The sequence below is a fragment of the Enterococcus sp. 12F9_DIV0723 genome (genome assembly GCF_002174375.1).
GTDB lineage: Bacteria > Bacillota > Bacilli > Lactobacillales > Enterococcaceae > Enterococcus_A > Enterococcus_A gilvus.
This window is the reverse complement of the sequence record NZ_NIBK01000001.1, coordinates 526,196-583,866: the sequence shown is the minus strand read 5'-3', so window position 1 is coordinate 583,866 and position 57,671 is coordinate 526,196. Positions and strand designations below refer to the sequence as shown.

Annotated in this window: 55 protein-coding genes (2 of these 55 running past the window's edge); 10 read left to right on the top strand and 45 right to left on the bottom strand. The window is 46.2% G+C overall.

The features are described from left to right. From A5868_RS02950 to A5868_RS02930, 6 genes are all read right to left on the bottom strand, one after another. Positions 1-210: the 5' end (the start) of a DUF4352 domain-containing protein gene (locus A5868_RS02950; RefSeq protein ID WP_086306175.1), read on the bottom strand. The gene continues 885 nt to the left of window position 1, outside the view; the window shows 210 of its 1,095 coding nt (coding positions 1-210); it begins with the start codon at positions 208-210; its stop codon lies off the left edge, out of view. Positions 211-673: 463 nt separating this feature from the next. Continuing rightward, positions 674-2,506: a hypothetical protein gene (locus tag A5868_RS02945; RefSeq protein WP_086306174.1), complete on the bottom strand. Its 1,833-nt coding sequence runs from the start codon at positions 2,504-2,506 to the stop codon at positions 674-676. Between the two features lie 768 nt (positions 2,507-3,274). Further along, a complete protein-coding gene (locus tag A5868_RS02940; RefSeq protein WP_086306173.1) occupies positions 3,275-3,763 on the bottom strand; it encodes a rhodanese-like domain-containing protein in 489 nt (162 codons plus the stop codon). A 382-nt stretch (positions 3,764-4,145) separates the two neighbouring features. Continuing rightward, positions 4,146-5,072, bottom strand: coding sequence for an FAD:protein FMN transferase (locus A5868_RS02935; RefSeq protein ID WP_086306172.1), 927 nt, complete (start codon positions 5,070-5,072; stop codon positions 4,146-4,148). 55 nt (positions 5,073-5,127) lie between these two features. After that, positions 5,128-5,262: a hypothetical protein gene (locus A5868_RS19300; RefSeq protein WP_254908396.1), complete on the bottom strand. Its 135-nt coding sequence runs from the start codon at positions 5,260-5,262 to the stop codon at positions 5,128-5,130. Between the two features lies 1 nt (position 5,263). Then, a complete protein-coding gene (locus A5868_RS02930; protein WP_086306236.1) occupies positions 5,264-6,076 on the bottom strand; it encodes a prohibitin family protein in 813 nt (270 codons plus the stop codon). A gap of 356 nt (positions 6,077-6,432) precedes the next feature. Between A5868_RS02930 and A5868_RS02925 the strand changes: the two genes are divergently transcribed. Genes A5868_RS02925 through A5868_RS02915 form a run of 3 tightly spaced genes read left to right on the top strand, consistent with a single transcriptional unit; the run spans position 6,433 to position 9,261 of the window. Continuing rightward, positions 6,433-7,419 carry an ornithine cyclodeaminase family protein gene (locus tag A5868_RS02925; RefSeq protein ID WP_086306171.1) on the top strand — a complete coding sequence of 329 codons (987 nt, stop codon included), beginning with the start codon at positions 6,433-6,435 and terminating at the stop codon, positions 7,417-7,419. 48 nt (positions 7,420-7,467) lie between these two features. Beyond that, positions 7,468-7,680 carry a tautomerase family protein gene (locus A5868_RS02920; RefSeq protein ID WP_010781793.1) on the top strand — a complete coding sequence of 71 codons (213 nt, stop codon included), beginning with the start codon at positions 7,468-7,470 and terminating at the stop codon, positions 7,678-7,680. A 12-nt stretch (positions 7,681-7,692) separates the two neighbouring features. Continuing rightward, positions 7,693-9,261: an L-serine ammonia-lyase, iron-sulfur-dependent, subunit alpha gene (locus A5868_RS02915; RefSeq protein WP_086306170.1), complete on the top strand. Its 1,569-nt coding sequence runs from the start codon at positions 7,693-7,695 to the stop codon at positions 9,259-9,261. A gap of 65 nt (positions 9,262-9,326) precedes the next feature. Here A5868_RS02915 and A5868_RS02910 read toward each other — a convergent pair whose 3' ends face one another. Further along, complete coding sequence (locus A5868_RS02910; protein ID WP_086306235.1) at positions 9,327-10,694, bottom strand: DUF1958 domain-containing protein; 1,368 nt, start codon at positions 10,692-10,694, stop codon at positions 9,327-9,329. A gap of 450 nt (positions 10,695-11,144) precedes the next feature. Between A5868_RS02910 and A5868_RS02905 the strand changes: the two genes are divergently transcribed. Beyond that, on the top strand, positions 11,145-12,020 hold the full coding sequence (locus A5868_RS02905; RefSeq protein WP_010781796.1) for a sulfite exporter TauE/SafE family protein: 876 nt from the start codon (positions 11,145-11,147) through the stop codon (positions 12,018-12,020). 41 nt (positions 12,021-12,061) lie between these two features. Here A5868_RS02905 and A5868_RS02900 read toward each other — a convergent pair whose 3' ends face one another. The 6 genes from A5868_RS02900 to A5868_RS02875 form a co-directional block, all read right to left on the bottom strand. After that, positions 12,062-12,487: a phosphate-starvation-inducible PsiE family protein gene (locus A5868_RS02900; protein WP_086306169.1), complete on the bottom strand. Its 426-nt coding sequence runs from the start codon at positions 12,485-12,487 to the stop codon at positions 12,062-12,064. Positions 12,488-12,593: 106 nt separating this feature from the next. Further along, positions 12,594-13,472 (bottom strand): fructokinase ScrK, encoded by an 879-nt coding sequence (gene scrK / locus A5868_RS02895; protein WP_086306168.1) that lies wholly within the window; start codon positions 13,470-13,472, stop codon positions 12,594-12,596. A gap of 26 nt (positions 13,473-13,498) precedes the next feature. Continuing rightward, positions 13,499-16,174: a mannosylglycerate hydrolase gene (gene mngB / locus A5868_RS02890; protein WP_086306167.1), complete on the bottom strand. Its 2,676-nt coding sequence runs from the start codon at positions 16,172-16,174 to the stop codon at positions 13,499-13,501. An 85-nt stretch (positions 16,175-16,259) separates the two neighbouring features. Continuing rightward, positions 16,260-17,360: a PTS fructose transporter subunit IIC gene (locus A5868_RS02885; RefSeq protein WP_010781800.1), complete on the bottom strand. Its 1,101-nt coding sequence runs from the start codon at positions 17,358-17,360 to the stop codon at positions 16,260-16,262. Positions 17,361-17,378: 18 nt separating this feature from the next. Then, positions 17,379-17,702: a PTS fructose transporter subunit IIB gene (locus tag A5868_RS02880; RefSeq protein ID WP_010781801.1), complete on the bottom strand. Its 324-nt coding sequence runs from the start codon at positions 17,700-17,702 to the stop codon at positions 17,379-17,381. Then, entirely contained in the window at positions 17,699-18,160 is a 462-nt protein-coding gene (locus tag A5868_RS02875; RefSeq protein WP_010781802.1) for a PTS sugar transporter subunit IIA, read from the bottom strand. Before A5868_RS02875 ends, A5868_RS02880 begins: the two co-directional genes overlap by 4 nt. 256 nt (positions 18,161-18,416) lie before the next feature. Here A5868_RS02875 and A5868_RS02870 point away from each other — a divergent pair, with 256 nt between their 5' ends. Next, positions 18,417-20,351 carry a BglG family transcription antiterminator gene (locus tag A5868_RS02870; RefSeq protein ID WP_086306166.1) on the top strand — a complete coding sequence of 645 codons (1,935 nt, stop codon included), beginning with the start codon at positions 18,417-18,419 and terminating at the stop codon, positions 20,349-20,351. 29 nt (positions 20,352-20,380) lie between these two features. Here the strand turns inward: A5868_RS02870 and A5868_RS02865 are convergent, their stop codons facing one another. The 5 genes from A5868_RS02865 to A5868_RS02845 form a co-directional block, all read right to left on the bottom strand. Continuing rightward, positions 20,381-20,953 carry an isochorismatase family protein gene (locus tag A5868_RS02865; RefSeq protein WP_086306165.1) on the bottom strand — a complete coding sequence of 191 codons (573 nt, stop codon included), beginning with the start codon at positions 20,951-20,953 and terminating at the stop codon, positions 20,381-20,383. A 139-nt stretch (positions 20,954-21,092) separates the two neighbouring features. After that, a complete protein-coding gene (locus tag A5868_RS02860) occupies positions 21,093-21,428 on the bottom strand; it encodes a type II toxin-antitoxin system PemK/MazF family toxin (RefSeq protein ID WP_217867334.1) in 336 nt (111 codons plus the stop codon). Then, the gene (locus A5868_RS02855) at positions 21,421-21,708 is read right to left on the bottom strand and encodes a type II toxin-antitoxin system RelB/DinJ family antitoxin (protein WP_086306163.1); all 288 of its coding nucleotides are present in this window, start codon (positions 21,706-21,708) and stop codon (positions 21,421-21,423) included. Before A5868_RS02855 ends, A5868_RS02860 begins: the two co-directional genes overlap by 8 nt. 72 nt (positions 21,709-21,780) lie before the next feature. Next, positions 21,781-22,656, bottom strand: a complete 876-nt coding sequence (locus A5868_RS02850) for an ROK family protein (RefSeq protein WP_086306162.1) — start codon at positions 22,654-22,656, stop codon at positions 21,781-21,783. A 132-nt stretch (positions 22,657-22,788) separates the two neighbouring features. Beyond that, on the bottom strand, positions 22,789-24,207 hold the full coding sequence (locus A5868_RS02845; RefSeq protein WP_086306161.1) for a glycoside hydrolase family 1 protein: 1,419 nt from the start codon (positions 24,205-24,207) through the stop codon (positions 22,789-22,791). Positions 24,208-24,389: 182 nt separating this feature from the next. Between A5868_RS02845 and A5868_RS02840 the strand changes: the two genes are divergently transcribed. Together A5868_RS02840 and A5868_RS02835 are read left to right on the top strand one after the other, a co-directional pair. After that, the gene (locus tag A5868_RS02840) at positions 24,390-25,103 is read left to right on the top strand and encodes a GntR family transcriptional regulator (protein ID WP_086306160.1); all 714 of its coding nucleotides are present in this window, start codon (positions 24,390-24,392) and stop codon (positions 25,101-25,103) included. 191 nt (positions 25,104-25,294) lie between these two features. Beyond that, a complete protein-coding gene (locus A5868_RS02835; protein WP_086306159.1) occupies positions 25,295-26,641 on the top strand; it encodes a PTS sugar transporter subunit IIC in 1,347 nt (448 codons plus the stop codon). Positions 26,642-26,684: 43 nt separating this feature from the next. Here A5868_RS02835 and A5868_RS02830 read toward each other — a convergent pair whose 3' ends face one another. The 14 genes from A5868_RS02830 to A5868_RS02765 form a co-directional block, all read right to left on the bottom strand. Then, positions 26,685-27,845: a hypothetical protein gene (locus A5868_RS02830; protein WP_086306158.1), complete on the bottom strand. Its 1,161-nt coding sequence runs from the start codon at positions 27,843-27,845 to the stop codon at positions 26,685-26,687. Positions 27,846-28,092: 247 nt separating this feature from the next. Then, positions 28,093-29,322 carry a glycosyltransferase gene (locus tag A5868_RS02825; RefSeq protein WP_086306157.1) on the bottom strand — a complete coding sequence of 410 codons (1,230 nt, stop codon included), beginning with the start codon at positions 29,320-29,322 and terminating at the stop codon, positions 28,093-28,095. Between the two features lie 9 nt (positions 29,323-29,331). Continuing rightward, the gene (locus A5868_RS02820) at positions 29,332-30,024 is read right to left on the bottom strand and encodes an aspartate/glutamate racemase family protein (RefSeq protein ID WP_086306156.1); all 693 of its coding nucleotides are present in this window, start codon (positions 30,022-30,024) and stop codon (positions 29,332-29,334) included. A 115-nt stretch (positions 30,025-30,139) separates the two neighbouring features. Next, on the bottom strand, positions 30,140-31,252 hold the full coding sequence (locus A5868_RS02815; RefSeq protein ID WP_086306155.1) for a hypothetical protein: 1,113 nt from the start codon (positions 31,250-31,252) through the stop codon (positions 30,140-30,142). Positions 31,253-31,363: 111 nt separating this feature from the next. Continuing rightward, positions 31,364-32,014 (bottom strand): DUF998 domain-containing protein, encoded by a 651-nt coding sequence (locus tag A5868_RS02810; RefSeq protein ID WP_086306154.1) that lies wholly within the window; start codon positions 32,012-32,014, stop codon positions 31,364-31,366. 81 nt (positions 32,015-32,095) lie between these two features. After that, positions 32,096-32,818, bottom strand: coding sequence for an AAA family ATPase (locus A5868_RS02805; protein ID WP_086306153.1), 723 nt, complete (start codon positions 32,816-32,818; stop codon positions 32,096-32,098). A gap of 135 nt (positions 32,819-32,953) precedes the next feature. Further along, positions 32,954-33,139: a hypothetical protein gene (locus tag A5868_RS02800; protein WP_086306152.1), complete on the bottom strand. Its 186-nt coding sequence runs from the start codon at positions 33,137-33,139 to the stop codon at positions 32,954-32,956. An 86-nt stretch (positions 33,140-33,225) separates the two neighbouring features. Further along, positions 33,226-34,062, bottom strand: a complete 837-nt coding sequence (msrA, locus tag A5868_RS02795) for a peptide-methionine (S)-S-oxide reductase MsrA (RefSeq protein ID WP_086306151.1) — start codon at positions 34,060-34,062, stop codon at positions 33,226-33,228. A gap of 139 nt (positions 34,063-34,201) precedes the next feature. Then, a complete protein-coding gene (locus tag A5868_RS02790; protein WP_086306150.1) occupies positions 34,202-34,522 on the bottom strand; it encodes a hypothetical protein in 321 nt (106 codons plus the stop codon). A 135-nt stretch (positions 34,523-34,657) separates the two neighbouring features. Further along, a complete protein-coding gene (bglX, locus tag A5868_RS02785; protein ID WP_086306149.1) occupies positions 34,658-36,877 on the bottom strand; it encodes a beta-glucosidase BglX in 2,220 nt (739 codons plus the stop codon). Then, on the bottom strand, positions 36,877-38,154 hold the full coding sequence (locus A5868_RS02780) for a PTS sugar transporter subunit IIC (protein WP_086306148.1): 1,278 nt from the start codon (positions 38,152-38,154) through the stop codon (positions 36,877-36,879). Before A5868_RS02780 ends, bglX begins: the two co-directional genes overlap by 1 nt. 96 nt (positions 38,155-38,250) lie before the next feature. Then, a complete protein-coding gene (locus tag A5868_RS02775; protein WP_010781844.1) occupies positions 38,251-39,084 on the bottom strand; it encodes an AraC family transcriptional regulator in 834 nt (277 codons plus the stop codon). A gap of 151 nt (positions 39,085-39,235) precedes the next feature. Continuing rightward, positions 39,236-41,332, bottom strand: a complete 2,097-nt coding sequence (locus tag A5868_RS02770; protein ID WP_086306147.1) for an ABC transporter permease — start codon at positions 41,330-41,332, stop codon at positions 39,236-39,238. Then, positions 41,313-42,074 (bottom strand): ABC transporter ATP-binding protein, encoded by a 762-nt coding sequence (locus tag A5868_RS02765; protein ID WP_086306146.1) that lies wholly within the window; start codon positions 42,072-42,074, stop codon positions 41,313-41,315. The genes A5868_RS02770 and A5868_RS02765 overlap by 20 nt, the downstream gene beginning before the upstream one ends. Before the next feature lie 152 nt (positions 42,075-42,226). Between A5868_RS02765 and A5868_RS02760 the strand changes: the two genes are divergently transcribed. Together A5868_RS02760 and A5868_RS02755 are read left to right on the top strand one after the other, a co-directional pair. After that, complete coding sequence (locus A5868_RS02760; protein ID WP_086306145.1) at positions 42,227-42,922, top strand: LytR/AlgR family response regulator transcription factor; 696 nt, start codon at positions 42,227-42,229, stop codon at positions 42,920-42,922. Between the two features lie 8 nt (positions 42,923-42,930). After that, complete coding sequence (locus A5868_RS02755; protein WP_086306144.1) at positions 42,931-44,190, top strand: sensor histidine kinase; 1,260 nt, start codon at positions 42,931-42,933, stop codon at positions 44,188-44,190. A gap of 46 nt (positions 44,191-44,236) precedes the next feature. On the opposite strand, the gene A5868_RS02750 is transcribed toward A5868_RS02755, so the two are convergent. The 12 genes from A5868_RS02750 to A5868_RS02695 all read right to left on the bottom strand — a co-directional run bounded on the left by A5868_RS02750 (position 44,237) and on the right by A5868_RS02695 (position 55,984). Further along, positions 44,237-45,208, bottom strand: coding sequence for a diaminopimelate dehydrogenase (locus A5868_RS02750; protein WP_086306143.1), 972 nt, complete (start codon positions 45,206-45,208; stop codon positions 44,237-44,239). Between the two features lie 116 nt (positions 45,209-45,324). Continuing rightward, positions 45,325-47,097: an oleate hydratase gene (locus A5868_RS02745; protein WP_086306142.1), complete on the bottom strand. Its 1,773-nt coding sequence runs from the start codon at positions 47,095-47,097 to the stop codon at positions 45,325-45,327. Positions 47,098-47,261: 164 nt separating this feature from the next. Then, a complete protein-coding gene (locus A5868_RS02740; protein ID WP_086306141.1) occupies positions 47,262-48,251 on the bottom strand; it encodes a hypothetical protein in 990 nt (329 codons plus the stop codon). A 223-nt stretch (positions 48,252-48,474) separates the two neighbouring features. Then, entirely contained in the window at positions 48,475-49,227 is a 753-nt protein-coding gene (gene map, locus A5868_RS02735) for a type I methionyl aminopeptidase (protein ID WP_086306140.1), read from the bottom strand. 105 nt (positions 49,228-49,332) lie between these two features. Then, positions 49,333-49,992 (bottom strand): endonuclease III domain-containing protein, encoded by a 660-nt coding sequence (locus tag A5868_RS02730; protein WP_086306139.1) that lies wholly within the window; start codon positions 49,990-49,992, stop codon positions 49,333-49,335. Between the two features lie 287 nt (positions 49,993-50,279). Then, complete coding sequence (locus A5868_RS02725; protein ID WP_086306138.1) at positions 50,280-51,152, bottom strand: class II fructose-bisphosphate aldolase; 873 nt, start codon at positions 51,150-51,152, stop codon at positions 50,280-50,282. After that, a complete protein-coding gene (locus A5868_RS02720) occupies positions 51,146-52,204 on the bottom strand; it encodes a zinc-dependent alcohol dehydrogenase (RefSeq protein ID WP_086306137.1) in 1,059 nt (352 codons plus the stop codon). The genes A5868_RS02725 and A5868_RS02720 overlap by 7 nt, the downstream gene beginning before the upstream one ends. Positions 52,205-52,287: 83 nt before the next feature. Continuing rightward, the gene (locus A5868_RS02715) at positions 52,288-53,145 is read right to left on the bottom strand and encodes a PTS system mannose/fructose/sorbose family transporter subunit IID (protein WP_010781859.1); all 858 of its coding nucleotides are present in this window, start codon (positions 53,143-53,145) and stop codon (positions 52,288-52,290) included. Continuing rightward, positions 53,145-53,912 (bottom strand): PTS mannose/fructose/sorbose/N-acetylgalactosamine transporter subunit IIC, encoded by a 768-nt coding sequence (locus A5868_RS02710; protein ID WP_010781860.1) that lies wholly within the window; start codon positions 53,910-53,912, stop codon positions 53,145-53,147. The genes A5868_RS02715 and A5868_RS02710 overlap by 1 nt, the downstream gene beginning before the upstream one ends. A gap of 26 nt (positions 53,913-53,938) precedes the next feature. After that, entirely contained in the window at positions 53,939-54,412 is a 474-nt protein-coding gene (locus A5868_RS02705; RefSeq protein ID WP_010781861.1) for a PTS sugar transporter subunit IIB, read from the bottom strand. Positions 54,413-54,450: 38 nt separating this feature from the next. Next, positions 54,451-54,882 carry a PTS sugar transporter subunit IIA gene (locus A5868_RS02700; protein WP_010781862.1) on the bottom strand — a complete coding sequence of 144 codons (432 nt, stop codon included), beginning with the start codon at positions 54,880-54,882 and terminating at the stop codon, positions 54,451-54,453. Between the two features lie 28 nt (positions 54,883-54,910). After that, complete coding sequence (locus A5868_RS02695) at positions 54,911-55,984, bottom strand: alcohol dehydrogenase catalytic domain-containing protein (RefSeq protein WP_086306136.1); 1,074 nt, start codon at positions 55,982-55,984, stop codon at positions 54,911-54,913. Positions 55,985-56,356: 372 nt separating this feature from the next. Here A5868_RS02695 and A5868_RS02690 point away from each other — a divergent pair, with 372 nt between their 5' ends. Further along, on the top strand, positions 56,357-57,130 hold the full coding sequence (locus tag A5868_RS02690; RefSeq protein WP_010781864.1) for a DeoR/GlpR family DNA-binding transcription regulator: 774 nt from the start codon (positions 56,357-56,359) through the stop codon (positions 57,128-57,130). Between the two features lie 58 nt (positions 57,131-57,188). Here the strand turns inward: A5868_RS02690 and A5868_RS02685 are convergent, their stop codons facing one another. Then, a protein-coding gene (locus tag A5868_RS02685) for a DNA-3-methyladenine glycosylase I (protein ID WP_010781865.1) crosses the window boundary here: on the bottom strand, positions 57,189-57,671 show its 3' portion. 24 nt of this gene lie beyond the right edge of the window; only the last 483 of its 507 coding nucleotides appear in the window; its start codon lies off the right edge, out of view; the stop codon is at positions 57,189-57,191.

Here is a 57,671-nt window from a genome sequence, read left to right as displayed (position 1 = left end):
GTTTACAGTCAATGCCAAGAAACCAGTTTCTCCATCCGAGTCTTTTCCGTCAGGAATGACGTACCCTCCTTTATCAATGCTCAGTTCAACATTAGCGTTCTTTGAGGTTTCTGATTCTCTAGGTTTTGACTCACTACTTGAACAAGATGAAGCAACAAAAAGAACACTACTTAATAAAATAATGGTTGATATTACTTTGTTTTTTTTCATTTTTCTCCCCCGTTTTTATAAATACTTGTATAGCCCATAAGAAAGACGATCATCTTCAAAAAGTACTTCGCCACGTTTACATCCAACCGAAAGCGTATATTTGATGACTCCTTCCGAGGGCTTTTTAAAACAATCCGAATGTAATTAGCACCTCCTTTGTTACTATCCTTTTAACAAAAATAACATACCTCTGAATAGTTATAAACCACAATAAGTCTTATTTAAAAGTATTGTTGCAACGGAAAATGCTTCATAAATAACTAAACGATATTATGGGTTTATGATTTTTAATTAATCTTCTTTTTAAGGAACTGACAACACCCTTTCTTTCCTATTTATTTTCTTAACAGTTGGTTAATCCTTCGTTTATATAACGAAGTCAAAAAAAGGCAATATTTTTTTAGTCGAAAAAAAGCCGCCCATTTTCACAGGCGACAGTTCTCTTTTATTCTTATGTTCGTCCTCACACCAACAACCGAATCAACCGGTCTTCATTGTACTCGTTGATCAGCTCGCTGAAGTCGTGCAGCAGTTCGCTCTCGCGGATGCGTTTGCCATCGAAGGATTCTTGGTAGCGCAGGACGATGGTTTGGAGTTTCAGGAAGAGTTCAGCGAGGAAATAGCCTTCGCTGAAGGTTTGGTTTTCTTGTTCTTCCTTCAATTGTGCGACGTTATCTAAGGCCTCGCCTTTATTTTCTAGGTACCAGGCCTTGGCATTGTCCCCGCCAATGGATAATTCTGGGCGGAGGAGCGTGTCGAATTGCTCCAGCAGTTTCTCGAAGGATTTGTAATTGATCGTATAGAATTCTTTTTCGATCATGTATTCAGACAGTGCCTGGAAGGTGTCTGCTAGTTCGGCGTTGCCGTCTGGGTAATGGCTGAGTCGGTAACTGGAAAGAACGAGTTCGCGCTCGATTTCTTCTTTTGTCTGGTTTCTTTGGACTTTGACTTGTTTGGTTCGGAAGAGTCCCTTTTTCGGAACGGTCTCTTCGCTGACGAAAAAGCGCGGCAGCAGGTCATTCATGAAGAAGGAATAGGTGTCCGCGACGCTATAGGCACTGTCTAACTGCTGGTCAGCGGAGCTGTCGAGGGATTCCCAAACGACCTCCACGACCATTTTTTCTGGGTCGTTTTTGTCCTGTTTGTAATACCCGTACACATTGAAGAGCTCCAAGCCAGCTTCGTCTTCGATCCCGATCTGGTTCTTGTCTTCAAAGGGAATATACATATACCCTTCCTCGTAGCTGCCTTTTGAGGTGGGATGGTCCTTCGCGTGTGTCCGAATTTTTTCCCACAGATCAGAAGTCAGCGTCATCAGCATGAATTTCCGATGGCTGCCTTGATAAGGCTCAAAGCCAAAGGATTTCAGATCATTGAGGTAGCTGGTGATCTTCGCGACGTAGCGCTTGATGAAAAAGTCGATCACCACACTTAATTCTTCTACTTCTTCTTCGTACAGGTACGCGACGCTATTGCCAAAATCAACAAAATAGTGATCCAGCTCCTCTAAATAAAGGCGGACATACTTCCGCATGCCCAAATGCACATCGGTCCCTTTGCCAAAATAGAAGAGGTCCAATAACTCGCGATGCCCCAAGGTGATATCCGCTTCGCCTTTTTTCTTGAGGCGTGTCAGTTGGATCGTACAACTTCCCTGGAAAAAGGCATCTTGAGGATCAGGATAGATGGCCGTAAGAGAGATATTCTTGTATTTGATGCTCATTGTTTGATCGGTTTCTTCCACAAGCGGTTTTTCAGAAAAAGACGTCAGCTCGGAAAAAGTCTCGATGTCTTCAGAGATTCGCTTCAGCGTCCCATTGAAGAGATGCCCGTCAAAGGTGTCGATGCTTTCTAAAAAAGCATCCGGCAGCTTTTCCTCTTCTTTTGAGAATACATTGCTTTTAGGAACCTTGAGAACGACTGTTTCCTGCGCGCTAGATAATTCTCTGACTTTTTCAAAAATTTGCGGAAAGGGATCGACCCAATAGAGTTCTTGCTTTTCCACATCGGCGTGTATAAAATACGTCAGCCTTCTTTTTTGCAGCCAATGCCGTACCGCAGCGGTCGTCAATTGGAAAGACAAGGCGTCTTCCTCTTCTTCCAAATTCTCTCCTTCACTGAAATGAAGGTAAAAGCCATTGCCCGCCCTCGTCTCATTCGCTGGCAAGACACAGAAAAAATCACTTCCCGTTTCTTCATTCATTTTGTTCACTACACAGTATTCTGAAAAATAAGAACTTGCCAACGACTGTGCGGTGCACTTACTTCTCTGAGGTACTTCCATTTTTACTAACACAAACTTCCCACCTTTTCTCCAACATTCAAAAAGCCCGGTACGACCCTTCACGTTATTACTCGCTACCAACAAAAAATAATAACGTGTAACCCAAAATAAACCCTGTCACACGAAAAACCGTGTAGGAATTTACAGGGCTCGTTTAATAACATACAATTAGGTCTTTTTTCGCCATCGGGGAACACTTTTTTCGTGTTTTATTTTTCTATTTAACTAATTTTCAGGATCAAAATTTATCATTTAATAATCAATACAATGTTTTAATATCTAATCGTAATTTTATAATTTATATAGTTCTTTGTCAACACTACATATAACTTTAATAAATAAAAAATACGTAAATCACGCGGTTTAAATTTTATTAATTATTATATTGTGATAAAATTTTACTTAACAGAGGCAAACGTTAATTATCTACTTCCACGAGCTTATATGGAAATCGCTTTTTGTGATTGGATGTTGTCTTCTTATTTACGCGTTATCATAAAATAGAAACGAGGAGTGACCAACCATGCAGCAGTTATTAACGTTATTCGATTCACTATCAAAATTGGGCATCATCATTTTTATACTCTTTAGTTTTTTGATCACACTAGGGATCGTTCTGGTGATCTTTTCCTTTTCAAAGGCTATGAAAAAAAAGTAGCTGCCGCTCACTCCCTTCACTCGCTTTAGGCGCTTGATTCCTGCCCTCACCAGCAATCGGTCGTTTCTTATACATCGAAAAAAGAACCCTCTTCACCGAGAGGGTTCTTTGATTTCTAATGGTTACTCTGTTACCCATAGTTTGCTGTCGTCTTTATAGGGCCATTTTTTGGCTCCGTTTTCTACGATGTATAAGCGGGACTCGTCGATTCCTTCATCGATCAAGAGTGAGATCGTGCGTTTGGCACCCCCGCCGCCGCCAGGGCATACGACATAGATTGGGGCGTCCCCATCTTTGAACTCGTCGGCACTATCCACGACCAATTTTTCCAGGTCTTCCGTGTCCACTGGGTAGGCTGGTACGCTGATAGAATTTGGCAAATGTCCTTTCTCATAATCTGCTTCTGGTTGGATATCGATAATTTGATAATCCGTCGCGTCATCCGTCTCAAGAACTTCCTTCATCTTTTCCGGCTTGATCATTTGCCACTCGATATCTGCTTCTGCTCGATCGGCTTTCTTTTCTTTTCCTTCGTTGGTTGAGCACCCTGTCAATACCATCGCAAACACCGCTAAAGCAATCACTACGAACCCACTTACTCGCTTTTTCATTTCTTAGATCCTTCTTTCATTTTCATTTTTTTGTTTGGTGCATTCTTGCTTCTTTCCATCAAAAAGTGAACCGTACAAAAGAACCTGTTTTACGGGTCATTAGAGAACGTCTGGTTGAGGGAAAGAATGCTTGGGAAACGCGCTTAGACACTCTAAGTAAAGCAGCGCCTCATAGTCATGATCGTTTTGGCATTTTTCCACCTCCTGCGCCACTTTGTAAGGGCTATCTTCAAACAAATTATATAGAAAGAGAATGCGCTTTTCAATAACAGATCAATAAATAGTTTTTCGATTCAAAAACTTTAATAACAACTAATGTTTTTGAATAAAATTACATTAATTATAAAAAAAGACATCTGGATTTCTCCAAATGTCTGTCTCTTTAATAGGAAATGCGCGGCTTCAATCCCTCGCTGAAGGCCATCTCCTTATTTTTCGTAATGACGATGCCTTCGATCCCTGCTGTTCGGTTTATTTCCTTCAGTGCTTCCTCTGCTGTTTTTCCAAAGAGACGCGTCGTCCAGATTTCACCATCCACGGATTTCTTAGATACGATCGTCAGACTGGCTAGGTCTGTCTGGATGGGATAGCCGGTTTGCCAGTCAAAAATATGATGATACGTTTGTCCTTCCCATTCAAAGGTTCGTTCATAAATTCCTGAAGTCACAATGGATTCGTCTCGAGACTTCACAACCAGGGCATAATTTCCTCGTTTCAGAAAGGGATTTTGGATGCCCACATGCCATGCACCTTCTGCTCGCTGAGGGGCGGGGCCAAAGGTCAAAACATTTCCGCCCAGGTCGATAAATGCGGATTCGGCACCCGCTTCTTTAAAATCGGCAATGATCTTATCGGCAAAATAGCCTTTCGCCAACGCGCCGAGATCCAATGCCATTCCTGGATGTGCCAAGTATACCGTGTGATCCGCAGCATTCAATTCGATCGCTGCTGGATCGACTAAAGGAAGTACCTCTTGGATCGTTTGGGGAGAGGGGTATCTTGCATCAGAAAAGCCAACGCGCCACGCTTGGATCAGAGGGCCGATGGCAATATTCAATGCGCTGCCGGGGATCAGGCTTTGTTCCTTTCCTATCGCGATCAACTCGAACAGGTCCTCGTCCACCTTGACCGGTGCGATGCCCGCTTGCTGGCTGATGCGTGCCAGATCTGAATCCTTTGAATTCGCGCTGAAGCGGTGTTCAAAATCACGCAAGCGCCCTTGCGCAGCGTTCAACAGCTCCTCGGCGTTCGGATGCAGGATGGAGAGAATGATCACGGTCCCCATCAAGTGTAAAACTTTCTCCTTCATCGTTGTGTTCCTTTCTATAAGTACCTTTGAAGACGCCGACAGCTCGGTGCAATGACTAAAAGCTGTCCCAGTCGTCTTCGTCCTTGGTTTCTTTTTTAGCCGTTGTTTTCGCCTTCACTACAAAAGCTAAAACACCCAGCAGTCCAATCAGCAGCAAGAGAACAAAGATTTTCCCAATAAAATAGCCCATCTTAATTTCCTTGATCGGTCACGACGGTATTGGCGCCATTGACCGTTACCCAGCCATGTTTTTCTCTTGCTTGCGCTTCGGTGTACCGAATCAATTCATCGGTCACAGAGTTGGCTACTTTTTTGTTTGCTTCTGCTTCCGCCTCTGCCGCTTTGGTTTTCTTATAGGCTTCGCTGTCTGCCTGTGTTTTAGCGGTCTCGGCATCTAATTTTGCCTTTTCATTTTCTTGCCCTGCACGTATGATGGCATCGATGGATTTCTGAGTCTCCGCGTCGACATCAGGGACTCCAAGGGTCACGTCTTCGACCAGAAAGCCTTTTTTCTCTACGGATTTCGCAAAATCGGAGAGCACTTCTGCTTCGACTTTCGACGAATCCCCTGACAATACATCCAGCAAACTAAATTTTGCGTAGACTTCTCGGGATACCTTTTGCAGCTTTGATTTTAACCAGCCTGACTCGATGTCTTCGCTGGTTATATTCCCGAATTCCTTGTACATCTTTGCGGCTTTGCTTGGATCAACTTTGTAGTCATATTTGATGCTGATGGTGGTTTTCTTCCCATCACTTGTTGAAACAGATACGTTCTTCGCCTGGATCGTTTGCAGTCGGATCGGGTATTGGATCACCTTGTCGATCCCGACAAATTTCACTCCTTGTGTCAGGGCTTCGTCCTTGATCCCGCCATTCATCGAATAGCGCACACCGACGTACCCATTGTCGATTTTTTCAAAAAACTTAAAGGCTGCGACAACACCGATAACTAGGATCAATACCACTGCCAAGATTTTTTTCACTACCTTATTTTCTTTCATGCCCTTGTGTTCTTTCATAATTTTCTCCTATATTTAACTTATTTTTTTGTTGCTGCAACGTGAATGATTTCACTTTACTGTTGTGTTTTCTCCGATATCCGAGCGAATCGCCCCTGGAAACTCAGAAGCTTTTTCAAGTGTTGATAAAAAATTCTACCACATTCTGATTGTTCTTTACATAGATTCTTTCGCAAAATCGTGGATGACGCGACCCGTTTTTCAAAACAAGTATAAGAATAAAGGGTATCCTGCTTTTTTTCTTCCATAGAACGCTAAGGAAGTCTGATTCTCCCAGTGACACCGCCAATGGAATCGCTTATACTTTTACTTGTAAGTAAAGTGAAGGAGGTTTTTTAATGTTACTTTTATCGCGTGAAAATATCAAACAAGTATTTACCATGGCGGAGGCCATCGAAGCGGACAAAACGGCCTTTCGATTATTCAGTGAAGGCAAAACAAATGTGCCGTTGCGGACCCAGATCGTTTCGGAAAAGCAAAACGGGACCTTTCTGTTTATGCCTTCTTACGCGCCGGATCTAGATGCGGCGGCGGTCAAGATCATCAACATCTTCCCTGACAATATTGAAAAAGGGCTCTCCTCTGCGCCTGCCCAAGTATTGTTAGTCGATGGAAAAACAGGCTATATCAATGCCCTGCTGGATGGGGTGACGGTCACACAGTTCCGTACAGGAGCAGCGTCTGGTGTTGCCTTTGATGTCTTAGGCAGAAAAGACGCCAAAAAAGGTGCACTGATCGGTACTGGCGGACAGGCTGAAACGCAGCTGGAGGCGATGGTTTGCGCGCGGGACTTGGACACGGTCGCTGTATTCGATCAAAATCCTGAGCGGACAAAAGCGTTCGCTGAAAAAATGAATGCCGCACTAAAACAGTATGGAGCCGAGATTCACCCGGCAGCGTCTTCGGATGACGCGATCCAGGATGCGGATTTGATCATCACGGTCACACCTGCTGCCTCTCCTGTTTTCGACGGCAGCAAAGTCAAGGCTGGAGCGACGGTCAGTTGTGTTGGTTCTTATCAGCCCCATATGCAGGAAATGGACCCGGTGATTTTGACACGGGCCAGCAAGCTTTATTTTGATTCTGAGGAAGCCGTTCTTTCTGAGGCTGGGGACATTTTGATCCCGTTGGAGGATGGGACGATCACTAAAGAGGATTTCACAGGAGACATTGGCGACGTCTTGCTTGGGAACCTCGTCGGTCGTGAAAATGACGAAGAGATCATCGTCTTCAAAACGGTCGGCATCGGGGCACAGGATCTCGTTACCGCACAAAAAATTTATGAGAAAGCGCGTGAAGCAGCTGTTGGCACCGAATGGGACTAGTCTTTTCATCTGCTTCTCGTAATAAATAGAAAATAGGAGGACTTACTTATGCCACACGTATCAGTCAAATTGTATCCAGGTCGTTCAAAAGAAGTAAAACAGGCATTCGCTGAAAAATTGCAGGACTTTGTCGTTCAAGAACTGGGCTGTGAACCCAATGTCGTCTCCGTTTCATTTAAAGAGATCGACGCTGAAAAGTGGAAAGACGTGATCGTTGACGAGATCGCTGGTGAAGAGACTTATATCGACGCAGATTTCTAAGGAGGGGCGCAGATGAAAGAACATGCAAGTATCTTTAATGATGTTTTGGGTCCTGTCATGATCGGTCCCTCCAGCTCCCACACGGCAGCTTCTGTCCGAATCGGTCGTGCGCTGCGTCAGATGGTCGCAGGAAAGATCACTTTTTTTCAAGCGGATTTTGATCCAGAAGGCTCTTTGGCAGCAAGCTACATCACGCAATGTTCTGATATTGGACTCGTCGGCGGCTTATTGGGGATGGACCCCACAGACAGCCGCTTGACGAAGGCACTTGAGATTGCCGAGAACGAAGGCATGACGGTCCGTTTCCGGGTCATTCCCTTTGAGAACACCCACCCTAACACGTATAAAATGACGATCAAAACAGACCTCGGCGAAGAACTCGATGTCGTCGCGCTTTCCGTCGGCGGCGGCATGATCGAGATCACAGAGATCAATCATTTCAACGTGGCGATCACTGGCGGTTTTTATGAGACCCTGCTTTTCGGAAAGGATCTCGCTTTACTTGAAGCCGAGCTCCCAGAAAAAATCAGTAAATTTTGCTTTGCGACGGTCTCTGAAAACGAGGGAGAAATCCTTTTGCACCTTAAAACCCAGCAGGCACTTTCTGAAAATGAAAAGGCTTGGCTGATGGAACACATGACCGTCGAACGCATGATTGCCTTCGATCCTGTGTTACCCGTTCTTTCGCAAAAGGAACCAGAGATGCTTTTTTCTACGGTCGAAGAAATGGTTGCCTTGGCAAAAAAGGAGCAGTTAGATTTAGCGGATATGGCGTTGCGTTACGAGAGCCATCGCGGCAGTATCTCCGAAGCCGAAGTCTATCAAAAAGCAGAAGATATCCTCGCCATCATGACCAACGGCATCAAAGTAGGATTGGCGGGAACGTCCTATGACGATCGGATGTTAGGGGCGCAGTCACCGAAGATTCGCGCCAATCGCGCCAAGCTGATCGGAGACGACCTTCCGGCAAAAATCCTCGAAAACATCTCTGCCCTGATGGAGGTCAAAAGCTCCATGAATGTGTTCGTGGCGGCGCCAACAGCAGGTTCCTGCGGTGCACTGCCGGGGACATTGATCGCGGTCAGCGACTACCAGAAGAAATCGAAAGATGACTTGGTTCGCGGGCTATTAGCGGCTGGGATGATCGGGGTCTTTATCGCTGAATACGCCACATTTGCGGCGGAAGTTGCCGGATGTCAGGCGGAATGCGGTTCCGGCTCTGGGATGACCGCAGGTGCTCTAGTCCAGTTAATGGGGGGAACGATCGAAGAAGCAGTGGATGCGGCGGCGATGGCCCTCAAAAATGTCTTTGGAATGACCTGTGACCCCATTGGTGTTCGAGTAGAAGTGCCTTGTCTTGGAAAAAATATGATGTGCGGAATGAACGCGCTAGGTGCGGCGAACATGGCCTTAGCAGGGTACGATGTCGTTGTTCCACTGGACGAAACGATCGAAAGCTTTAACAAAGTCGGACGTATGATCCCGCCCTCTTTACGCTGCACGGGACATGCCGGATTGGCGCAAACAAAAACGGGCCTTGAGATCGCTGAAAAACTAGGCTGTCCGCTGGATTGCTGTTAAAATCAATGAGAAAAGGGAGCGAGACGCATAAGCGTCCCACTCCCTTTATTTTTTATATCGATCCCTTATAAGAATAGCCAAACCAAAAGAACCAGTGTGCCAAGAATACATACAGCACCCGCCGCTTTGACCATTGTCCGACCTCGTTTGCGTGTGCTTCTTCTCGTTTTTCCAGTTACGTTTCGTTTCGTCGGGAAAACGAGCAGCAGCAGTCCAAGAAGGAACAACACCACTGGAGGAAGCACCTTCATCATTTTAGATAAAGGAGAAGCCGATTGCTTCGTATCAGGCAGCGATTCACTTTCCTTCTTGGGCTCTTTGTAGCTTTGAGCCAGTTTAGGCATCGTTTCCGCAGCTTGCTCCTTTTGATTCGCGACGACCACTTGCTTGTCTTGGACTGTCAATTCGGGTTTTGCGTCCTTTTTCATCACCCCATAAAAGTCTTGGTCCAATTCGATCGTTTTCCCGCCGATCTCATGACTTCCCTTCGACAGCAGCAGGCGGCGCTCATACTCATCAAAGGTCTTCTTCAACAGCGCATTGCCAAAGGGATGACGGTAATACTCTCCGTCTTGGTCTGACCAGTCACCGACGCCTAAAATTACCTCGATCACTCGTATCTCTCCGCGCTTTGCTGTCGCGATGTAATTAAAGGCACTGCTTGGCCCCGAACCTGTCTTCAACCCATCTACCCCGTCAAAGCCGTATTTTGCCCCCGGCAAGGAATAATTGTAGGTCTCGAAGGTTTCTTCGTACGGGGTGCCTGCCATGGCCGTGACCTTCGCTTGATTTGTAAATGTCAGCACGTCAGGATGGTCATTGATCAAATGAAAGACCATCGTCGCCAAGTCACGCGCCGTTGAGGTGTTGCTCCCATTTGGGTCATACCCCTTTGGTTCGTAAAGCCCTTCAAAGCTCACGGCAGAAGCGCCGCTGCAATTGTAAAAGGCGGTATTCTTCATCCCGATTTTTTGTGCTTTGTCATTCATGCGTTTGATGAATCCGCCCGCGTCATTCTCCGACACAGTATTCGCCAGCATGACCGTCGCCACATTCGATGACGGGACAATCACCATTTTCAGCAGCTCTCTCACCGGATACTCGACCCCTGCTTTGATATCATTGTTACTGATCGCATACAATTGACTGATCGCTTGATCCTTTTCCGTTGCTTTGATCGGTGTGTCTAACGTCAATTTTCCTTCTTTGATCGCATCGAAGACTAAAAAGACCGTCATCATTTTAGAGATACTCGCCGGCTCCCTCACGACCTCCGCATTTTCTTCCCATAATATTTGACCATTAACTCCGTCAATAACGATCGAAGCTTTTGGTTTGTTCACTTCTAACACATCGGTATAGCCCGCATCTCTGGTAATTTCCATGATATCCGCAGCCGCAAAAACCGATGTCTCAAAAGAAATCATCGCCATCATAAATAATAGAACCACAACTTTTTTAATTACAACTCCCCCTCATTTCATGCATCGTACTTAAAATTTTAGCATAAATAAGAAGAATATTTTAGAACTTTTTTCACATTAGCCCATTATTCTGAAAGAAAAGGGTGCGTCAGGGATTTCCTTCTTCTATCCTTTCATGATCGCCATAGGGACAAGCCTTTTTTCTTGTGTTGAAGCCTTCTTCGCTGTACCTTATCAGAGGATCGATTGCAGGCATCTCTGCGTTTTCCGGTTTGGCCTTGACTGTTAGGCTGACAGAAGTGGTTTCACTCGCGAATGTATGTACTCCTTTTGACAGCCAACTATAAAGAACTTACTTTTCCAGGCAATCGTTCAATGAATCACAAAAAAATCAAAAAATTTCGTTTTTCTATTTCGTTTATTGTTATAATTATAAGAAAACGACCCACGGGAGGACTTATGGCACAGATTATTTTTTATATTTTAATTGGTCTGATGATCTTTCAAGCAATCATGCTCATTCACGATATCATCACTCATCGCGACGATCTAGGACCAGGCAATTGGCTGATTAGCGGAATTATCGGATTCATCACAGACTTTGCGGACACGATCGGGATCGGAAGCTTCGCCATCACGACGATGCTGCTGAACGCGACCAAACAAATCGACGACGACCGCAAATTACCAGGGATCTTGAATGTTGGACACGCGATCCCCGTACTGACGGAAGCCATTATTTTTGTAACAGTGATCAAAGTCGACGCGTTGACGCTTGTATCACTGATTGTAGCGGCGATGGTCGGCTCATGGTTTGGTTCGAAATACGTGACCAAGCTCTCTGAAAAAGCGGTCCAAAAATGGATCGGCTGGGCCTTGTTGATCACAGCGATCCTGATGCTGCTGCGTCAAACCGAAGTCATCGCTTTATTAGGAAAAGGCAATACCGCGACGGCGTTGACTGGGGTAAAATTGCTGGCTGGAATCTTCGGAAACTTCTTATTCGGTGCCTTGATGACTGTCGGAGTCGGCTTGTTTGCACCTTGTATGGCGATGGTTTATATGTTGGGAATGACGCCACTGGCGGCTTTTCCGATCATGATGTGCTCTTGTGCCGGTCTGCAGCCTGTTGCGAACATCAACTTCATTCGTGAGAAAGCCTACTCTAGAAAAATCGCTTTAGCCATTACGATCGGCGGGGTTCCCGGTGTTATTATCGCTTCACAATTTTTATTAGGTTTAGATATTACGATGGTCACTTATCTAGTTATTGTCATTATTTTTTATACAGGAATTCAATACATTCTAAAATCCCGCAAAACAGCGGCAGCCTAATAAAGAAGGCACTGTACCAGAACATTGGTACAGTGCCTTCTTTATTTTTCGAGCTTGCTTTCTCCTTTGTGGAAGGCTTTGACCTTCTCCAGTAAGAAGAGAACCAGGACTAGAACTAAAATCGAGATCGAGAGAAGCAATGAATTTTCTCCATTGCCGTGCGCGAGCAGCAGCTCTCTCAAGATCGCCGTGATACTGATCAGGATCAAATAGCGCACAGGAATGTGATGCCCTTCTTTGATGTAGCGCAGCAGCATCAAGATCACCTCTAATAGAATAAAGAGTGTCGCGATCTCCTCGATCAAAAGTGTCATCTCAGAAACGTTGTTCAAGGGAATCACATGAAGAATGATATTGAAGATTTCTTCCCCCATCACGATCACTATGACAATGATCAATACTGCTAATAGAAAATCAACGATCGTACTGATCGCTTTTTCAAATTTCAGAAAGTGATTGTCTTTCATTTTTGCATTCCCCCTGCTTTGTTCTTCTAAATTATAGCAAGAGTTTTCCTAAATCAGAAAGGAAAAGTTTGAAAGAAAGCCGCCAAATTGATCGGCGGCTTTCTTTCTATGAATGCAATTTTGCTTCTCGTGCTAACGCAAGACAGCCGATCGTCCCAGCATTGTTGCCAAGCTTCGGTGTCACGATGTAGTCTTCTAAGGCAGGTGTCTTCACGTACTCGTTCACTAATTCTTTGAAACGGGCACGAACCTTTTTGACTAAGTGGTCTTGCTGCATCACGCCGCCGCCGAAGATGATGACATCTGGAGAGAACATCAACGTCGTGTTGTAGGCGCATTGTGCGATGTAGTCTGCTTCGATCTCCCAATACGGATCGTCTTCCGCCAAGTCTTGCCCTTTGCGGCCCAAGCGTTTTTCGATCGCGGGACCCGCTGCCATCCCTTCTAAGCAATGTCCGTGGAAAGGACAAACGCCTTCAAAATCATCTTTTGGATTGCGGCTGACTAACACATGCCCCATTTCTGGATGGCTGAAGCCTTCGACAAATGTCCCTTTTTGCAACGCACCGCCGCCGATCCCTGTACCGATCGTATAGTAAACGACACTGTTGACCCCATCGCCGCTTCCTTTTACATATTCGCCATAACACGCGGCGTTCACGTCTGTTGTCCAAGCGATCGGCACATCAAATTCCTTTTTCATCGTGCCGACAAAATCAAAATTCTGCCAAGCTAATTTTGGCGTTGACGTGATATAGCCATACGTCTTCGAATCACGGTGAATGTCGATCGGACCAAAGGAACCGACTCCGATACTGACTAATTGCTCTGTATAGTTTTTGAAGAAGCCGATCACTAACGCCATCGTTTCTTCAGGAGTCGTTGTCGGATAGCTGACCCGCTCAATGATCTCCAATTCTTGATTCCCAACGGCACAGACAAACTTTGTTCCGCCCGCTTCGATTCCGCCAAACAATTTTTCCACTACGCTTCACTCACAATCTGTTAGATTTATTCCACATATAAGGTCACGAATTTTGCGTGCCCAATGTTTTCAAGCTCTATTGTATCATGATTTATTGATAGCGGTTCCTTTGTTTTTTCTTTCAGATCAACTTTTTCTGCTGTCTGGATGTGGTGGTTGAAGGTGATGGTCGCATAGCCCTCGGTTTCCAACGCGCCATTATACAATCGTAGAATATAGCCTGGACGATCTTCCGCCTTTTTCAAAACACTCAGCGTCAGATTGCCTTCAATGTTCAACAGACTGAAGGTTGCCGGCAAGTGTTTTTCAACCTCTCCTAGTGTAAAGATCAGCCGTGAATTTAAAAATTCTGCGTATTGATAGACCTCGATCGGTGTTACGGCTTGTTTCGCTGCTTGCGGCACATCGGCTTCATCAAAACGTTGCGCAAAGTAAGCGACTGAGAAATCAAAGCGCATCGTTTTATGGCATTGGGCATCTGGCGTGGCGATGACAGATTCGCCGGAAGCACGGCCCGGACGATACATCAGATTTTCTTTCCCCATAAAGCCATAGGTACGGAAGATGGTCAAACGGATCGTGTCAAATTCTTCACCAATGATCTCGTATTCCCGTACTCCTTTTGGCATTACGGCAACACCGTGCGTGTCATCAAAGAGGCCAGCGAAAGACTGGCAGGTCTCAATGGCGATCGGTTGTTCGTTCCATTGTTCTTTATTCGCTTCCCAAAGTGCCATTTCTTTTTCAAAGACAACTGGACGCTGCAACGTTCCAAATTGCTGATCTGCGATCGAGAATTTCGAGGCGATCCCTGTATCGAACAGGACACAGACGCGATGACTGTCGACCTGTTGATTGTCCACGGTCAATTGGAAGTCAATGAGCGGCGATCCCTTCTTCAAGCCAACCTCCAGTGTGATCGGCAGTTGCGCAGAGACTTTTTTCTCTTCCCGCTCAGTTAAATCCTTTGGTACAGTGAATAAAAAGTCCAATTGGATCGTTTGGTAAATGGCAGATTGCTTGATCGTGATCGTTGGTTCATAGGTCTGTGAGGAGATCACTAAATCCTTCTTCGGCGGCGAATAATTGAAAGAATCGCCATCGTCCCCATTTTCTTCAATGATTCCTTGATTTTTATAGATCAGCCCATTTGCCTTATCTAAAATATCTAGGGAACCGTTTGGATTGACTGTTATCTGGTAACCGTCATTCTCGATCGTCCGATCCGTTGCCGGCTGCATTGAAGTACGGCTATTGCCTGTAAGATCGATCGTCAATTGCGTGTAGCCCATGCTTGGCACTTCCGTCGTCTCGATCATGATTTTCGCTTTGTAGACTGTTTCCGGTAGATACATTTCTTTGACAGAATTCAATACGTTCCCTTGATTCAAGACATATTCCGTTTGATCAATCAGCTCTAAAATCGTGTAAGGCAATGTATTTCCCGCCTGATCCAGAATCGCAAAATCTTTCTGAGGCAAATACACTTCTGCTTCTACCACACCCTCACGTGATGTGTCGTAGGTATTGAACAAGGTAAATGTGATTTCTTGTGCCTGAGGATTATGGATCGCTGTAGCGAGTTGGCGCAAGGTCAGCTCAACGAGATTCATCGAAATATCCCGGGCTTGTTTGTAACGCATATAGACATCTTCGTTGGTCGTATCAGAGACACATGAACCGATCGAGTCATGGGCCGCATTCTCAAACATCAGCTTCCAGATTTCTTTGACTGTCTCCACAGGATAGTCAAAGCCCAACTGCATCGCCATCGTCAATACAGGTTCCATCACATTGACTAAATAATGCTGGATCTTCGTGTTCATTGCTTTGAGATCCGGGCGTGAAGAAAAGATCGTCTTGTGGATACGCATCAGTTTTCCGTTGATCAACTCTCCCGCAATTTCTTCTAATTCTGGCTGACGCTCTTTGACTGCGGCAATGTATTTTTCGATCGTTGAGAATTGCAGCTCGTACTCTTCTTGATAAAGAGCGTTCATTTGGTCCACCAGCTCAGGTAAATTCTCTCTCACTGGTGCTTGGTCAAACCCATTCGGGAAATAGACTTGATCGGTGGCGCTGCGGCCCCAAGTCGTTTTAAACGGTTCTTCATGCAGGAATTTTGCCAGGTCTGCTTCTCGTTCAGGGATCGCACCGCCAATGTAATAGCCACTAGGGATTTGATACACATTGACGACTGACCCGTCTTCTCCGCGCCACGTATATTCTGTGTGCGCGACATCGTCATCACTCACGCCGCGCCAAAACATCGTATCGCTGATGCCAAACTCGCGATAAATCTGCGGCATGCTGGCTGCTTGCCCGAAGGAATCCGGTACATAGCCGACATTCATGTAATCGCCAAAGGCTTCGCAGATCTTCATGCCGTACAGCATGTTGCGGACGATACTTTCTCCAGAAATGACTAATTGATCTGTTTGTGTGTACCAAGGCCCGATGATCAGCTTGCCTTGCTTCACTAAGGTTTCGATTCTGCCTTTGTCTTGCGGACGCCATTTTAAGTAGTCGTCCAACAATGACGCTTGCCCGTCTAAAATGAAACTGTTGTAGGGCGTGTCTTTTTCTAATTGCTCCAACACTTTTTTCAGATCGTGCATCAAATAAATTTTTGAGCGACTGGTGGTAAAATACCATTCGCGATCCCAATGACTGTGTGGTACGACGTGTACTGTTTTTTTCATGCAAAAATTCCTCTCGTTTGATTAAAATAGGCACTCAACGATTTTCACCGCCAGCGCCTATTAATTTTTTTATTTCTTGTTTCGATTAGTTTTCGAAGCTGACATCGATATCGTCTAATTCAATCTCTTCTGTATCCGTTTCTTGTTTGTTGAAGTTAACGAATAGCGGTGCGACAAAACCGATAAAGGCTGCTCCGATGAATAGGCCTAATAAATATGCCCAGCCGTTGCCGACTGTAAAGAAGCCGTAGATTCCTCCAACTGGCGGCATTTTTGCGTACATGCCGAAAGTAATCCCCAAACCAGAAGCGATCGCGCCTCCGATCATGTTGATAGGAACGAGCTTCAACGGGTTCACGAGTGTGAAAGGAATGGCTCCTTCTGTAATTCCGATGAATCCCATGATAAAGTTGTTCCGACCTGCATCCAATAATTCTTGGTTGAACCGTTTTTTATGGAACAATGTCGCCAACGCGTAACCGAAAGGCACTGCACAGATAGCGACGTTTACAATGATCGCTGGCAAATACACACCTTCAGCCAATAAGACATTTCCAGCCATCCAAGCGGCTTTGTTCACTGGTCCGCCTAAGTCGGAACCAATCATCGCCCCCATGATCATCGCCAACAAGATCTTGTTGACATCATTTTCAATCATGGTACGAATCCAGTCGACTAGGCTCGTGTTGATCCATGCCAGCGGCTCAGACAGGAGTGCCCCCATCACGATCGCGACAGACAAGGTGGCGATCAACGGTAAAATCACTAATGGCATCACGCCAGAGAAAGATTCTGGCAAGTTGATTTTTTCTTTTGACCATTTCACTAAATATCCAGCTAAGAAACCGGCGATCACAGCACCTAAGAAGCCGGCGTTCGTACTAGTTGCCACTGCTCCGCCAATAAATCCGGCACCTAATGCTGCTTTGTCTCCAATCGAATACGCAATAAATCCTGCTAATACTGTGTTGATCAACCCAATACCGGTCCAACCAACCTGTTCAATCATATAAAGTGCGTGTTTCAATCCTTCTGTTTTTGCATATGGGTCTAAACTTGTGATCCCCATCCCCAGCGCGATCATTTTTGGAATCGCGACAACTAGGGAGGCACCAATAATCAACGGCAGTACAAAACTGATCCCACTCATCAAGTGGCCCTTTACCTCTGCTAAAACTTTCTTCATCATGCTTGCCCCTTTTCTTTAATTTGCCTGTCTTTGCTCAACAGCAGCGATACATTTTTTCAACACAGCTTCTGGCGCTTTGATACAGGTATTGATATTTACCCGAAGCTGAGGTTTCCCTTCAAACCGTTCCAGCCCAACGACTTTTTGATCCGTCGCCAGTAATAAAAAATCGGCCTCTTGTGCTTCGGCTGCGGTGATTTTGTTGACCTGCCCTAATGACCCTTGCTGCTCGATCTTCACGTCATAGCCCAATTTTGCTCCGGCCTTCTCTAACGCTTTAGCGGCCATAGGTGTGTGTGCCAATCCTGCTGGACAGGCGGAAATTCCTACGATTTTCATATGATCCTCTCTCCAATCATTTCTTTTTTGATCGTTTCTACTAATTTTGTTTTATCCTCTGATTGCTGAACCTGCTGAATGAAGTCTTCCTCCAATAAAGCCGTCGCCAATCGACTCAGCATTTCCAAATGGACAGTTCCTTCGTCTTTTTTAGGGACCATCAAAGCAAACACATTTTTCACTGCGGAATCATCGAAGGTCTCCCATTCGATTGCCTTCGTTAAACGAATGAACAAAACCGTCGGCGCTAACACCGTCTCTGCTTTTGCATGGGGGATGGCAAACCCTTCCTGCAATCCCGTCGAATATTCTGCCTCTCGTTCATTGAAGGCAGCGCTCGTATCCGCCGCATTCGCGACATACCCTGAGTCATACGCGTAATTTGCGATGACATCAAAGAGTTCTTCTTTTGAAGCGACCGCCACATCTAATAGAATATTTTCTTCTTTAAAATCCATATAGGAAGCCCCTTTCTCGTCGTTTGGGAAATTATTTTTCAAGATCACGAATGGTGGTTCGTTTTTCTTTACACGTTTAATTTACGAGTTTTGCGTACCGATGTAAACACTTCCATTTTCCAACTCATTTGGCAATCACTAGTAAAGCGTTTTCCTAATGAACTGCCAAATTAGTTGGAAAACGGCTGGACGGCAGAACGATTTCAATCTTTTCTTCTATATTGTATGATTGGGTTAAGTACCGGAGGTGAACCAAGTGTCAAAGCTTGCTTATCAACGATTAGATGACCTATTAGAATTATTAGCCAAACAAACGACCCCGCTGCCGATGAAAGAGTTAGCCAAAAGCTTCTCTATCTCTGAGCGAACGGTGCGAACAGATATTGCCAATCTGAACGATCTCTTGCGCAATGTCGGCGCTGCCGTGACATTGGTTCGGGGACAAGGGTATTTGCTGACCGTTCTTTCCAAAGAACAGTTCACCGCATGGTGGCAGGAAAGCATGACCTCCGCCGATTCGTTCCTCACGACTAGCGAAGAACGGCAGGCGTATTTACTTTTCCTTCTATTTAAGAATGAAAACCCTTTATCATTGGATGACTTTCTAGATCAGCTATTTATTAGTAAAAATACATTTTATTCCTATTTGAAAACTGCACGAGACAATTTGATGACGTATCAGCTAAAAGTCATCAATCGCCCAAATATCGGTTTTGAAGTGTTAGGAAACGAATTCGCGAAGCGGCAAGCCATCAGTGACCTGTTGATCGAAAAGGACCTGCAGGAATATTTAATTGGCTTCACGGAGATGGAATTGGCGTTATTTGACACGATTGATCTCGACTTGTTGCAGACGCTAGAGCTCAACGATCTCGCACCGCTAGAGCTGTTGGATTCGGATTATTACCATAAAAATATTCTTTCTCATTTTGCCTTAGCACTCAGCCGCTTTTTATCTGGACATCCCATCACGGAGTTTCCTTTACGTGTGCCGACCCTTAAACGACATGCCAAAGAGGCGCTTTGTCATTTCTTGAACGAGATCGACCGCGCCTACGATGTCCAGCTGACGGAAGGAGAAAAAGATTACTTCACCTATTATTTAGCATTGAATGCGCCTCGTCTGGTCGAAACAGAATCCACAAGCAAGTCTTCCACTGAAACGGCCCAGGCCATCGTAAGTGAACTGCTTCATGCCATCAAACGAACCTCTAATTTTGATTGGCTCGAAGACAAAATGCTGGTGGAAGATCTGACTTCCCACATTGAAGGCTTTATCAATATGAACCTGATGGAGGCGCGACGCAGCAATCCGTTGCTGGAAACGATCAAAAAATCGTTCCCGCAAGCCTACGATCTTTGTTTGACACATCTGGAAACCCTTGGCAAAAAGCATGGGCTGTATTTTTCACAAGATGAGGTCGGCTATATCGCCCTGCACATTGCCGGCGCAATGGAGAGAAATTCTATTAGTCATCATCGAAAATACCGTGTGATCCTCGTCTGCGGAACAGGTCGTGCGATGAGTCGAATCATCGAAGCAAAGATCAAGAAGCACTATCAGGAGACCATCGAGGTCGTGGATCGCGTCTCCTATGTCGAGCTCCAACAATGCGACCTGACAACGGTGGACTTTGTCATTACGACAGTGCCGTTGGAGCAATTGAGTGTGCCCCACATCTACATCAATATGGCGACCTTAGATAAGGAGATCGGCAAGATCGAACCCTTCATCCAACGCTTTGATGAAGCAAACGGCGAGATTTTTTCCTTGTTTCAAGAGGCCTTCTATTTCCACGGAGATGTCGAAAACAAAGAACGATTGCTGAAAAAAATGACCCAACAGCTCGTGGATAAAGGCTACGTGCCTGCTTCCTTCCACGGCAGCATCATGAAGCGTGAGGCAATCAACCAAACCAATATCAACGAATGGTTGGCGATCCCTCACCCGATGTCGCTCCTAGCCAAACAATCCGCCGTTGCCGTCGCAGTCATTCCAAACGGGGTTGATTGGGGAAACGGAGATCTGGTAAAATTCGTCTTCCTTTTTGCCATAAGCAAAGAAGATTACGAAGATACCGAAGAAATCTATAGCCTGATACTAGAGTTTATGGAACGAGAAGAGATCCAACAAGCCCTCTTGCAGCAAAGCGATTATCCCCATTTTTTAACACAAATCAAGACATTATAAAAGGAGCGGGGAAAATTCCCCGCTCCTTTTTAGTTCAATGCCTTCAGCACATCTGCTGTCGAAGCGACTTGTCCTAGCTTCACAAATAATTTATCAAAAAAGATGCGATGCAGCTCCGCGTCGCGATCGGCGCAGGCATCTTCTATGATGATGACTTTGTAACCGTGTTGGTAGGCATCCAAAGCTGTCGCATACACGCCATTCGTCGTGGCTACGCCAGTCAGCAGGATCGTATCCACCTTTCGCCGCCGCAGTTGCACATCCAAATCGGTCCCAAAGAAGGCGCCTGGATTATGCTTCATGATCTTAAGAACATTTTTCGCATCCGCATCCTGCGCGATCGGCATTACAGACTCTGTAAATACAGACGGAATATCCGCGTAGGTCTTCCCGCCACCTTCAGGGTTCAATAGCTGCATCGTGGTGGGATCGACAGTCACGAGGGTCACCCAGCCTGCCGTATTTTTCATCGCTGCGGCTAATTGATTGTTTTTTTCTACTACCTCTGACGCAGAATACGGCTGCAGCTCACCAGTCCCCATAATGCCTTTTTGCAGATCGATCACAACTAACGCCGTTTTTGCTAACTCTAATTCCTTCATCAAACAAACACTCGCTTTCTAAAGCTGACATACTTTTGCCATTATCTCTTTTTCTGCCAAATTTTTCAAAACATAAACAAAAAAGGAGTCACACAAAACAATAAACAAGCGCCCAGAAAAATTTTCCGCGCACTTGTTTTCAATCTGTATACTTTTCGATAAATTCTGCCAACGAGTTTATATCCTTTGTGGATAATGTCCCGATTTTCTTTGGGCTAAAATTTTCCAGATCAAAACTTGCTGACTCGCCAATATCTATCCACGACGGCTTGTTTAGCCCCGCTTCTTTCCAGTCTTTGATCTTGTAATATCGTTTCTGAATTTTAGCTGATTTCGTCGCGTATTTCGAAGTGATCCGAAATACTTTCACTCCTGAGTGCGTCCGTTGCACAAAGAGTGCGGGACGCATCTTCCCTCTTCCAGCAGCATCGTTAAAGGGTATGTAGAGGATGAGTACATCATTTTGTCTAATCATCATCGTCCAACCAATTGGCTATTTCGTCCATACTACGAAACTGTTTTGTCGGCACTTTGTCTACAGCCTTGGCTAGTCGGTTTTTGGCTTTTTCCCGTTCAGTCAATGCAAGTGAAAAGGGCACTTCGCCTTGTGCAGCGACTCTTTTGTATAATGCTGTGATCAGTACTGTTGGATTCATTCCTAAATCCTCTAAAACAATTTCTACTTCTTGTGCTAGTTCTTTATCAATATTGACCTGCACTTTCTTCTTTTCATTATGTTTATTTTTCACTTCCATTATGAATCACCTCACACTCCCATTATACTACCAGTAGTATAATTTTTGAATACTTTAAGAAAAAAAGCGAATTCACTCTCGCTCAGTCAAGAACTGATAGATCGCCCCAATCAAATTGGCTTGATCCAAAAACCTACAGGGCATAATGTCGGCTGATAACTCCTTCGCGCCATTTTTTGTCAATAAGTGCTGTACGCGTACTTCGAGGTTCGGCAATAAATCGTCCCGTGTCGAAATGCCGCCGCCGATCAGCACACGGTCAGGGTCTAACGAAATCAACACATTATAGATGCCCATGCTTATCGCCTGATAAAAGCGCTCGATTTGTTCTTGTGCCAACGCTTCTCCCGCTGCTGCGAACTCAAAAACATCTTTGCTGGTATATTTTTTGCCGTCTGCTTTGATTTTCGAGTAACGTTTCGCCATCATCACAGGGCTCCCTAACTCGCTCAAGGTCTCCAACGTATCGTAGTTCAATATCTGATAGCCAAATTCGCAGCCAAACAAATGCGCGCCTGTTCGCAGCTTTCCATTCAATGCGATACCGCCGCCGATCCCCGTGCCGATGATCATCAATGCGACCGATTCCAGCCCTTTCCCATTGCCTTGCCAGATTTCAGCTAATGCGGCACAATTGGCATCGTTTTGAAAGGAGACAGGCATTCCTAAAAAGGCTGCCAATTCTTTTTTTATCGGAAAGCGATGGAGATACGCCACCGCACTCACCCCATAGATGACACCCTCGTCTGCATCCACTGCTCCTGGGGCACTGATCGCGACACCCTCGGTGATCTCATAGTCTTCCACCAACGATTTTAAATACGCTTTCATTTCTTCCCATATTTTCGGGGTAGCAAAGCTGGGCAGCTCCGTCAATTGTTCCTGTTCCCATATTCCAGCTTTCACGGACGAGCCGCCGATATCGATGGCTAATAGTTTTTGGGTCATTGGTTTACGCCTCCTGTATCTTTCTAGCTCAAATTTTATCGGAGTCTTACCCTCAGAGCAATCTTTTCCATCTGCGAAAAAACAAATTCCAACAAAAAAACCAATCGCTGCCGATTGGTTTTGTTTGTCAATTTATACTAAGCGATCCACATCATAGGAAAAGCCGTTTTCGTCGCTGAGTTTTTTATAAAACTCGCCGCTTTTCTTGATGGTGCGTTTTTGTGTTTTCAGATCAAGCGACACTAGGCCATAGCGATTCTTATAGGCGTTGATCCATGACCAGCAGTCAATGAAGGTCCACAAATGGTAGCCTTTGATGTTGCAGCCGTCTTCGATTGCTTTCCATAGATAGGCTAAGTGGTCTTGAATGTATTCGATCCGATAGTCATCGATGACTTGCCCTTGCTCATCCATGAAGCGTTCTTCGTTGGCAACGCCCATGCCGTTCTCAGAAATGAAGGCCTCGATATTGCCGTAATTGTCTTTGATATCCATACAGAGATCATGGATGCCTTTTTCATAGATTTCCCAACCGCGGTATTCATTCATGCGACGGCCCGGCATCACATGGTTTTCGAAGAACCAGTCTGGTAAAAACGGGCCTTCTGTGTTGATCGCGGTCAAGCGTGCCTTCACGCGTTTTGGCTCATAGTAATTCAAGCCTAAGATTTGAGCCGTATTTTCTTTGATGCAGTCTAGATCTTCTTCTGTATAATCCGCAGGCAACTGGTCGTATTCCCGTAGAAGAGCGATCAGTTTTTCTGGGTAGATTCCTTTGACCATTGGATCTAAAAAGCTGCGTACATGGAACAGATCGGCAATCTCTGCGGCCTTCACGTCTGCTGGGTTTTGACTCCGAGGAAACGTAGGGCTTAAGTTCAAGATGACCCCGATCTTGCTGTCTAGTTGATGCTTTTTATGAGCGGCGATCGCTTTGGCATGGGCTAAGATGGTGAAATGTGCAGCCTGCGCCCCGCGCTTGAAATCGATGATATTCGGATAATGAAAGTCTTCTAAATACGAACCCAAAATGGGGCCCAACGGTTCGTTAAAGGTGAACCAATGATAGACCAGATCCCCGAACTCTTTAAAGCACGTGTCCGCAAAATGCACATAGGCGTCCACGACTTCTCGTGATTCCCAGCCACCCTTATCCTGCAGCGCTGCCGGCATATCAAAATGATACAAGTTCGCAAAAACCTTGATGCCGTTTGTCGTCATCTCTGTGAATAGATCGCGGTAAAAGGCGATCGCTTTGGGATTGACTTCCCCAACGCCATCCGCTGGAAACATGCGCGCCCATGAGATCGATACACGGAAGGAATTATGCCCAGTCTGTTTCATTAGCTGGACGTCTTCCTTGTATCGATGGATATGATCCGTCGTCGTTTCTGAACTGATTCTTTGATAAAAGCGGTAAGGCTGCTCTTTGTACCAGCGCTCCCACACGGTTTCTGCTTTTCCTGTTTCTCCACGACCTTCTGATTGTTCAGCCGACCAAGCGGAGCCCCACCAAAAATCCTTTGGAAATGTTAAGTGTTGTGTCTTCATAATATCCTCCTCTTGTTGAATGCCATTTCATCATAACATCGCTTACAATAAAATGAAATAGATTTTTTATTAAAAATATATACTTTTATACAAAATGGATTCTTTTCACCGTAAAAGCATTGCTTAAACCCGATAAAAGTATATAATTATTTATATCTTTTACTGGGAACAAGGAGGTTGAAATGAAAAAGAACGCAAAATATATGGAAATCTACTTAGATGTAAAACGCAAGGTCGAGGACGGGACTTATGCGATCGGAGAAAAATTGCCTTCTGGTGCGGAGTTGGCTGAACACTACGACACCAGCAAGCTGACGGTTAAAAAGGGCCTGGATATGCTCGTCTCTGAAGGCGTCCTCCATAGTCGCAGCGGATTTGGCACCGAAGTACTCCGCAAACCGATCGACAATTCAAAGGTCTTTGGCCCTAGTGAAGGTCTGATGAGCGTCGTAGGAGAAGAACATGTTGATTCAGAGATCCATACCTTTTCTATCGAGCTGCCTTCTAAAAAAGTCGCGGAAAGCTTGCAGTTGAGCGAAAAGGATTATGTCTACAACATCGTCCGCAGTCGTTTTGTGGATCAGAAGCCGTATTCCTTGGAGCAAACCTTCATGCCCCTCTCAATCATTCCAGGACTGGAACCGAAGCATCTCAAAAAATCGGTCTATTCCTATATCCGAGACGAGCTCCATCTAGAGATCAATGCTTCTCATGTATGGATGAAGGGGGTTTTGGCAAACGCCTTCGATGCGAAAATCTTAGGGATCAATGCTGGGGACTTCATGATCGAGATTGAAAAAAGTGTTTCTTTAGCCAATGGCACTCCTTTTGAATATTCAATCACTCGCCATTTGTATCAAGACTTTATTTTTGAAGCCGTATTTATGGAAAACTAATCGGAAGAGCTGAGTCTTTCAGCTCTTTTTTTCTGTCTACTTCGATAAAAGTATATATTTTTAAAAAAAGTTGTTTACTTTTACGTGAATCCGTTTTATTATTTAATCAAGGTAAGTGCTTACACTAATTTTTCTAAGGGTACTGGGTCAGAACTGCTCTAGTATTGAAAACACAAAAAGGAGAATCTATCGTGGAGAACAAAAACAAAAAGGAACAAATTTTTGAACGCTTTGGCATCATCGCGACAAAATTGGGCAATCAGATCCACATGCGGACATTACGTGACGCTTTTGCGACATTTATGCCGTTCATGATGCTCGCCGGCTTCGTGACGTTGATCAACTACGTCATTTTAGAGCCGACAGGATTTATGGGGAAAATCGTCAACCCCGCTACCCTGACGAAAGTTCAGGAAATCGGTATATCTATCGCCAACGGGACATTGAGTATCACAACGATATTGGTCGTCGCTGCAGTTTCTTATCATATGTGTGTCAGCAGAAATTATACCAATCATATTGCAGCCGTCTTAGTATCCATCTCAACATTTATGGTGTTGACACCGATGAAAATGATGTTCACGCCTGAAAACGCGACAAAAGCAATCGAAGTGACCGGGGTGATCCCGGGTTCATACACCGGAGCATCTGGAATGTTCGTAGGGATCTTTGTTGGGTTATTGGCAACAGAACTCTTTATTAAATTGTCCACCAATGAAAAATTGCAGATCAAATTGTCTGGAAATATTCCACCAGCCGTCTTGAAGTCCTTCAACGTACTGATCCCGATCATGATCACGGTCACAGGCTTTGCGATTTTGTCTTTTGCAGTCAATCAATTGTTCAACATGGACGTAAACGGTCTGATCACCAAAGCGATCACAGGGCCATTGAGTCATGTAACGACTGGTTTGCCGGGATTCGTCTTGATTACGTCGATCGCGAATCTGTTCTTCGGCTTCGGAATCCACCAAGCCGTGATCTCAGGTTCATTGCTTGACCCGTTCTTGCTGCAAAACATGCAGGAAAATATGGCGGCTTACGCAAACAAAGAGGAGATTCCTCACATCATCAACATGGCCTTTAAAGATACTTTTGCTGTAATGGGCGGTTCTGGAAATACGATCGCTTTATTGATCGCGATCTTTATTTTCAGTCGCCGGAAGGATTACAAAGACTTTGCGAAGCTGTCTGTGACGCCAGCTATTTTCAATATCAGCGAGCCGATCATCTTCGGATTGCCGATCGTCTTTAATCTAAGTCTGATCATTCCATTTGTCCTAGCACCGATCTTCTCATTGGTCACTGCTTATTTTGCGACTGCCGCTGGGTTGATCAATCATGTCGTCGTTCAGATCCCTTGGACGACCCCGCCGATCATCTCTGGTTTCTTAGCAACTGGCGGCGATTGGCGTGCCTCTGTCCTGCAAGTACTGATCATCGCCGTCAGCGTCTTCATCTACTTGCCCTTCTTACGCATTGATGAACACGTCACCGCGAAAATGGCACAGACAGAAGCAGAAACAGCTAAACAATAAACAAAAAAAGCGATCCCCTTTTGTTGGGGATCGTCTTTTTTGTTTAATAAGCGCCAGATATCGAGCCGTTTGAGAAGTCAAAGGACGTGCCTTTGAAGGATGGGAAGCCTTTGTTGGTTACATCGGCCCCATTTCTCAAGACCTTCAAATTGCGAATCTTGACTGGCGTATTCGTCGTATCATGCAAAATGTACGCGCCGCCGCCAGGGCTCAAGGTGGTTTTATATTGACCGACCAGCTTGTTGTTCACAAATGTCTGCATATAGCCAGAAGCAAAATATTTCACGCGTAAATGGACCGATTGCCCATTGTTGATCCGCGGTGCGTTCGTATTGACTGAGTAATACTGTTGACCCGTCACGCCTGAATTTGCTGGGAAATTGATATTGGTCGTATTGATCCGGCCTTGGGCAAAGTTCGCATCCGAGCCTGCTTGATAATGAAGGCTGATCCCGATCTGACCGCAAGCTTTTCCATTTCCGGCGATCACGAATTGTGTTTCATAGTCGCTCTTGTTCCCTGTCATCGCCACATCTGCTGAAAAGTCCACTGTCGCATTGCCGCCTAGATTGGCTTGATCGAAGGGCTTGTTAGAATACAAATAGCGATACGATCCTGGCTGTCCTTGTTCAACGCCGCCGACACCCGTGATGTTCACATCGACTTTTCTAGGAGGAACGCCTTGGTTCGAGTTGCCGCCGCCGGGATTTCCAGTAGACGCCTTTGTCGAATAGAAGCCGACGCCTTCATACCGCCAGCCCACCTTTACCAGATGGTCTTTTTCATACGCATGCAGCGTGTAATGGTGTGTACCGGTCTTCGCATTCGGATTGTAGAGTCGGTACACAGGAATGTTCCCGCCAGACTGCCACGAGATTCCTTCGTAGCGCCAGCCGACTTTGACTAAGTGATTTTTCTCGTTTGCGTTCACCGTGTAATGGTGATCACCGCCGTTGTTCGGGTTGTACAGCCGATAAACAGCCGCCCCTTTTGCCGGTGTCTCCCACGCAGTGCCTTCATTGCGCCAACCCACTTTGACTAAATGATTCCGCTCGTTCGTATTTTCTGTGTAATGATGTTCCCCTGAATTCGGGTTATAGACCCTTAACAAGGTTCCTGCCTCTGCATTTTCAGCATGGACGAGCATCGAACCGCCAATCAAGACTGCTGATGCGACAAAAAATTTCGCTACCCATTTCTTCATGATCCTTTTCTCCTTCACGTTTGATTTTTCATTTGGTCCTACCAATCAACTCACGAAACAATAAACACCTGCTTCCCATTTTTATTATGAAGAAAAACGTTCTCTGCTGCTTATATCCCCTTGTGCATACGATTATTCTGTTTAAATAATAATATTTTTCATTATTATTGATTATACGCTTTCTCAGCCAAGGATGCCATATAAAAGATATTTCGTTATTTATATAAAAAATAAAAAATTTGCTGTCTTATAAATAGGTCTGTTTGATTTCCTCTGCGGCGTTCTGGGCTCCTTTTGCGTGCGTCATCAACTGCTGCATCTCTCGTGCTTTTTCTTGCACCTCACAGGTACTCAAACGACGGATGCAGTGATCCAATGTTTGAGGGGTCAAGCGATTAGGCGGAAGCGCGATGGCGTTGCCAAAGGCTTCACAGTAGGCGACATTGACTTCTTGTTCATACTGCAAGCCGATGCCGACAAAGGGTTTTCCAGAAGCGCAGGCGGTCTGCACGGTTCCCTCTCCGCCGTGGATCACCGAAAAATCAACGTGCTTCGATAATTCAAACGCCGGCAGCCAATCAAACACATGGATGTTGCGGGCGGTAGGCGTGTCTTCAAGATAGCTTTTGATCGGCGCGATCACTTCAAATTCAGTCGTTTCAAAGTAGCGCAGCATCTTTTCAATCAGCGAACGCTCGCCCGAACTGCCCATCGCAAAATACACTACTTGCTTCTTCTTTCTACGGGCTGTCTCGATCACTTGAAGGGCGCGCTCGGGGATTTCATAAGGCAAATGGGCGTATATCGGACCGACAGAACGATAATTAGCGGGAAAACCCAGCTCTGCCGTGAAGGCGGGCAGGGTCGTGATCAAATTCAGGTCGCCATCCAGCATCTCCAATGTATATTTAGGCAATTTTAGGTCGTAGTGTTGAGCCACTTTTTTGAAGGCTCTAGGTTTCCACGTCAGCCGCTGCGACACTTCAAGAAAGCCATGCCAAAGAAGCTTCCCTGGAAGGTACGTCTTCTTCAGTTGGCTGGGGATCACACAAGCCGGCCTATGATTCATATGCGGACGGGACAGCGCCACGGGTTTTACATAAACGAGAGGAATCTCCTTGATCCGAGCCGACAAGAAGATGGTGACATTGCTGCCGGTCACAATGACCGAAGGCGCCGTCTGCTGGATCAGCCTCCCTTCACTTGCCACACGTTCAGCGACGATCGTTTCTGTGAAAGGATTTTTCAAGCTCTTTCCCTGATCGAAGGCCATGATCGCTGCTTCTTGCTGAGTCGTCCATTTAGGGCTCAGCAAAGAACACTCAAAGCCGACCTCTTGGATCAGCGGTGAATACCTTTCGGAAAACCCGCAAAATATACAGTTATATTCCTGACGCAGCACCTTCGCGATCTCGATCATGCGGGTCGTCTCTGCTAAATTGAATGTGGCTGGTGCAAAAAGAATCGTCTTTACCATCGATTTCCCTTACTCAGCCAGCGCTTGCTCGACGGCCTTTTGAGAATGGATCTCCGTCGTATCAAATACAGGGATCGCTGCATCCGCTTGCTGGATCAACAAGCCGATCTCGGTGCAGCCCAAAATCACCCCTTCTGCTCCCGCCGCGATCGCTTCCTCTATCACTGAAACGAACATGGCCTTCGATTCAGACACGATCTTTCCATGACACAGCTCCTCGAAGATAATCTGATTCATCGTGTCGATCTCCGCCTCATTCGGAATCCATACCTCCATTCCGCTATCGATAAGCCGCTTTTTGTAAAAATCCTGCGTCATTGTATATTTCGTCCCTAACAAAGCTACCTTTTTGATTCCCTTCACCTGTAATTCAGCAATCGTCGCATCTGCGATATGCAAAATTGGAATCGTTAAATAGTCGGCGATCTGCGGCGCGACTTTATGCATCGTATTGGTGCATATAACCAAAAAGTCAGCGCCTGCCTGCTCCAAACGTTGGGCCTCTTTGCCCAGGATCTCACCGCTTTTTTCCCATTCATTCGCTGCCTGACACCGTTCGATCTCTTCAAAATCCACACTTGCCAATTTGATCTTTGCTGAATGCAGTCCTCCAAGGGTTTCATTCATCAATTCGTTGATCCGCGTATAATAAGTCACCGTGCTCTCCCAGCTCATGCCACCCAGTAATCCAATCGTTTTCATCCTGCCACCTCTTCTTTTATAATTATTTCTTCATTATAGCAAGAAACAGGCCGCTGATCCTATTTTTTCAGTCGCAAAAAAAAGCCCGATCCTTCGAAGGATCGGACTTTCTGGATCAAGCAGACATCTGCATGGATTGATCCAAGGCTTCTTCTAACTGTTTGTATTGTTCTTCTGTTAAATACGGTTTGTAGGTCCGTTTGAGCTGGTCGATCTGAGTTTGTGTTAATTGTGTTTGCCCACTTCGGATGGCCTCAAGCAAATCATTGAAGTCTTCATCTGAAATGAGGGAACTCTCTTCTTTTGTCGTAGAAAAGATTTTTTCCACTTCTTCGGTCGAGACCGTGTCGGCTTTTTTCGGAAGTGTAACGCTCTTGTCCGAATTTTTCGCTTGATTCTCGATCTTCACATCCGCAGATACAGTGATCCCATTGTTCTTAGCTGCTAGCTTCAACGTTGTTTTTTGCGTATTTTTCTTTGTGTCGATGGTGACCGTTTGCTCGTACTTGGTTAGGTCATCAAGCTTTTTCTCCAAGTCTTTAGCCGTTTTCTTCTCATCGGCATTGCCGTTTTCTTTGGCATATTTGATGAACCCTTGGATATCCTTCTTGGTAAAGGTCCGTGTGATCGTGTCGTCCTTTTTCTCAAAAGAATCAGAGTCCAAGGTTTCCGCGTACTCTCTAAAGAGCTTCGAATTGAACCCTCCGCTGACCACATCCGTATTCGCCTTGTTGGCCCCTTTGTCCTCCAAGTCCTTCTCTTCGATATGGATATATTTCCCCTTCAGCTTCTGAAGGTCACTTTCATTGATCGGCGCCTCAGAGCCAAATTCTTTCGCGATCTGACTGATCTCAGACAACATCTCGGTACTCATATACAATGATTTTTTCTTTTGATCCATGAAGAATTTCACTGGAACCTTTTGACCCAACAGCTCAACATTCATCGACATCTCAAGCAATTCTTTCTCGTCATCCTTGAGATATTCTCCAGAGATTTTCGTTCCATTGATCATTTTAGCTGCCATCTCCATCGATGCTCGCGCAGGGGCATCTGCTTCATCGCCGCCCTTGATCTCGACATTGTCGATCACCAGAGAATAGTTGCCCGCATTCATTTTGCTTTGTTCCGCCAGTGCCTCAGAAAATTCATCCTGAGTCGGCTTTTTACACCCGGCAAAAAGGACCAAAGCGAAGGCCAATCCTATTATCACTCTAAACTTTTTCATCTTATTCTCTCCTTTACGAGGGGATATTCTTTCTCCAACAAAAAGCTTTTCTTAATCATAGTCGTCTTGCCCTTTTTATTCAAACGTTTCCAACTAAAAGTACCTATTTTTTTATTGTCTCTCCTTCGCTTCGCGGCGTCTATTCAAATTCTGCCAGCAAAACAAAACGATCGGTAAATAATTAAAGACAAAACTTAGTCGTTGCCAAAAGCCTAATTGCTGGAAGACAACGAATTGGTTGAGCTGCGGGATGCGTGCCAAGCCATAGATGGCGGCTACTAGCAGACTCAGCAGGAAAAGAAGTAAATAGCGCCGACTTGCGGAGCGATTCGCTTGCTTTCTGTAGATCAGATATAAGACGAAGGGGAAAATCAAAAAGCCCGCGTATCCGATCCCTGATCCGATATTGTGGACCCACGTGGAGAGGTTCCAATGAGCGTCTGCTGAATCAACACTGAACAAGCCTGTAAAGATACAGTCCCCGATCCCGTAAGAACCAATCGCTGCGGCGGCGAGACCGGCAAGGGTCTTGGACGTTTTTTTCAGCGTCGTGTAAATAGCTGGCAAGGACAAGGTGTACAAGCAGCCGGCCACGACGGACCAGATCAGAAAGGCTTCACGAACTGGACTGTCTACATCTCCAAAAAGACTCATGACAGCCGTCATCTGATTCAGTGACGGATAAAAAAGACCGAGTACGTACGGTGTCAAAAAATCGGCGAGGACTCCCGCCAGTAAAAAATGAAACCCGTATTTTTTCAAAAAGTGTCCTTCTTTCTATCTCTTTGCTGCCTTTAGTGTAGCATTGAATGGCTGTTGGTGGAAAAGAAAGCCTCCTGACTGTTATTGATCCAGCAGGTAGTGGAGCATCCGTTTTGGGTCGTCGTAAAAGAGCTTGGTCTCGTTAAAGGCAATGGTTTTCTCTAAAGAAACTTCCTCCAAGCCAGCGTCTGAAAATTGATAGATCACTGCGTCAGGATAAGCCATCAAGATCGGCGAATGCGTCGCGATGATCAACTGACTGCCTCCTTGAACCAGACGATCGATCTCCTGCAGCAACGTGAATTGGCGACTCGTGGCAAGACCTGCCTCAGGCTCGTCCAGCAAATAAAACCCTTCATTGCCAAAGCGATGTTGAATGATCGACAGGAGTCCTTCGCCGTGAGAGCGGGTATGAAGGGACTGTCCACCATAGGAGTTATAGCCTTCTCTGCCCAATGCCTCTATCTCTGAAGCTACATTGTAATAGGTCTCCGAACGCAAGAAATATTTTGTCTTTGGCACGTTTCCCTTTCTCACCAATCGAACATGTTCGCCTAGATCCGAATGGGTCGCCACGGTGCTGAAGTTGAAGTTTTCACTCCCGCCCTCTGGATTGATCCCGTACGCCACAGCGATCGCCTCTAAAAGAGTCGATTTTCCTGTTCCGTTGTCTCCTGATAAAAACGTGACCGGGCGCTGAAAGGACAATCCTCCCTTACGAGAAATCTCCTGAATCGCAAAAACATCGAAGGGGTAGCCTGTAGACGCCTCCCTTTCGGACAGTTTCAATTCATGTACAAACATTCGCTGCTCCTTTCTATCTGGCTGATCACTTGCTTTGCTATGAAACAGTGTATCATTAATCCAGCACAAAAAAACTGTGATCTTTCCCAATAGAAAAGATCACAGCTTTCTTCAATAGGCATACGTGCCAACTGCTTATCTGGTCAATACAGCCCCCAAAAGTACTAGAACAAGCAACAGACCGAACATCCCGCCTAAGCACGCACCTTGAAGGACCGCTAACCAGCCATACAGTCTATTCGCCTTGTTCTTTACTAGCACATTCATCCAAAACGATAGGACTAAACCTGCGGCAGATAGTACCAACAATACCATTAACATCTTACTCACCCTTTCTGGTTTTTGTTTCATATAAAAGTTACGCCAAAAAGGGTGAAACGTTTTTTATTGTAGCCGTAACTGCGCGATCATGTATCCTTGCTCCTTCGCAATCCAGTCCGAAGCGTTCCTTTTAGTTGTTGATACTTCAGGAATTGCCGCCGTTCCCGCTCGATCGCTTTGTACCGCTTTGGTTGTTTTTTGTAAAACTGCTGGTGGTAATTTTCTGCTGGCCAAAAGGTCGCCGCGTCTCGGATCTCGGTCACGATCGGTTTGCTGTATCGGTCAGAGTCTTTCACTGCCTGCTTTGTCTCTTCCGCAATTCGTCGTTGAGACGCATTCGTTACAAAAATGATCGGACGGTATTGTGCCCCTCTGTCTTGAAATTGTCCCCCATCATCTGTCGGGTCCGTGATCTGCCAATAAAGAGCGATCAGCTCCTGGTAACTGACGATCCGTGTATCAAAAATGATCTCCACCGCTTCCACGTGTCCGGTCGCGCCGCTGCTCACTTGATCATAGCTCGGATGTTCCAGCGTTCCGCCAGTATAACCAGATAAAACCGAAACGATCCCCGGGTGCGTCTCGAAGGGCTCGACCATGCACCAGAAGCAGCCGCCAGCAAAAATCGCCCGTTCCTGATTGGAGGGATCGGTCACCAGATGCGCGGCGTCCTCCGCTAGACCGCTAGCTCTTTCTTGACCTGTGATTTCTTGATAAAAGTCCGTCACATCCGGCGTCAAATTATTTCGCGTTGCCAATGGACGCAGCTCTGCTTCCAGTTTGGCTATTTGCTCTTTGAAATTCCCACTATTCTCCAACGCATCCTTTGCCTTCGTCAATAAATAGCGTTCCCATTCGCGGGTGTGGGGATTTAGAATCAAGTTATAGATTTTTCCCAATACTTCTTCCTGTGATGCCGCCATCCGCTTGTCCCCCTCGCTTATTCGTCTGCTAAAATCAACTGCAATTTACCACAATTGCGTCGAATAATCGAATCGTTTGATCGGCCTGACGTCTACAAGCTGTTTTCTTCTGGGGAGGGCTGCATTAGAACCCGCCTTTTTATGCTTCGATTATTTTTTTCTTGATTCCTTCAAGGTCGTGCGTTGCCACTTCATTTCCCGTGATCCATACTACGTTGGCGTTTTTTGCCCGTTCCGTATAGAAGTCCTTGCTGGTTCGAGGAATCACGACCACCTCGGCTTTGGGCAGCGGCTCCGAAAGATCATCACTGATAAATTCGATCGTCCATTCAGGAGCTAGCAAGTCCCTCATCTCTTTTTGAAATTTGTTCGGCCACAGCAAGGCACTCATCCCATTGGGTAAACTCACTTTTTGCTGATGATTGTTGAATGACCACACCCATACCACACGTTTACTCATAGTCTTCAGTCCTTTTTCTATGATTATCCTCGGAAACGTTGGAAGACTCAAGGAGAAAACCTGCGATTTGTATTTCCTTTCTACCTTTCGCAATCGAAAAAAGACGACCACATCTGCGTGATCGTCTTTCCACATTTAAAGCAATTCAAAGGCGGCTTGCACTGTGTCGGCAGAATTTCTACCAACGAATACGAGAAACTCTCCAGCCTCGGTGCCAAACTGCATGTCCTTCATATAGTAGTAAAGGTCGCTGCGTTGAAGTGTAAACGTGACGACTTTTTCTTCTTTTGGACGCAACGCTACTTTTTGATAATCCTTTAATTCTTTGACTGGTCGAACGACAGAGCCTGTAACGTCTTGAACATAGAGCTGCACTGTTTCCAACTGCTCATACTCGGAAGTGTTCTTCAGCTTGATAGAAACGCTCAGCTTTTCTGTCATTTGAGTGGTGCTTAAGGTTAATTCCTCATAGCTCACCGTTCCATAGCTCAACCCAAAACCAAACGGGAACAGCGGTGAGTTGGGACTGTCTAAATATTTCGTAACGAACCGCCCGCGATGGGTGCTGCTGTTTAAAGGGCGGCCTGTTTTGAATTCATTGTAATACATTGGCAATTGACCGACATTTTCTGGAAAGCCCATGCTTAATCTGCCGGAGGGATTGGCCTTTCCGAAGAGAATGTCCACTAATGCATTCCCGCCTTCTGTTCCTGGGAACCAAGCCTGAATGATCGCATCCATTTGTTCAACTTCCTTCGTGAGGGTCAATGGCCGTCCGCTGATCGCAACCAAAATATTCTTTTTGCCCAACGCTGTCATTTTTTCGATAAATTCTTTTTGGATTGCTGGTAGAGAAATGTCCGTGCGGCTCCCAGCCTCTCCGCTTTGCATCGTGTGCTCGCCCATCGCATAAATAATGATATCTGCTTGTCTGCCCGCTTCGAGTGCTTTGTTCAAAGCAGCTTCCTTCTCGCTTTCGGTCATGCCTAATGAGTGGATCTGCTCTTTCGTTGCTCCAAACTCACCTAAAAATTGGTAATCTGCTAAAAGGTCACAGCCTTTCTCGAAGGCGAATGTCTCCTGTGTAAGTTCCTTTTCCAGCGCTGCCTTGATCGACACCACGTCTGTACTTTTCCCGTGGACTGCCCACAAACCGATCAGGTCCTGCTCATCACCATAAGGACCCACTAATAAAATGGTTTCTTTATTCGGTGTCAATGGAAGCAGCTCTTCTTTGTTTTGCAATAAAACGATGGCTTCCTGCGCAACTTTCCGCGCTAATGCCCTATTTTCTTCAGTCAATAACGTGTCTTGTTCTTTCTGGACCGTACTGCCGCGGTAAGGATCTTCAAACAAGCCTAAATCATTTTTCAATTTTAGAACGCGCCACACTGCATCATTTACCAATCCAGGATCAAGAGCACCCTCTTTGACGAGAGGCGCTAACTCATTGGCGTAACAGCCCGTCTTCATGTCAATATCATTTGTAGCCTGCATCGCCAACAAGGTCGCTTCCCGTTCGTCTCTTGCCACACCGTGGGCGATCAATTCTTGAACTGCCGCGTAATCAGAGATGATCACACCGTCAAAGCCCCATTCTTCCCGCAAGAGTTCCTTCAATAAAAATTCATTTCCTGTTACAGGCACGCCATCATAGGTATTGAAAGAGGTCATGACCATTTTTGCGCCAGCATCGACGGCTGATTTGTACCCGCTCAGATACTCCTGCCGCAACCGGCGCTCACTCATATCGACCGTATTGTATTCACGACCCGCTTCAGCTGCGCCATAAGCAGCAAAATGCTTCACACATGAGGCGATCCCTTCGAAGTCTCCACCGTATTCCTGCTGCAAGCCCCGCACCATCGCTGCTGAGAAATCAGCGTTCAACTGCGGATCTTCTCCCGTAGACTCTAGGCAGCGCCCCCAGCGTGCATCGCGAACCAGGTCGACCATTGGCGCATAGGTTACGTGGGCACCTGCCGAACGGGATTCCCGTGCGATGACCCCGTACGCCTCTTCGATGAGGGCCGGATTCCACGTCGCGCCTAGCCCCAATGGAATTGGAAAAATCGTTCGATACCCGTAGATGATGTCTGCCATGAAGAGCAACGGAATCTGATGGCGGCTATTTTTTAAATACTTTTCTTGAATGTCTCGTGTTGTTTCCGCGCCTGTCACGTTCAAGACGGAACCGACAACGTCAATCGTTTCTTGCGTGATCCCCAGCTTCTTCTTCGGTCCCACAGCCAATTCCTCACTATGGAAAAAGTCCCCGGATAGCTGAACCAATTGACCAACTTTTTCAGTCCATGTCAATGAATCAAGCAACGTTTTCAATTTTGCTTCTTGCATTACTTCTTCACTCCTTCAGCCGCTTGCTCTTCTCTGTAGGTCCGCAGATCCAATCGTTTGAACCACGGATACCATAATACTGGCGACAGCACTAATTGAATAAACAGCTGCAATAAGATGATGGAGATACTTCCCTCCACCGCCGCGTGGAATCCGAGCGGCAGTCCAAAGATCGCTTGGACCCCTATGAATTTCGCCACGATCCCTAATTTGGTCAATACATAGGCGAGGATCAAGGCAATCGTATTGTTTGTTATGAAGGGAAAGGCCAGGTCAAAGTTCAAGACTAACGGTGTCCCGAAAATCACAGGCTCCGTGATTCCAAACAAGGCCGGAACGACAGAGATTTTCCCGACTTGCCGGTATTGCTTACTTTTAGCCCGCAGCATCAGCAAGACCAACCCTAATCCTAGTCCGCTCCACGTAATGATGTTGAAAAACGCAAGACCAACAATATTCGGCGGGGTCAAACCTGCCTGAACAGCGTTGAGGTTTTCCACGTCCATCGCCAGCCACAAAGGCGTCACTAACGGCATAATGACATTGGTTCCGTGGATACCGAAAAACCACAAGACTTGTTGCAAGAGACTCAATAAAATCATCGCCGCGATAGAGCCGCCGACGCCCTTCAACGGTTCTTGGATGATGCTGTAAACAAATTGATGCATACTGCCAAACGAAGTCAAACTAAAGGATAAATCAACAAGTGCAAATAATAGGCCAATCAAAATCGTCGGGATCAATGCTTCAAATGTTTTAGTCACCATTGGCGGCACCCCTGCGGGCATTTTGATCGTCCAGCCGCGATGCTTGATCGCTAAGTACAGACGGGCACTGACCAGTCCGACGATCAACGCTGAGAACACGCCCTGCGCTCCTAGCCAGTTTGTTGGAATCCCCATTGAGTCATCCGCCATTTTTCCTAAAGGAGTAATGATCAGAAAGCTCAGCAATGAGATCACAGAGGCCGAGATCGGGTCTTCGTCCTCATCCAATTTCTTCACCAAATGATAGGCGATCAGCACAGCGATATACACCGCTAATGCCCCAAGGGTCATCGTGTTTACTTTGGTAAGCAGCTCAGTCAGCTTATTCAGCTTGGCTAATGCAGGAACCATCCCCATCAAGACGACGATCAAGACCGACATCGAACCGATAAAGAGCGGACCCAAGGTGGCCATCATGGCACCCGATACAGCTTGCAGATAGGGATTCGCTCCCAACTTATCAAACCATGGATTCATTTTATTAAATAGATTGGTTATTTTTTCTTTCACAGTTGTTCCTCCTCATCAAACGTTTGTTATAACGCTTTCATTATAGAATCCTTCCGTCCGTTCAGTCGTTCCGCATTTTTACGACAAAGTGGAAATTTAATTACTTTTTTTAAGAAATTGCTTGCGAAACTTTTGCGGCGACAGCCCAAACTTATTGCGGAAAACATTGTAAAAGGTTTTGTTGGTAGCGAAGCCATTGTTCAACCCGATTTCCAGAATCGTTTTATCTGTATCACGCATTTCTTTGTATGCCGCATCTAACCGGACAGAATTGAGGTATTCGGTAAATGTGATCCCCATAAATTTTTTGTAGAAGCGCGAAAAATAGGAGGGATTGTAGTTAAAAATCGCCGCCACCTCCTCGATCATCAGATTCTGGGTATAATGCTCTTGGATATACTGATTCACCATTTTCATTTTTTCCAAATACTTAAAGGACTTGATCTCATAAATGCCCGTACTGGAAAATGTATTACTTTCGCAAAGAATCGCGAAGAGCTCGTACACCTTGGCCTTAACAGAGAGATGGGCCACCAACTCTTCAGAAGAAAAATGCTGATAAATGAACAACAGGCACGCCAATGCTTCTGAATAATGCTGATCTGGAATAGCTTTAAATAGAAACTTCTTCCAATACTGCTCCTCTGTCACTTGCTGTACGTAATCCAGTGGCAGCTGAATCACCAGACACTCGCCCAAAACAGGGCTTCTCGTCGAATGGACGTGATTGGAATTAATAATGATGAATTCCTGCGCCTTCAAGTGATAGGTCTCGCCAGCAAAAATGACCTCTAATTCACCAGAAAAACAAAAAAGCAGCTCTAAACTATCGTGCCAATGCGGCGGGATCAGGCGATCCGATGATTTTGAATGGAAGGAAAAAATTTTATAGGAATAATTATCTGTAGGAGAGATTTTTTCATACTTCATACAGGGACCCTCGCTTTCTGTATTTTCTTACTTGTAACGTACCCAATCCGCTAAAATGATGCAAAAGAAAAACTCAAGGAAGAACCGCTTGGTCTTTCCTTGAGTCTCTTATTTTAATTGAATGTAAAGGAATTTCAATCCCTTTGTCCCGTCAAATCGCAAGGATTCGTTTGATTTTTCGGAAGGAGAGGGCATACACAAGCGCTTGATAAAGAAAGACGGCGCCCATCAACAGACTGTCCAGCAGCAAAGCGTTGACTTCATTGCTGGTGAATTGACCATCGTTCGCACTGAACATCAAAAGGGTAAAGCCATAGATCAGGAGCGCTCCTAAAAGGGTCGGTAGAATAAATAATTTGTTCAACTGGCTAAGGACACATTTTCGGATATAGTCATTATTGGCGCCTAAACGTTTCAAATCTTCAAACAATTGTTGATTCGACAAGCCGATCGTCAGGCTGCGAGTGTAGGAGATCACTCCGACAGCGGCCAAGCAAATGATTGCGACAAAAATAAAGACTAAAAAGAAGACGGCGACATTTTGGAAAAAGGTATTTTTTACTAGTACCTTCATCGATGGGTAGTATTTCCAATAGTCCATCAAATCCCGATTTTCTACAGAAATAGTCATTCGCTTCCCTGCACTATACGGTTGCTTAGCTGTCTTGGCTTTTTCAGCTTGATAAGCATCGTACTCGTTTGAAAAGGCCATCTGAGGTGAGGCTCTTTCTATGAAGGTTTCGTAAAGCTCTTGAGCAAAGGGGTATGACGCCTCCAAATCTGCTACATTGAAAAGAAGCTGCTTCGTTTGATTTTTCGGAGTGAGGCTTTTCGTGAGCTGCTGGAAATCCTCATCATTCACCACGTAGCGGCGGCTGCCTTGATTGACAAGCGGCTGATAGCGAACGATTCCTTTGAATTTTAATGGACGTTCTTCTTTGGTGACTGGATGCGTCACTTGATCCATGTCGTTGTCTTTTTCAAAAAAGCCCTCTGCTTCTTCTTGTCCCTTCACACGATAATACTGTCCTCGAGGAATTTTGAGCGTGTTTTTAGTCACTTGGTTGAAGGTCGAAGCATCAATAAAATCAGCTAAACGATGGTCTTTCTTATATTCTTGGATCAGCTTTCCATCATCGGTCCAATCACGTTCCACGCCGCTGACGATCAGCTCTGAAAAGAGGAGCTCTTGATAATCTTCGATGCTCACTTGGTGTTTTTTGGCTAGTCGGTAGATGTCCTGCTGATCGACTTCGTTCGCTGAAAAGTTGTAATGCAGTTCGTAATCCACCGGACTATTGAACAGGGAGTTGGTCGCACTTGCCAGTTGAGGCGGATAAAAGCAGGCAAAGAGACTGGCTGTTAGCAGCAAGGTAAGAATACACATCGTACGAACGGTCTGCCGTCCTTGGAATTTCATCATATTCGAGCCGATCAGTTCATTGTAATATTTCTGCGGATTTCTCCCCCGTTTGCTTTTCATGATCCTGTAGGTCATGATGCGGTAGATGCCGATCAGCGAGAGCAGATAGGTCGCATTCCATACAGCAGGGAGCTGGAAGCCTTGATTAGAGACGGCCATCCGTACTACAAACCCCAGTACGATACCCAGTATGAGTAAAATGACGCCCGAGATGCCATAGCCAGTAGTGACCGCACGCAAGGGTTCCTTTTTATGCTCGTGATACAAAATCTCCATCACATCCGTTCGCTGAACGAAACGGTAAAGCTGGAACAAGACCGCTGCCATGGAGACGACTCCAAAGGCTGCTCCGATGGCAACACCTGTAAAGGATACGCCTAACGACATCTCGCCTAAATGAGCCAAAACAAGCTGGAACATCTGCCAGATCAAAAAGGCCAGTCCGATCCCAAGAAGGATGCCCGCGACGATACAGCCCAGCATCAATTGCATGAGTTCGATTGTCAGCTTTTGCGCCAAGTATTTTTTCTTCGCACCTAAGGCTAGAAACACCCCTGTCTCTCTGCTTTTATATTTTAGAAACAGGCTGGCGGCATACAAGATAAAAATAAAACATCCCGCAAGAGCGATCGCAAAGATCATCATCACTTGTTTGCGGCTGTCACCGCCGATGGGCAAGGTCTGCTGAACGATCGTGCTGTAGAGCATCACCGCGTAGGAGGTGATCAAAAGTACCGAAAATGTCATACAAAAAGTAAATTGCAGGTACTGCTGCTGGTTGTATTTCCGCAGCTTTTTTAGTAGATCAGACAGAGATAGCTTCATGGGTGCCCTCCTCCAATTCCTTCAATACGTGGAGCAGTTCGTCAAAAAATTCCTGCCGTGAGCCTTTTCTTACCAATTCAGTAAAAATGTTGCCGTCCTTCATCACCAAGACGCGGTCGCAGTAGCTGGCAGAGAAGGTGTCGTGGGTGACCATAAAGATCGTTGCACCTAACGTCCGTTTGGCTTCGATGAATGCCTCGATCACGGTGTCTCGCGATTTGCTGTCTAGATTCCCGGTAGGCTCGTCGGCTAACAGGATCAACGGGTCATTCATCAGTGCTCTTGCTACTGCCGTTCGCTGCTTTTGTCCGCCGGAGATTTCTACGGGGTATTTGTTCGCGATAGCGTCGATCCCAAACAGCTCTAACAGCTTGGCGGCTTTTTGCTCCATCGGTCGGTACGGTGCCTGCGTGATCACCTTCGGAACACAGACATTCTCAAAAATCGTCAAGCCGTCCAGCAGCATAAAATCTTGGAAGACAAACCCTAATTTCCTATTCCGAACCTCCGCCATCGCCTCCTCGTCAAGCTTCGCCAAGAGCGTATCATCTAGTCGAATCTCCCCTTTTTCGTAGGGGATGAAACAAGAGATGCAATTCAGCAGCGTCGTCTTACCGCTTCCCGACGGTCCCATCACCGCAACAAACTCACTTTTATCGACTGTAAATGAAACGTCCTTCAATACATCATACTGGACCCCGCCAGTATGAAAACTTTTATAAAGATGATCGACTGTTAACATTTTTTCTCCCCCTTGTATTTTCTCTATAGCTTTATTTTAAAAAAAATACCTTACTTTCCCTAGGGGCGATCATGTAAATTTTGACCCTTTTAGTGTCATTTTTGCCAATCTTTTAATGCTATAATGATAAAAAAACAAAGGGGGAGCATTGAATGTTAGAGGTTGTTTGCTGCGATGATGAAAAAGAGATGCGCAAAGCATTGACGAGGATCATTGCGCCTGAATTGCAGCTCCAGGGCATCGACTATCGGCTCCATGAATATTCTTCGGGGGAAGAATTTCTCAGCAGCGGAAGCATCGAAACAGTCGACCTTTTATTTTTGGATATTGAAATGAAGCGGCTGGATGGCATCGAGACAGCGAAACGGCTGCGCAAAAGCAATCCGCGGGCGGTGATCGTTTTTGTTACGGCCTTTGCGGATTTTGTCTTTGAAGGCTACGAGGTCCATGCGTTGAATTATTTGTTGAAGCCCTATGGTGAGAAAAAAATCATCGAGGTCCTCCACAAAGCGTTGGGAGAGCTGGAGGCAACCGACACTCGCTATTTTATGATCGAACATAAAGCCGACCGCTCCAAAGTCGCCTTGAAGGACATCTATTACTTCACTAGTGACAGGCGGCTGGTGACTGTTGCAACTACTAGCGGACCAAAATCTTTTTATGGCAAGCTGAGTGATCTAGCATTGCCGGATTCGTTTCTCCGAATCCACAGCCGGTACATCGTCAATTTAGCCCATGTCGATCAGGTATCGGCAACGTCTCTCACTTGTAATCAGGAGACCTTGCCCATCAGCCGCAAATACCGACAAGGGCTTCTAGTGAATTTTGCTAAAAATATGTTAGGGTAGGTGATCCGATGCAATTGCTTGAATTTCTCATCACTCAAGTCACAGGATTCGCTGGTACGTATTTTCTTTACCGATTGATCGCTGCGTTTATCCCCGTCAAGGACCATTTGTTTTTTAAGCTGCTCCTATTTTTCGTGGCCTTTGTCGCGGTCTCATTGCCTATCTATCCCAATGACCCTGTCAATATCAGTGCCATGTTCGTCTTTTTCTCCATCGCTTTATTTCTCTCCTTAAAGGGGCTGCTGCTTCACAAGATTTCTTTAGTTCTCTCCCTGTATCCCTTCATCGCAGCTCTTAATTTTTTATTGGAGGATATCGGGCTGAGACTGTGGTTCGCTGGCGGGAAGACCCTCGCGCTCGACTTTTTTTTGCATGGGACTGCCCTTTTATTGCGAGGCTTGATTTGGTATGGGATGTACCAATTTTTCCGTTATGCCACTCCTTATGCGAAAACACAGATTTCAAAAAAACTATGGCTGATCCTAGATTTGATTTGTTTGACACCGTTAGTCGCGATGATCAGCTTCATTCTCTTTACACCAGAAAATACAGTCGTATTCTACCCAGCCGCTTTTGCCTGTCTTTTGACCAGCGTCTGCAGTCTCTATATGACTGGGCATCTTGCAAAAAGCTTTCGTTATCAATTGGAAAACCAAAGCTTTCAACTGCAAAAGGACTATTATCAAGAATTGGAGAGTACTCAAAAACAGCTCCGCAAAGTCCACCATGATATGAACAATCATTTCGGTGTCATGCGAAATCTGCTGCGGGAGGAACAGGCTGAACAGGCTGAAAACTATTTAGCGACGCTCACCCAACAGCACACGCTTTCCAATCATCGTTTTTGCAAGAACAGCATCGTCAATGCCGTGCTGAACGCTAAATATCACGTGATCCAGGAAGCGGGGATCACGTGTACGATGCAGGTGGATATCGATACCTTGATCACGATCGATGACATTGACCTGTGTTCACTTTTTGGTAACACCTTAGACAATGCGATCGAAGCTGCCAAAGGCGCGCCGAAAAAAGAGCTTACTCTGAAGGCAAGGTATTACAATGGGTTTTTCAGCTACGAGATCACGAACACGATGCAGCATAAAATAAAAAAGAGCGGGACGCGCTTCTTTTCGACCAAAGCCGCCCCGCAGGAACACGGGATCGGATTGCAGTCCGTTCGCGGGATCGTTGACAGCTATGATGGAACATTGGACATCCATTATGATGAGGAACACTTCTCCTTGGTGGTCTTGATCGGAAATATTTAAAAAAAGCGAAGCAGCCTGTTTTTTGATCGGCTTGCTTCGCTTTTGATTACAGCAACTCTTTTCGCAGTGTCGCGTCCTCCACAGAAGAAAGATACTTCGGCGGGATATCAAAGACCGTGAACGCGCCAAATTGCTCTTCCTTCGCAAATCGGGCGCACGCTCTGGCGTAGGCAACGAGGACGCTGGCGGTAAATTCAGGGTTGCTTTCTAATTGCAGATTGTATTCGATCACCTGCTTGGTCTGCTCATGAGTGATGCCTGTCCGCAGCACCGTTCCGCCATGAGGCATCGCGTGATGGTCGCGGGCCAAGTCTTCTGCTGAAATAAAATGAACGATCGTGTCGTATTCATCGAAGTAATTTGGCATCGTCACGATCTCTTCTTTGATTGCCGCTTCCTCCGCACCGTCTGCTAAAACGACGAAGCACTCCCGTAAATGCTTGTCTCTTGTCGTCAGCTCCAGCGTTTCCCCCGCCTTCAAGCGTTCAATCACTTCATTTTTCGGAATGGTGTATTGAATCGCATCGGCGACACCGTTGATTCTTCTCAATGCATCCGAGTGGCCTTGGCTGACGCCCTTGCCCCAAAATGTATACGTCTCGCCTTTTGGTAAAATACTTTCAGCGTATAGTCGGTTCAAGCTGAATAAGCCGGGGTCCCAGCCGGTAGAAATGATCGAAACCGTTTGATTCTCCTTTGCCGCCTGATCGACGTTGGCAAAATGCTCTGGGATCTTAGCATGGGTATCAAAGCTGTCGATCGTATTGAAGTCTTTCGTCAACGACGGTGTTTGCACTGGCAGATCTGTCGCTGATCCTCCGCACAAGATACAGACATCGATCTTTCCCTTTTGCTGCTCCAGCTCCGCTAGGGCATAGGCAGGTGCGCCCTCTGTGTGTACGGTACTGGGGTCTCTTCTCGAATAGATCCCCACTAACTCCATGTCCGCGTTCTGCTGCAATGCCCGTTCCACGCCACGGCCTAAATTTCCATATCCGACAATCGCCACTTTGATCATTTAGATTCCTCCTATTTTCCTTTGTATGAGAATTATACTATAAAAATCGTACTTAAAATGAGATTTTTTTCATCAAAAAAACGCGCTCAGCAAGTTCGCTGAACGCGTTGTTCCTTTTACAATAAATGATTGTCCTTCAACACATCTCCGATATACGTGTTTTCGATCTTCTTGACGAAATGCCCCAATACTTTTTTCTCTACATACGGCAGGTCCATCTCAGAGAGCTTCTTGCGGTCGCTTAGGTAATAGACGGAGTTCGCCAGCGTACGAATGTCGTAAGCAGAGGCGAAGACTTCAGGCACTCCCCGTTCAATATCTAAGAAGCTGTAGACGGCTTCCATCGCTGTCCGCACAGAATATTCCGTAGTAAAGACCGTGTCCCGTTCCGTTTCGGCAAAGTTCCCGATGAAGGCCAGATTTTCTGAACCGTTCGGAATGACCAACGGACGATCCCCCGGTTCACGCAGCATGAAGTACGAGGTGATGAAGGGCATATAGACAGGAACCACCACACAGGATTTTTCAGAGAAGGCTTGGATGTCGTCTTCTGGAACGCCTAAGTGGTACATCAATTCCTGCACGATCTCTTGACCCGTACATTGTTCGATCGGCTTCTTGATGTAGTTCCCCGGTGTGTTGGACAGGAGACCGTACACCCAAGTAACTGTCTGCTGATCCGTTTGTTCTTTAAAATGCGGTTGACGATGGGTCGCGAAGCTCATCAGCCAGTTGGAGTCCTTGATGGTGATGATCCCGCCGGTCACGATGCTTCCCGTCCGTAGTTTCCGTTTCGTCAAACGAGAGATATAAGGTTCGATGTCAAAGTTTTCCCATGTCACAGTCGCAGAGACAAACCAGCTCTCATCCGGCAAGTTCTCGCAAAAGACCTCGGGGTGCCCGAATTCATCCGATTGCTTCGCTAAGTTCTTCCACAGGTTCCAACTGCCCCCCAGCTCATGGGTGATAGGTGCCGGAGTATGGTGGTCGCCTTCTGTGGAACTTTCTGTGATGGACCCGTTCGTCACAAAGACGAGGTCATTTTCTGTTAATGTGATCTCTTCTGCTTTTCCTCCCCGTGTCAGCTGGATCTTCTTCGCCACTTTTTTGTCTGGCGCAGCATCGACTTGGATGTTGGTGATCTTCGTTTCATATTGGAAGTCCACGCCATGCTCCTTCAAGAAGGACAACAACGGTTTTACTAACGATTCGTATTGGTTGTAGCGGGTAAATTTCAACGCCGTGAAATCTGGCAAGCCTTTGATATGGTGGATGAAGCGCATCACGTAGCGGCGCATCTCGATCGCAGAATGCCATTTCTCAAAGGCAAACATCGAACACCAATACAGCCAAAAGTTCGATTCAAAGAATTCCTCGCCAAAGACGTCTTCGATCTTTTTGCCGACCAATTGATCCTCAGAAGTCATGAACAAATCGACCAATTCCTTTTGCGCCTTTTTCGATAAGGTGAAGTCGCCATCATCCGCCGCACGTTCGCCGCGGTTATGGATGATCCGACAATTGGATGAATTTGGATCATCATGGTCCAACCAATAAAATTCATCTAAGACCGACGCATCTTCCACTTCCAATGATGGCACGGAACGGAACAAGTCCCATAAACATTCAAAATGATTTTCCATCTCGCGGCCGCCTCGCGTCACAAAGCCGTCGTGTGGAATGAAGGTGCCATCCAGCGAACCGCCAGATAAGGACAGTTCCTCAAAAATGTGGATACGTTCGCCCTTCATTTGACCATCTCTGATCAGAAAAACAGACGCCGCTAACCCAGCTAATCCTGCTCCGACGATATAGGCGCTCTTTTCGTCTACGCCAGCCGGTTTTCTCGGTCTTGCAAATGCTTCATAATTTCCATTCGTATATCTCATGATGATTCCTCCTTCTTATATTCTAAATTCAGAATACCAGTCGGAAAATTTTATTGAAAACAAGACGCCTTCTCGTCTTGGAAAAGTTTGACTAATCGATGAATCTGTCAAAAAACAGCTTGTTTATCACAGCTCTGCGGTCATGTTTCGGACTCTTCACGTGGTTATTTTCGTTTCCTATTCCGCTTGGTTCGGCTGTCCTTTTTCTTCCCCTGCTGCTTATCCAGTCTTCGTTTGAGGTTTTTCTGTCGGTGCTCTTCTTCTACTTGCTCGGGGGTCTTATCGAAACGCACATGAGAAGACTTCGGTTTTGGCGGCAGGTCGACGGCGTTATGGGACGGACTTTCTGTGCTCGAAGCTTCTTCTCCCGGCAGCGGATACTCCGCCTCGACGATCGCCGCAGCTTCTTCGTAAGACAGCTTATTGGCTTTTTTTGGCGATGGGGATGCGGCGGCAGCAAGGACGGGCTGTTTTTCAGTCTTCGTGTTTTTAGGCGCTTCTTCAACGACAGTATCCTCTTCTGTTTGTTTGGCTTTCCCCACTTTGTAGGAAGTCGTTTCCACGTGACCACCGCCTTTGTAGTCGACCAATGCCACGAATTTTCGGACGCCGTCTACTTCAAAGATACTTAACAAGGTCAACACTTCCAGAATTTCCGCCACCAATGTCTCCTCTTTGTTAGGATCAACGTCGCGAATCGTCAGCAGATGGCGCTTGCCCGCCGCATCTTCAAAACGGGAACGAATGTCATAAACGAGGCCTTCTCTGTAAAGGTCCAAACTGCCCTGTCTCTCAAAGGCATTTTTAAAGGAACGGATCGATTCTGTCTGGGCAAAATATTCGGAAGGGCTTCCAAAATACTGTTTGATCAAGCCTTCCCATTCTTTGGATTCAAAGTATTCCTTGAAAAGGGGCAAAAAGAGGCGCAGGGTGTCTGTCGGCTCGACTGTTAAAACGAGGTCTCGAAGCAGGTCTTTGCAGAGAAAAGAAAAGGCTCCCGTCAAATTCAGCGCATTTCTCACCATGACCGCGACCAAATACTCGATCACAGAATCCGCGTCGTCGGATTGTTCGTAGTAAGTCTCGATCTTCTTCTCCAACGATTCCCGTTTCATCAAGAATAACTGCCGCGTGCCTAATTTTTTAACATCCATGTTCCCATCCTCCATCTCTTACGTGTTCATTTAACTAATTATAGGATAAGCTTAAGATAACGCGTTTGTAAACGCTTTTTTAAATACTTTTATTTTTTAAAAAAGTGAAAAGCTTTGGGTAATTTGTTTGTAAGAAAAAAGGAGCAAAAAATAGAAAAAAGAGTCGTTTTAAAATAACAAAAAAAGGAGGAATCGGACATGCTCCGAATCCTCCTTTTATTCATTATGCGTCTTGTTCTGTCATGATCACTGGACCATCCTTTGTGATCGCGATGGAATGCTCGTATTGGGCACAAAAACTGCCGTCCAGCGTGCGGGCTGTCCAGCCATTTCCATCAATGCCAGCCTCCCATGTTCCAGTCGTGATCATTGGTTCGATCGTGATCGTCATGCCTTCTTTTAAGCGCGGGCCTTTACCGGCTGTTCCGAAATGCGGGAAGAAGGGCTCTTCGTGGATCGTTGGGCCAATGCCGTGGGCAAGAAAATCTTGCACGACGCCGTATCCTTTTCCTTCTGCATACGTTTGGATCGCATGACCGATATCGCCTACACGATTGCCGACCTGCGCTTGCGCGATACCGAGCATCAAGGCTTCTTTCGTTGCATCCATTAAAGCCTGATGTTCGGGCGTGATCTCGCCGACTGCATAGGTCCAGCAGCTATCAGAGATCGCACCGTGGTAGTCGACACAGAAATCGACCTTCAGCACATCGCCTGATTTCAAACGATAATTTGACGGAAACCCGTGACAGATCTCGTCATTCACACTTGTACACGTCGCGAATTCATAGCCTTCAAAGCCGATTTGAGCGGCCACTGCGCCTGCTTCTTCGACTTTTTTCTGGACAAATTGATCGATCTCTTTGGTTGTGATCCCTGGAACGATCATGTCCCGTAGTTGTTTATGTATACCGGCTAAAATAGCCCCTGATTCTTTCATTTGCTCGATTTCTCGTGCGGATTTTAATGTCACCATCTGTTTGCCTCTTATTCTGATTTATTTCATTGCCTTGCGCTTTCTATCATAACACTTGAAAAGTTATACCACGAATTGTTTTTGAAGAAAAGGATCGACGCTTTTTTACTTCGGATCGGCGGTTTCGCTTAACGTTAGCTTAAACTCTTTCAAAGGTCCTGCCTGCCAGCGTTCGTCAGTTTTCAAATAGGCCTGTCCATACTCGATGATCCAGCCATGGAGATTCTGTGCTTTGAGCGTGTCCATCGTGGACGGCCACAGGACCGCCCGTTTTAATTGCTTATAGCCGGAAAAAGCAACGCCAAACTTCTCAAACAATCGCTGCGCGTACTTGTCCGCGATGAACGTTGAATGATCGAAGACGTACACCAACAAGGCATCTGCCGTCTCTTCCCCGATCCCCTTGATCGCCAACAGCTCTTTGCGCAGCTCCGAAAACGTCTTCCCAGCTACCGCCTCCAAATCAAAGTGATTCTCCTTCAACCAAGTCAGTACGCCCATGATCGTCGCCGACTTGCCCTTGTAGAAGCCGCTTGGTCGGATCAGATCCTGCAGCTCATCCAGCTCCAACGCTAAAATTTTCTCTGGTAAAAATTGTGTCGCTTCCTCTAGATTGACCAAGGCGTAATCCACATTCCGCCAATTCGTATTCTGGACCAAGATCGCGCCTAGCAGGATCTCCCATTTGTTGTCCGTGTCCCACCAGCGCTTATTTTCCATGACTTGGCGAAAGGCCGCGTACAATTCCTCGATATTGGTGATCATTTTTTCCCCTCACATTCTCTTCAGATGGTGCTTCTTTCTTTATTCTTTCTATATTATAGTAACAATTTATGATGGAAAGTAGAACTATCGCAAATGACGGGGGCTATTTGCGGCGAAAGAATAACAAAAATCGCTCGTTTGAATGACAAAAAGACCCGTCATTTTCTCCTTGAAAAAATAAAAAAAGAGAGGACAGCTTTTTTACTGTCCCGCAGAATTCTTAAGAAATTCTCTCTAGCAAGCAAAAAAACTCCGACTGTCCTCTCCAACAGTCGGAGTTACATCGCTTATAAACGGTTGAATATTCGTAAGGCCTTGGCTACATTTTCTTTGATCGCGGCAGTGGCAGCCAAAGAAAATTCATCAAAAAAGAGTTCTTCTTTCGGCTGCTCCTCGATCGCCCGTTGCAGCGCTTGACCAGCAGCAAGATTCATATAGGTATAATAATTGATCTTGCGAATACCGGCAGCGATCGCCTGTTTGTAATCTTCCTCAGACACACCTGAACCGCCATGCATGACCAGAGGGCGATTCCCAGTTGTTGCACGGATCGCCGCGATGCGGTCAAAATCTAGATTCGGTTCTGCGAAATATTTTCCGTGGACGGTGCCGAAGGAGATCGCCAAGCTATCCACGCCTGTCGCTTCAACAAAGTCTTGGGCCTGCTGCGGGTTGGTGAACAGGTCTTGGTTGCCGATCGCGCCTTCTTCTGACGCGCGCCCTTCTCCGCTACCCACGGTCGAATTCGTCATCTCCCCCAGCTCTGCTTCGACAGACACATTGACGCTATGGGCGATACGGACGAGTTCAGACGATTCCTTTACATTTGTCTCGTAGTCCTTCAACGAGGCATCGTACATGATCGAGGTGAAGCCCAAACGAATCGCCTTGATGCATTCGGCAAGACTCGATCCGTGATCCAGATGTACAGCCACGGGAACTGACGCTTCTTTTGCGAAATGGACCATCACCGGGCCGATCTCTTCGATCGAAATGAGGGATTCATGCACTTCTGCATGCTGAAGGATCACCGGGACCTTCAGCATCTCCGCGGCTTGGATCACGCCCCGCACCGCTTCCAGATTGGGAACGTTGAAGGCGCCGACTGCCCGCTGCTGCTCCTCTGCTTCTGCCAACAATTCTTTGACTGTCACTAACATCCTTTGCCCTCTCTTTCTTCTTCAAAGTCGATCACGATCCGAAATGCTTCCGTATTTACCGCTTCCTCAAAAGCCGCTTCGATCGCACTCAGCGGATAGATCTTCGTAATAAAGGGCTTCACATCCACAACGCCGTGACTGATCATACGAGCGGCACGAATAAAGTCCCGCTTGTTGGAATTCGCTGTTCCTTTGATCTGCTGACCGGTTTTATGGATATGGTCGAAGGTGATCCCCACAGGCTCATCTGGATAATAGGAAGAATAGAGCATCATCGTTCCCGTGTTCGACAGACTCTCCAGCAACCCGGGGATCAAGCCTGAGATCGGCGTGGTGTTAAAAATGATCTGCGCCCCCAGATTCTCCGTATAAGCCAAGACTTTCTCCGTCAAGTTTTCTTTGATGGGATTGACCACGTGAGCAGCGCCCAAGGTTTTCGCTAATTCCAGCCGCGCCTCATTTGGATCAGATACGATCACGATCGCCCCTCTTTTTTGTGCCAATTGCAGATGGAGCATCCCCATGATCCCGGCACCAACGACAAGTACGTAATCCCCAAAATCAACCTCTGCCGTCTCGACACTGTGGAGCACACAGGACAGGGGCTCTGTTAATGACGCCTCTTCTGCCGGGACGTGCTGGTAACTGAAAATATTCGCCGGATCAACGACTAAATATTCAGACAAGCCGCCCATTCCTTTGTGAGGCAAGCCCGGCTGTTGCTTGCTGTGGTCGAAATTCAGGCAATTTTGCTCTTCTCCGACACCGCAATAGTAGCAATGACCGCACGCCAGATTTGTGCCAAAGACCACTTTGTCGCCAGCCTTCCAATCCCCCTCGACAGCTTCTCCTACTTGAAAGATCTCGCCTGCGATTTCGTGGCCGCCGATAAAAGGATAGTCCACTTTTTTGACACCCGTATAGACCCGCTGCTCCCAAGTACAGATAGCACAGGTATCGATCTTCATTAATAGTTTATCCTTTGGAAGCTCTGGTAATGGTGTGTCCTCCACCACCAATTTCTTCACATCATAAAACACTGCTGTTTTCAAAATTATTCGCCCTTTCCTTCTTCCGCCATCAGAAAAAACGACGTTAGATACCTGTGTATCATATTCCTAACGTCGTTTCCAGCTTATATTGAGTTTACGATCAAGCCGATCGCGGCTAAGATCGCGCCGCCAACGATTTGGATGACTAATACTTTGGTTGGTGTGTATTTTTTATGCTTCAATAAATAGTAGGTCAATAAGGTCACGCCCAGCGGCAAGATTCCCTTGACCAGCGCATCCAGTACATCCGTTTGGATCGAAAGGTTTTCCTTCCCACTCAAATGAATGCTTAATGGCGTCGCGATTTTTACGAAGTTCGCTGCTAACGAGCCGATCACGATCGCCCCTAAGGTTTGCGAGAAGGTCATGATGTAGGACAAGCGGCCGCCTGCCATCATCTTTTGAATCCCTTCCTTCCCTTGCTCATACCCTTGAATCCATAGGAAGTAGGCGATGACCGTCATAATGATCCAGTGAAGCGCGAAGAACATCACGGGTCCCATAAAAATGTTCCCGTCCGCGCCAAATGGCAACGTGAAGGACAGCAGGATCGGGATCAAGGTTCCTTGCCATAACGTATCGCCAATTCCGGCTAACGGTCCCATCAACCCCGTTTTCAAGCCGTTGATGGTTTGGTCATTGATGTCCGCACCAAGCGCCCGTTCTTCTTCCATCGCGATCGTCATTGCTAAGATCGGACCGCCAAAGGAAGGCTCTGTGTTGAAGAACTGCATGTGGCGTTCCAATGCAGATTTCATCTCATCTTCGTCTTTGCCGTACAATTTTTTTAAGATCGGACTGAAGGCATGGACGACACCTGTCGCTTGCAGACGCTCATAGTTATAGTTGGCGTGAGAAAAGAAGGTCCAACGCCAGAAGGCTTTCACAACGTCTTTTTTCGTTAATAGCTTTTCTTTTTTTACTTCTGCAGTCTGATCCATTACACCAGCCCTCCATTTTTATCTTTCAAATACAATTCCGTGAAGACATACCCGATGATCCCTGCGAATACAGCGATCGGCACAGATGGCAAGCCAGAGTAGATAGCCAGCATAAAGCCAAAGGTAAAGAACAACAGCGTTCCCTTGCCATTCATGGCACGTAAGTTCATCGCGATCCCTAACGCTGGCAGAATCCCGCCAATCGCTGAAAGAACATCCAACGGACGACCGCTCAACGCGTCTACGATTCCCTCTACTGCATCCGCGCCTAGATAAGCCGCCAGTGCAACCGGTACAACAGTGATCAATAGTAAAAATAATTGCGGTGGAACGATGTGAAGCCAGTTGATCCGATCGATTTTTCCTTCTTCAGCTGCTTTATCCGCCATATGGACGAACGTAATATCTACCGTCATATGCGCTACCCAGATCAGTGTCCCTAATAATCCGATCGGTACAGCCAATGTCACAGCAACAGCCGGTTCAACTTTTGCCGCCATTGCCAACGCCGTGCCCAATGTCCCTGCAAGTGCCGGGTCCATCGCTACAGTCCCGCCGGCTGAGATAAAGGCTAGATACGGCAAGTTGATCGCTGCCCCGATGATACATCCTTGAACGGGGTCACCCAAGATCAACCCTACCACCGTCCCATTGACTAATGGACGCATCCATCCATGGGTCCCCACCAATGACAGCCAGGGGGTCCCATTGATTCCAAGATAATAAACGACACCGATTAAAATTGCTTGGATAAGACTAATTTTCATTTCTCCACTTCCTTTATGAAATTATTTTATAGCAATCCTTCAATTGCTTGTGACCCTTGGTCAGGAATAACATGAATCTTCATTTTTACGCCGTGCGAGATGATTCCTCGGAAGGTTTCCTTTTCTTCTTCAGAAGCCGAGATATTTTTGTGGAACGTCTTGCGGTCTTTCCGTGCACCCATGCCGCCAATGATGATCTCATCGAAGGTCACGCCCTTTTCGATCAGCTGCAAGTACGTTTGCGGCTCTTTCGCCAAAACAATGATGCGGTGGCCGTCTGGAATCGCGGCTAATAATTCCGCGCCGTCTGCTACACCTAAAATCGACAACTTGATGCCGTTTGGTACGGCCATTGACATGATCGACTTCGTGAACTCATCCCCTGCTGTTGCGTCATCCACGATAACGATGTGGTTTCCTCCGGTAAATTGCAGCCAGGCTGTCATTACCTGCCCATGAATCAAACGATCATCGATTCTTGCTAATACGATTTCTCCCATTTCTACACATCCATTCTTCTTTTTATAGGGTCTATTTTTTATAGATTCGCTTTATTCTCCAGCTTCGCCATTTCCTCTAAAAATTCTTTGATCCCATCCTTGCCTGCGGTCATCGCTGCTTGATACATCGTGTCCAGATCCGCACCGATCATCCGCTGATTGAAGGATTCGATGATCATTGGCAGATTCACGCCAGAAATCAAACGGTAGCGGTGGTCCTTCAACTTATTGAAGCAAAGGGCCGCTTGGTTGTAAGGACTTGCTGAAAACAAATCGACCAGCACCAATACCCCGTCTCCTTTATCCAGTGCACAGATCCCTGCTTGGATCTTTTCACTGAATTCTACAATGTCATCGCCGTGCTTCAGACCCAATGTCTGGTATTGCTCCTGTTCGCCCATGATCAGGCTCAAGCTATCCATGATCCCTGTCGCCATCTCGCCATGAGTAACGATCAATATTCCTGTCATCTACGACACCTCTCTTTTCTCGTCTCTGTTACCAATTAAAGTGCATTACTGTTTTGTTCCAGCCTGGGTTCTCAACAAACTTCGCCATCATTTTTCTAAAGTCTTCGCCTGCCGAGATCTCAACGATCTGCTCAGGCAAGATTTTACTCAACGCTGCTCGGTACTCAGGTTTTTTCATGCCTTCAACGACTGCTTCAAAATCACGCGTTGAGGACCGGCTGCTTCCGTGAGCCGTGATGCCCTTTTCCAAAATATCCCGTGTGTCGATCGGAACTAATTCTTCTGTAACACCCATGAAAATGATGTCTGCTAACGAATCCGCGATCTCGATCGCCTGGTTCAATGCACTTTCGCTGAATTTTCCGCCAGTACATTCGATCAAAACATCAAATTTCTCTGTTGAATGTTCAAAATCGTAAGTCAAAACATTTTCTGTTCGCGCGAAATCAAAATTGGCGAGCTTATCATCTGCGGCACCAAAGACAACAAAGCGCTCCGCGTCTACTCCATATAAGTATTTCAGCATCACTGCCGTAAAGTAGCCGACAGGGCCATCTCCAAAAAGTGCCACTCGTGTATCGGCTTTTTTCAATTTGTCTTCAACATGACTGATCGCATGATGAGAAACAGACGAAAGTTCCGCTAACACGGCGATCTCATTAGGAATCTCCTCTGGAATCCGGACCAGACATTCTTCTGGGTGGACCAGACGACTTTGCGCCATGCCATCGTAACCGCTTCCTAAAAAGGCGTTCCCTTTTGAATAATTCACCGGCACATCCGGCTTCTGGTCGATCTCTGGATGCAGGATCTGACCAGGGATATTCGGTACAACAACGACCCGATCCCCCACGGAGAATTTTTCCGATTGGCTGTCTGTCACGACGCCGATTCCTTCGTGCAGCAGCGCCATCGGTAATTTCTTCGCTAACGCCTCTGGACGACGCAGCCCTGCGAAATATCTTAGATCTGCATGGCAGATACTTGCATATGTTGGTTCTACCGCTACCCAACCCTCTGGAAGGGCTCGCGTTTTAGTTACTTCTTTAATTACTCCTGGCTCAACCAGACTAAAAACTGTTGATTCAACCGACTGTCCCATTCATCTTCCTCCTCGTTTTCGAGCGCTCATTAAAACTCTTTATTGCTCGTAAACGAGTATATCATCGAATGTAACGTTTTGTAAACGCTTTATTTTTAAAATATCATGGCGAAAGCCTTCGATTATTTGACTCGTCAATCTTTTTCTTGATATAAAAAAACACGCTTCTGGTTGATTAGACTACTTTAACGCTTTTAGTACCCCGCTCGTCTCCTTAAATGATTATCAGAATAGAGACACTCATAAAAGCTCGTTTTTGCACGTTTAGAGGCTTTATATATTGACACTTTCCATTATTTTCCATAGACTAGGGGATGAAAACGCCTTTCTCAAGTAACAATTGTTACTGTGAAAGCGAGAGGATGAAGAAAAATGCTAACAGGAGAGCGTCGAATAAAATTACTGGAAACCATTGAGAAGAAGCAATTTATCTCTGTATCCCAATTGTCTGAACTTTTTAAAGTGCATGAGACGACGATCCGCAGAGATCTTGATGAACTTGAAGCGCAAGGCTCAGTCGTCAGGATTCACGGCGGCGTCGTTCCCGCAAGCATCAAACAGGACGAACCCGCCTTTGAAGATCGTGCCACTGAAAATATGTTGGAGAAGACCCGTATCGGAAAGTACGCCACGAATTACATCAATAGCGGGGAAGCCATCATCTTAGATTCGGGGACGACGACTCTACAGATCGCACGAACTCTAAATGAGATGCCCCAACTGCAAGACATTACGATCATCACCAACGATGTCAACATCGCCTCTGTCTTGCGCTCCAATCGAAACATCACCACCATCGTTACCGGCGGGACCCTTTTCCATGACAGCTTTATGTTGAACGGACAAATTGCCAATGACTCCCTTAAACAGCTAAGTGTCGATAAGGTCTTCATTGCCACGCCTGCCCTCAATGTCGAAAAGGGCTTGACGCATTTTAATGAGCTGCTGATCACCACGAAGAAAAACATGATCGATGCCTCCGCAAAAAAGATCGTCGTGACCGATCATACAAAGATCGGGCGCCGTGCCCTGTACACCTTCCTGCCGCTTGACCAGATCGACTTGCTGATCACCGACGATCAGACCGATAAGAAGCTGATGGATGAAATGTACAAAAATGGCATCAAACGCATCGAAAGTATTTAAAAAAAGTACCGTCTATGCTGTAGGGAGAGACTACAACATAAACGGTACTTTCTATTTTTTACGCCATGACTTGGTCTTGGATGATCCCCGCCGCTTTTAGGAACATGCAGGTGACTACGGGGCCGACGAAGGTGAAGCCTCTTTTTTTCATGTCTTTCGCGATCACTGTCGCCTCCGGCAAGGTATTCGGAACCTCATCAGACATTTCATACGTATGAAGGATGGGCACACCGCCGACAAAATCCCACAGATACGCTGCGAAGCTGTCGTAATCGTCTAAGAGCCCTACGATCGCACGTGCGTTTTGCACCACTGCCTTGATCTTTCGATGATTGCGGATCATCTCAGGGTCCTTGGCGATCTGCTCGACATCTTCTGGGAAAAAAGCCGCAACTTTGCGAAAATCCATGCCGCAAAAATTCCGTTCAAACACCGTTCGTTTGCCTGCGGCAGCTTGCCAGCTTAACCCTGCTTGAAAAACCCCCACCGTCAGCAATAAAAACAGCAAGCGATCGTCATGTGTCGGCTTTCCCCACTGATC

What these genes read in the sequence shown, in the direction of transcription:
- A5868_RS02940 (WP_086306173.1), bottom strand. Translation starts at nt 3,763, where the DNA reads ATGAAAAAGCGAGTAAGTGGGTTCGTAGTGATTGCTTTAGCGGTGTTT.
- A5868_RS02935 (WP_086306172.1), bottom strand. Translation starts at nt 5,072, where the DNA reads ATGAAGGAGAAAGTTTTACACTTGATGGGGACCGTGATCATTCTCTCC.
- A5868_RS19300 (WP_254908396.1), bottom strand. Translation starts at nt 5,262, where the DNA reads ATGGGCTATTTTATTGGGAAAATCTTTGTTCTCTTGCTGCTGATTGGA.
- A5868_RS02930 (WP_086306236.1), bottom strand. Translation starts at nt 6,076, where the DNA reads ATGAAAGAAAATAAGGTAGTGAAAAAAATCTTGGCAGTGGTATTGATC.
- A5868_RS02925 (WP_086306171.1), top strand. Translation starts at nt 6,433, where the DNA reads ATGTTACTTTTATCGCGTGAAAATATCAAACAAGTATTTACCATGGCG.
- A5868_RS02920 (WP_010781793.1), top strand. Translation starts at nt 7,468, where the DNA reads ATGCCACACGTATCAGTCAAATTGTATCCAGGTCGTTCAAAAGAAGTA.
- A5868_RS02915 (WP_086306170.1), top strand. Translation starts at nt 7,693, where the DNA reads ATGAAAGAACATGCAAGTATCTTTAATGATGTTTTGGGTCCTGTCATG.
- A5868_RS02910 (WP_086306235.1), bottom strand. Translation starts at nt 10,694, where the DNA reads ATGGCGATGATTTCTTTTGAGACATCGGTTTTTGCGGCTGCGGATATC.
- A5868_RS02905 (WP_010781796.1), top strand. Translation starts at nt 11,145, where the DNA reads ATGGCACAGATTATTTTTTATATTTTAATTGGTCTGATGATCTTTCAA.
- A5868_RS02900 (WP_086306169.1), bottom strand. Translation starts at nt 12,487, where the DNA reads ATGAAAGACAATCACTTTCTGAAATTTGAAAAAGCGATCAGTACGATC.
- mngB (WP_086306167.1), bottom strand. Translation starts at nt 16,174, where the DNA reads ATGAAAAAAACAGTACACGTCGTACCACACAGTCATTGGGATCGCGAA.
- A5868_RS02885 (WP_010781800.1), bottom strand. Translation starts at nt 17,360, where the DNA reads ATGAAGAAAGTTTTAGCAGAGGTAAAGGGCCACTTGATGAGTGGGATC.
- A5868_RS02880 (WP_010781801.1), bottom strand. Translation starts at nt 17,702, where the DNA reads ATGAAAATCGTAGGAATTTCCGCCTGTCCAGCAGGATTGGCACACACA.
- A5868_RS02875 (WP_010781802.1), bottom strand. Translation starts at nt 18,160, where the DNA reads ATGGATTTTAAAGAAGAAAATATTCTATTAGATGTGGCGGTCGCTTCA.
- A5868_RS02865 (WP_086306165.1), bottom strand. Translation starts at nt 20,953, where the DNA reads ATGAAGGAATTAGAGTTAGCAAAAACGGCGTTAGTTGTGATCGATCTG.
- A5868_RS02860 (WP_217867334.1), bottom strand. Translation starts at nt 21,428, where the DNA reads ATGATTAGACAAAATGATGTACTCATCCTCTACATACCCTTTAACGAT.
- A5868_RS02855 (WP_086306163.1), bottom strand. Translation starts at nt 21,708, where the DNA reads ATGGAAGTGAAAAATAAACATAATGAAAAGAAGAAAGTGCAGGTCAAT.
- A5868_RS02850 (WP_086306162.1), bottom strand. Translation starts at nt 22,656, where the DNA reads ATGACCCAAAAACTATTAGCCATCGATATCGGCGGCTCGTCCGTGAAA.
- A5868_RS02845 (WP_086306161.1), bottom strand. Translation starts at nt 24,207, where the DNA reads ATGAAGACACAACACTTAACATTTCCAAAGGATTTTTGGTGGGGCTCC.
- A5868_RS02840 (WP_086306160.1), top strand. Translation starts at nt 24,390, where the DNA reads ATGAAAAAGAACGCAAAATATATGGAAATCTACTTAGATGTAAAACGC.
- A5868_RS02830 (WP_086306158.1), bottom strand. Translation starts at nt 27,845, where the DNA reads ATGAAGAAATGGGTAGCGAAATTTTTTGTCGCATCAGCAGTCTTGATT.
- A5868_RS02825 (WP_086306157.1), bottom strand. Translation starts at nt 29,322, where the DNA reads ATGGTAAAGACGATTCTTTTTGCACCAGCCACATTCAATTTAGCAGAG.
- A5868_RS02820 (WP_086306156.1), bottom strand. Translation starts at nt 30,024, where the DNA reads ATGAAAACGATTGGATTACTGGGTGGCATGAGCTGGGAGAGCACGGTG.
- A5868_RS02815 (WP_086306155.1), bottom strand. Translation starts at nt 31,252, where the DNA reads ATGAAAAAGTTTAGAGTGATAATAGGATTGGCCTTCGCTTTGGTCCTT.
- A5868_RS02805 (WP_086306153.1), bottom strand. Translation starts at nt 32,818, where the DNA reads ATGTTTGTACATGAATTGAAACTGTCCGAAAGGGAGGCGTCTACAGGC.
- A5868_RS02800 (WP_086306152.1), bottom strand. Translation starts at nt 33,139, where the DNA reads ATGTTAATGGTATTGTTGGTACTATCTGCCGCAGGTTTAGTCCTATCG.
- msrA (WP_086306151.1), bottom strand. Translation starts at nt 34,062, where the DNA reads ATGGCGGCATCACAGGAAGAAGTATTGGGAAAAATCTATAACTTGATT.
- A5868_RS02790 (WP_086306150.1), bottom strand. Translation starts at nt 34,522, where the DNA reads ATGAGTAAACGTGTGGTATGGGTGTGGTCATTCAACAATCATCAGCAA.
- bglX (WP_086306149.1), bottom strand. Translation starts at nt 36,877, where the DNA reads ATGCAAGAAGCAAAATTGAAAACGTTGCTTGATTCATTGACATGGACT.
- A5868_RS02775 (WP_010781844.1), bottom strand. Translation starts at nt 39,084, where the DNA reads ATGAAGTATGAAAAAATCTCTCCTACAGATAATTATTCCTATAAAATT.
- A5868_RS02770 (WP_086306147.1), bottom strand. Translation starts at nt 41,332, where the DNA reads ATGAAGCTATCTCTGTCTGATCTACTAAAAAAGCTGCGGAAATACAAC.
- A5868_RS02765 (WP_086306146.1), bottom strand. Translation starts at nt 42,074, where the DNA reads ATGTTAACAGTCGATCATCTTTATAAAAGTTTTCATACTGGCGGGGTC.
- A5868_RS02760 (WP_086306145.1), top strand. Translation starts at nt 42,227, where the DNA reads ATGTTAGAGGTTGTTTGCTGCGATGATGAAAAAGAGATGCGCAAAGCA.
- A5868_RS02755 (WP_086306144.1), top strand. Translation starts at nt 42,931, where the DNA reads ATGCAATTGCTTGAATTTCTCATCACTCAAGTCACAGGATTCGCTGGT.
- A5868_RS02750 (WP_086306143.1), bottom strand. Translation starts at nt 45,208, where the DNA reads ATGATCAAAGTGGCGATTGTCGGATATGGAAATTTAGGCCGTGGCGTG.
- A5868_RS02745 (WP_086306142.1), bottom strand. Translation starts at nt 47,097, where the DNA reads ATGAGATATACGAATGGAAATTATGAAGCATTTGCAAGACCGAGAAAA.
- A5868_RS02740 (WP_086306141.1), bottom strand. Translation starts at nt 48,251, where the DNA reads ATGGATGTTAAAAAATTAGGCACGCGGCAGTTATTCTTGATGAAACGG.
- map (WP_086306140.1), bottom strand. Translation starts at nt 49,227, where the DNA reads ATGGTGACATTAAAATCCGCACGAGAAATCGAGCAAATGAAAGAATCA.
- A5868_RS02730 (WP_086306139.1), bottom strand. Translation starts at nt 49,992, where the DNA reads ATGATCACCAATATCGAGGAATTGTACGCGGCCTTTCGCCAAGTCATG.
- A5868_RS02725 (WP_086306138.1), bottom strand. Translation starts at nt 51,152, where the DNA reads ATGTTAGTGACAGTCAAAGAATTGTTGGCAGAAGCAGAGGAGCAGCAG.
- A5868_RS02715 (WP_010781859.1), bottom strand. Translation starts at nt 53,145, where the DNA reads ATGGATCAGACTGCAGAAGTAAAAAAAGAAAAGCTATTAACGAAAAAA.
- A5868_RS02710 (WP_010781860.1), bottom strand. Translation starts at nt 53,912, where the DNA reads ATGAAAATTAGTCTTATCCAAGCAATTTTAATCGGTGTCGTTTATTAT.
- A5868_RS02705 (WP_010781861.1), bottom strand. Translation starts at nt 54,412, where the DNA reads ATGGGAGAAATCGTATTAGCAAGAATCGATGATCGTTTGATTCATGGG.
- A5868_RS02700 (WP_010781862.1), bottom strand. Translation starts at nt 54,882, where the DNA reads ATGACAGGAATATTGATCGTTACTCATGGCGAGATGGCGACAGGGATC.
- A5868_RS02695 (WP_086306136.1), bottom strand. Translation starts at nt 55,984, where the DNA reads ATGGGACAGTCGGTTGAATCAACAGTTTTTAGTCTGGTTGAGCCAGGA.
- A5868_RS02690 (WP_010781864.1), top strand. Translation starts at nt 56,357, where the DNA reads ATGCTAACAGGAGAGCGTCGAATAAAATTACTGGAAACCATTGAGAAG.